This window comes from Gordonia oryzae (assembly GCF_003797185.1).
Lineage (GTDB): Bacteria > Actinomycetota > Actinomycetes > Mycobacteriales > Mycobacteriaceae > Gordonia > Gordonia oryzae.
Genome location: NZ_RKMH01000007.1, coordinates 230,334 through 280,595, shown reverse-complemented (window position 1 = coordinate 280,595; position 50,262 = coordinate 230,334). Strand labels below are relative to the sequence as shown.

26 protein-coding genes (1 of these 26 cut by a window edge) are annotated in these 50,262 nt (G+C 66.4%); 19 read left to right on the top strand and 7 right to left on the bottom strand.

The window, feature by feature from the left end:
- Positions 1-70 precede the first annotated feature (70 nt).
- The gene (locus tag EF294_RS11240; protein ID WP_246007810.1) at positions 71-628 is read left to right on the top strand and encodes a DNA/RNA non-specific endonuclease; all 558 of its coding nucleotides are present in this window, start codon (positions 71-73) and stop codon (positions 626-628) included.
- Positions 628-1,329 (top strand): hypothetical protein, encoded by a 702-nt coding sequence (locus tag EF294_RS22065; RefSeq protein ID WP_123929604.1) that lies wholly within the window; start codon positions 628-630, stop codon positions 1,327-1,329. Before EF294_RS11240 ends, EF294_RS22065 begins: the two co-directional genes overlap by 1 nt.
- Before the next feature lie 79 nt (positions 1,330-1,408).
- On the opposite strand, the gene EF294_RS11230 is transcribed toward EF294_RS22065, so the two are convergent.
- From EF294_RS11230 to EF294_RS11215, 4 genes are all read right to left on the bottom strand, one after another.
- Positions 1,409-2,113, bottom strand: a complete 705-nt coding sequence (locus tag EF294_RS11230; protein ID WP_123929602.1) for a GntR family transcriptional regulator — start codon at positions 2,111-2,113, stop codon at positions 1,409-1,411.
- Entirely contained in the window at positions 2,110-4,293 is a 2,184-nt protein-coding gene (locus tag EF294_RS11225; RefSeq protein WP_123929600.1) for an alpha/beta hydrolase family protein, read from the bottom strand. The genes EF294_RS11230 and EF294_RS11225 overlap by 4 nt, the downstream gene beginning before the upstream one ends.
- Positions 4,290-6,092, bottom strand: a complete 1,803-nt coding sequence (locus EF294_RS11220) for an N-acetylglutaminylglutamine amidotransferase (RefSeq protein WP_123929597.1) — start codon at positions 6,090-6,092, stop codon at positions 4,290-4,292. Before EF294_RS11220 ends, EF294_RS11225 begins: the two co-directional genes overlap by 4 nt.
- A 77-nt stretch (positions 6,093-6,169) precedes the next feature.
- On the bottom strand, positions 6,170-6,700 hold the full coding sequence (locus tag EF294_RS11215) for a hotdog fold domain-containing protein (protein WP_123929594.1): 531 nt from the start codon (positions 6,698-6,700) through the stop codon (positions 6,170-6,172).
- A gap of 348 nt (positions 6,701-7,048) precedes the next feature.
- Here EF294_RS11215 and EF294_RS11210 point away from each other — a divergent pair, with 348 nt between their 5' ends.
- The gene (locus tag EF294_RS11210) at positions 7,049-7,237 is read left to right on the top strand and encodes a hypothetical protein (RefSeq protein WP_123929591.1); all 189 of its coding nucleotides are present in this window, start codon (positions 7,049-7,051) and stop codon (positions 7,235-7,237) included.
- Between the two features lie 479 nt (positions 7,238-7,716).
- Here EF294_RS11210 and EF294_RS11205 read toward each other — a convergent pair whose 3' ends face one another.
- Positions 7,717-8,136 (bottom strand): hypothetical protein, encoded by a 420-nt coding sequence (locus EF294_RS11205; protein WP_123929589.1) that lies wholly within the window; start codon positions 8,134-8,136, stop codon positions 7,717-7,719.
- A 434-nt stretch (positions 8,137-8,570) separates the two neighbouring features.
- Between EF294_RS11205 and rpsJ the strand changes: the two genes are divergently transcribed.
- Genes rpsJ through rpsQ form a run of 11 tightly spaced genes read left to right on the top strand, consistent with a single transcriptional unit; the run spans position 8,571 to position 13,887 of the window.
- Positions 8,571-8,876: a 30S ribosomal protein S10 gene (rpsJ, locus tag EF294_RS11200; RefSeq protein ID WP_003938093.1), complete on the top strand. Its 306-nt coding sequence runs from the start codon at positions 8,571-8,573 to the stop codon at positions 8,874-8,876.
- A 17-nt stretch (positions 8,877-8,893) separates the two neighbouring features.
- Positions 8,894-9,553: a 50S ribosomal protein L3 gene (gene rplC / locus EF294_RS11195; protein ID WP_123929586.1), complete on the top strand. Its 660-nt coding sequence runs from the start codon at positions 8,894-8,896 to the stop codon at positions 9,551-9,553.
- Positions 9,550-10,221 (top strand): 50S ribosomal protein L4, encoded by a 672-nt coding sequence (rplD, locus tag EF294_RS11190; protein WP_123929584.1) that lies wholly within the window; start codon positions 9,550-9,552, stop codon positions 10,219-10,221. The genes rplC and rplD overlap by 4 nt, the downstream gene beginning before the upstream one ends.
- 2 nt (positions 10,222-10,223) lie before the next feature.
- On the top strand, positions 10,224-10,529 hold the full coding sequence (gene rplW, locus EF294_RS11185; protein ID WP_006367913.1) for a 50S ribosomal protein L23: 306 nt from the start codon (positions 10,224-10,226) through the stop codon (positions 10,527-10,529).
- A gap of 30 nt (positions 10,530-10,559) precedes the next feature.
- Positions 10,560-11,396, top strand: a complete 837-nt coding sequence (gene rplB / locus EF294_RS11180; protein WP_006367914.1) for a 50S ribosomal protein L2 — start codon at positions 10,560-10,562, stop codon at positions 11,394-11,396.
- 20 nt (positions 11,397-11,416) lie between these two features.
- The gene (rpsS, locus tag EF294_RS11175; RefSeq protein ID WP_006367915.1) at positions 11,417-11,698 is read left to right on the top strand and encodes a 30S ribosomal protein S19; all 282 of its coding nucleotides are present in this window, start codon (positions 11,417-11,419) and stop codon (positions 11,696-11,698) included.
- Positions 11,698-12,126, top strand: coding sequence for a 50S ribosomal protein L22 (gene rplV / locus EF294_RS11170; protein ID WP_123929581.1), 429 nt, complete (start codon positions 11,698-11,700; stop codon positions 12,124-12,126). Before rpsS ends, rplV begins: the two co-directional genes overlap by 1 nt.
- A gap of 2 nt (positions 12,127-12,128) precedes the next feature.
- Complete coding sequence (gene rpsC, locus EF294_RS11165; RefSeq protein ID WP_123929578.1) at positions 12,129-12,935, top strand: 30S ribosomal protein S3; 807 nt, start codon at positions 12,129-12,131, stop codon at positions 12,933-12,935.
- A 3-nt stretch (positions 12,936-12,938) separates the two neighbouring features.
- Positions 12,939-13,355: a 50S ribosomal protein L16 gene (gene rplP / locus EF294_RS11160; protein WP_006367918.1), complete on the top strand. Its 417-nt coding sequence runs from the start codon at positions 12,939-12,941 to the stop codon at positions 13,353-13,355.
- Positions 13,355-13,588 carry a 50S ribosomal protein L29 gene (rpmC, locus tag EF294_RS11155; protein ID WP_006367919.1) on the top strand — a complete coding sequence of 78 codons (234 nt, stop codon included), beginning with the start codon at positions 13,355-13,357 and terminating at the stop codon, positions 13,586-13,588. The genes rplP and rpmC overlap by 1 nt, the downstream gene beginning before the upstream one ends.
- On the top strand, positions 13,585-13,887 hold the full coding sequence (gene rpsQ, locus EF294_RS11150) for a 30S ribosomal protein S17 (protein ID WP_123929575.1): 303 nt from the start codon (positions 13,585-13,587) through the stop codon (positions 13,885-13,887). The genes rpmC and rpsQ overlap by 4 nt, the downstream gene beginning before the upstream one ends.
- 1,094 nt (positions 13,888-14,981) lie before the next feature.
- Here rpsQ and EF294_RS11145 read toward each other — a convergent pair.
- Complete coding sequence (locus tag EF294_RS11145; protein ID WP_123929572.1) at positions 14,982-15,338, bottom strand: GNAT family N-acetyltransferase; 357 nt, start codon at positions 15,336-15,338, stop codon at positions 14,982-14,984.
- A 97-nt stretch (positions 15,339-15,435) separates the two neighbouring features.
- A complete protein-coding gene (locus tag EF294_RS11140; RefSeq protein WP_123929569.1) occupies positions 15,436-16,269 on the bottom strand; it encodes a glycosyltransferase family 2 protein in 834 nt (277 codons plus the stop codon).
- 370 nt (positions 16,270-16,639) lie between these two features.
- Between EF294_RS11140 and EF294_RS22060 the strand changes: the two genes are divergently transcribed.
- The 5 genes from EF294_RS22060 to EF294_RS11115 form a co-directional block, all read left to right on the top strand.
- Positions 16,640-18,244, top strand: a complete 1,605-nt coding sequence (locus tag EF294_RS22060) for an ATP-binding cassette domain-containing protein (RefSeq protein WP_246007809.1) — start codon at positions 16,640-16,642, stop codon at positions 18,242-18,244.
- A 19-nt stretch (positions 18,245-18,263) separates the two neighbouring features.
- Positions 18,264-19,124, top strand: a complete 861-nt coding sequence (locus EF294_RS11130) for an ABC transporter permease (RefSeq protein WP_123929563.1) — start codon at positions 18,264-18,266, stop codon at positions 19,122-19,124.
- Positions 19,121-19,963 carry an ABC transporter permease gene (locus tag EF294_RS11125; protein ID WP_123929560.1) on the top strand — a complete coding sequence of 281 codons (843 nt, stop codon included), beginning with the start codon at positions 19,121-19,123 and terminating at the stop codon, positions 19,961-19,963. The genes EF294_RS11130 and EF294_RS11125 overlap by 4 nt, the downstream gene beginning before the upstream one ends.
- Before the next feature lie 309 nt (positions 19,964-20,272).
- A complete protein-coding gene (locus tag EF294_RS11120) occupies positions 20,273-28,525 on the top strand; it encodes an amino acid adenylation domain-containing protein (protein WP_185091033.1) in 8,253 nt (2,750 codons plus the stop codon).
- Positions 28,522-50,262 carry the 5' portion of a non-ribosomal peptide synthase/polyketide synthase gene (locus tag EF294_RS11115; RefSeq protein ID WP_123929553.1) on the top strand. The gene runs 18,555 nt beyond the window's last position, so 21,741 of the gene's 40,296 nt are visible here — the first part of the coding sequence; the start codon lies at positions 28,522-28,524; the stop codon falls past the right edge of the window. The genes EF294_RS11120 and EF294_RS11115 overlap by 4 nt, the downstream gene beginning before the upstream one ends.

The following is a 50,262-nucleotide window of genomic DNA, read 5'->3' as shown; positions in this document are numbered from 1 at the left end:
GGTGGCTTGTCGCGGGTGTGAGTTGGAGTTTCCGGTGGGTGCGTATCCGGTGTATCCGGGGAATCGGGTGATGGAGACGACCACGGGTGTGGGTGGTAACGAGCTGACGTTGACCACCGCGTTCGGGGTGAACGGTTTGGAGGTGCCGGTGAGCGGGAAGGTGGTGATTGGTGAGGTGTTTGATCGGGTGGATCGGCCGAGTGCGGCGGTGGCGGCGCAGAAGTGGGCTGCGCGGGGGCAAGGTGTACAGGCGGTGGCCGACACCGATCAGGGTGGGCATGTGTTCGGTTTCCGGTTTGTGTTGGCGCAGGGGTTGCGCAACATGTTTGCTCAGGATGGGTATTTCAATATGACGCCGTATCGGGTGATGGAGAATGAGTGGGCTGATTTCGCCCGGTACGGGGCGCGGGTCGAGGCGACGATCGACCTGGATGCGCCGGTCGTGGGGGAGAGGCCGGAGACGGTGACCGTTGATGGGAAGGCGTACTCGGCGAGGTCGAATAACTTGTTGGAAGAGGTGGATCTTGGCCACAAATTCGGTAATGATTCGTCGCAGCGGTACAAGCGGCGTTATTACAAGAAGCAGATCGTGGCAGTTGTTGCGGAAGCGGAAGCGGGTGAGCGTTGATGTCTGAACCGGAGGCTGGTTTGCGATGGTTGGGTTCTCAATTGGCGGATATTGTGGTGCATTCGACCGGGGACCTGTGGGAGGGGCCGTGGGACCGGTACATGTTCATTGCTCATTTCGAGCCGGGGCACAGCGTATTCACGAAGGCGGCGTGGGTGGGTGGTGAGCGAATCAGACGACGGCCAGTAGGGATTTCGATAGAAGATTTAGAAAATTTCAATACGGTTGTGCGGGACTTTCGCCGCGAGTTTCCGGTGCCTTTGTGGTTGTTTGATGCTTTGGTGGTGGTGGTGGATCGGGAACCGGTGCGGGGTGTGGTGCATGTGGTGTGTGGTGATGTGGCTGCGGATTTTGAGGCGTCGATGGCCACGGCGGGTGAGGTGAAGGCGCGGGCGATTGACATGTTCGGGGATTTGGTGGAGCCGTCGGTGGTGTGTGGTCGGCCGATTGTGGTGGCTGATGGTGGGTCGGCGGTGGATCGGGTGGCGGCGTTTGTGGCGGTGAGTCCGGTGTCGGGGTTTGTGGTGGAGGATGCGGTGGTGTCTCGGGTGGATGGTGGGTGGCGGGTGTTTGTGCGGGATAGGCCTGGCCAGATACGTGTGGATCGGACATATTTTTTGGTTGCTGATGATGGTGGGGTGTTTCCGGTGTCGTCGGGTGAGCCGCCGGCGCAGGCGGTGGCCAGGTTACTGGGCCGGTGACTATTACGAAGTGACTTCCCGGCAGGGTGCTCCGCGTTCGTCGGACGGGTGCGCGCTGATTCGATCGGCGGCGCGGTCGTCACTCGGGTGTAAGGCCGAGACGGCCCGCGGTCTCCAGGATCGCAGTCTCCAGGCGAGCGTGGTGAGTATTAGCCACGTCGAGTACGGCGCTGACGTCGCGAGCGGTGAATCCGTCCAACAGAGCCGCATGGTCGTCGTTCAGGAGCTCCTGGGTGGCCGAGCTCACGCTGCGCATGATTTGGAACGGCTCGGTCAGATTCCACGTCGACTCGAACATCGACAACAAACGTGGCATCGCGCACGGCGCGGTCAGACACATGTGGAACTGCCTCGACACGTCGTGAAACGACTTGCCGTCGCCCCACTTGGTGGCGGTCACCAGTTGCTCGTGGCAGCCACGTGCGGCTGCGATATCGGCCTCGGAGACACGGTCGACGGCCTGGGCGAGCGCGGCCTGTTCGAGGACGCCGCGAACGAAGTAGATCTCCTTGAGTTCGTCGGCCGACAGCGAACTCACCCGATATCCGGAATTACGCTGGTGGACAACCAGTCCCTCGCCGACGAGAGTCTTGAGTGCCTCCCGCACCGGGATCGGACTCACACCAAAGGCGTCGGCGACCTCACCCGGGGGAATGACGGTGCCCGGCGGTGCGCCACCGGAGAGGATCAGTCGGCGCAACTCCTCCTCGATGTTCGCGTGCTCGTGATGTGATCGGACCTCGACGAGTTTCGCGACCAGGAGATTGGGCCGACGGCGGTTCACGACAGCCGGGCCTGATCCGACACCGAATGCGCGGCATCCCAGCCGAATTCGGCGGCGCGGGCCAGCCGGTGCGATTCGGCGTGGGCGGCGGCGGCCGAGGGATGACGCAAGACCCAATCGGCAACCGCGTTGGTCAGTCGTTGCTGATTGTTGCGCTTGACGATCTCGTGGCCCTCATCACCGAACATCAGCAACTCGGCCACCCGACCACGCGACCGCAATTCGTGCACGATCTGCTGGGATTCACTGACCGGAACGTTGGTGTCGTGGGCGCCGTGTATCACCAGCAACGGAGCGCACACCTCGTCTATCCGGTGGATCGGGGACAAGTCACGCAGCAGCTCGCGATCCGACTCCGGATGACCGTACTTGGTGTAGGCGGCCACCGCGATCCACGGCTCGGTGTTGCGGAAGAACGACTCGAGATCACTCATACCGCAGATAGCGATACCGGCCGCGAAGAGATGGGGGTGAAAAGTCAAGCACGCCAATGTCAGATAGCCACCATAGGACCGCCCCGAAACGTAGAGCGCGTCGGGATCGGCGATACCGGCATCGACGAGATACTCGGCACAATCGGCCGCGTCGTCGATCCCCGCGTACCGGCCGTAGCGGTCGTCGGCGTGTGAGAACAGGCGCCCGTACCCCGAGGACCCGCGCACGTTGGGAGCGAACACCCCGATGCCGGCGTCGACGAGCGGGCCGAAAAGGAAGTGATAGTCGGGCCGCGTCTGCGCCTCGGGGCCACCGTGAAAATACAACAGGTACGGGGTCGGAGCGTCGCCGGCGTCGGCTGAGCGCTGTGCTGGCCGAAACAGCCAACCCGACAACGGCATCCCGTCGCGCGCGGAGAATGCGTGCAGCTCGGGCCGCAGAGTGTGCGACGGGCCGGTGCCGGCCACCATGTCGTCGCGGACCGGTGTGACCTCCCGGCTCGCGGTGTTGATCAGATGCACCAGCGGCGAGCGCTGCGGACTCGACACCGTCACCGCGACGAGAGTGCCCGCCGCACTGATCGACAACTCCGACGCCACGTCACCCGGCAGTGGAATCGGATCGTGCAGTGTCTGATCGGGAAGCGTCATGATCTGTAACTCGCTGTGCCCGTCGGTGTTCCACAACATCGCGACCGTTGATTGGTCGTGGGAGACCGCGAAGGCGTCGAGGCCGCAGCCCGCGCGCTGTGCCAGCACCCGGAAGCGTGTTCCGGTGCGGGTCACCTCCACACCGAGTAGGCGCGGATACTTGGCGTCGAAGTCGCTGCGCACCACGGCTTGTACCGAGTCGAGATCACGCTCGGCGTCACCGGGCGGCCCGACGAACACCAGCGACGGGTGGTCGAAGCCCTGGTCGAGAATGTACCCGTCGTCGGTCACCGAACCCGGATCGTTGGGCAACAGCGTGCTCATCTCGACCTCCGGCTCGTCCTCACGGGCCCCGACCGCGAGTGCCGGACGCAGCGGACGCGCCGAACGACGAATGTGACGATCAAGCGGACCGGCCGATCCCGTGCCGTCCTGACGCTCCCGGCGTCGCAACAGCAGCATGTCGTGGTAACCGCGCGGGCCGACACGTAGCAACGTTGCACCCTTCCACGAATCGATCAGTGCGCCACCAACACGCACATCGAGGGTCTGGGTGGCGCCCGTGCTCGGATGAATCCGCAGCGAGTGCGCGGTGCCGTCGGTCGCCGTGGCGGTGATCAGGACCCAATCGGTGTCCCAACCGACGAGCGTCACCGTACCGAAAGACCGCTCGGAGCCCGCGGTGTAGGGGTTGCCGTCGGGACGGGTGGCGGCGACGCGATGTGCGGTGTCGTCGTCGGGATCGGTCGTCACGACCCACACCTGGTGGTGCTCACCGCCGCCGGGCGCCAGCTCCACCGCGAGCCACTGGCCGTCGCTGGAATGCACGAGCTTGCGCACCGGTCCGGTCCCCGGCACCCGCACCCACCGCAGTTCGCCGACCCCGTCGGGCGTCAGCACCCGCTGTGCCGCACGCGGATAACCGGTCCCGTCGTCGACGATGTAGGCGAATGCCGACCCGTCCGGGGAGACCGACGGACCGTACGTGTGCCACCCGTTCTCGTCGAAGCGCACCGAGTACGCCGGGTCGGGGACGCCGGCGGCGATGGAATCGGGTGTCGACGCCTGCGCGCCGGGCGGAACGGACGGCGTCACGGTGCGGTGAGACCTTCCATGGTCTGCAACCACATCTCGAGCATCGCGACCTGCCACAGCTCGTTGCCGTCGAGGCGAGTACGAATCCCATTGGGATCTGCGAACAGTCGGTCGAGCGCGGCCGGCCGGTACAGCCCGCGGTCGGTTGCTGAGCGCGTCTTGAGTACATCGGCGACGAGATCGAACACCTCGCCCTCAAGATGCCGGATACCCGGCACCGGAAAGTACCCCTTGGTGCGGTCGATGACGGCCGAGGGCAGCATCGCGCGACTGGCCTCCTTCAGTACGCCCTTGCCGCCATGTGCCAGTTTGAGATCCGGCGGGCAGGTGGCGGCGAGCTCGACGAACTCGTGGTCGAGGAAGGGCACGCGTGCTTCGAGTCCCCAGGCCATGGTCATCGTGTCGACCCGCTTGACCGGGTCGTCGACCAGCATGACCGTCGTATCGAGTCGTAGCGCTGCGTCGACCGAGGTGTGCGCACCCGGCGCCGACTGATGGGCCAGTGCGAACTCCCAACTCGGGTCGACATCGCGCTCGGCCAACAGATAATCGTCGGAGAGGATCGCGGCGATCTCCTCGTGCGACCGATCGAAGAAGACCTCACGGTAGGCCTTCGTCGTCTCCGGGCGCGCGATACCGGCCAGCGGCGGATACCAGGAGTAACCGCCGAGGATCTCGTCGGCACCCTGCCCGGACTGCACCACCTTGATGGACTTGCTCACCTCCTGCGAGAGGAGATAGAACGCGACGCAATCGTGGCTGACCATCGGCTCACTCATTGCGGCGATCGTGTCGCCGACGGCAGGCAGCAGCCGGTCGGTGCCGATGTGGATCTTGTGATGATCGGTGCCGAAGGTATCGGCGATGAGGTCGGAGTAGGCGTATTCATCGCCCGATTCGCCTGCTGCGGAATCGAACCCGATGCTGAAAGTGGCGAGGTCTGTCTGGCCCTGCTCGGCCAGCAGCGCCACCACCAGTGACGAGTCGATGCCCCCGGACAGCAACACCCCGACCGGGACGTCGGCGACCATCCGACGCCGCACCGCAGTGCGCAGCGAATCAATCAACTCGTGCTGCCAGCGCTTCTCGTCCCAGTCGGTCCGATCGGCATGCGGAGCGAACATCGGCTCCCAGTACCGGCGTTCGGTGCTGCGGCCATCGCGGGTGATGGTCCGGACGGTGGCCGGTGGCAGTTTGCCGATGCCGCTGTACATCGTGCGCGGTGCGGGAACCACTGCGTGAAAGCTGAAGTAGTGGTGCAGCGCGACCCTGTCGATGGAGGTGTCGACGTCCCCGGCCCGCAGCAGCGCCTGCAACGACGACGCGAACCGCAACCGCCCGGGCGTTTCCGCCAGATACAACGGCTTGATGCCCAGACGATCACGAGCCAGGGTCACCGTGCCCGAATCGGTGTCGACGACGGCGAATGCGAACATCCCGATCAGGCGGTCGACGCAGTCGGCGCCCCACGCATGAAACGCCTTGAGAATGACTTCGGAATCGGCGTGGGAGAAGAAGCGGTAGCCCTTGCCCTCGAGTTCGTGGCGCAACTGCTGATAGTTGTAGATACATCCGTTGAACACCAACGCCAGCCCCAACTCGGGATCGACCATCGGCTGACCGCCCCGCTCGGACAGGTCGATGATCTTCAGGCGCCGATGCCCCAGGGCCACACTGCCTTTCATGTAGACCCCGCAGGCGTCCGGTCCCCGCCGGGTCATCGCGGCGGTCATCGCGCCGACCGAAGAGACGTCGGGTGTGGACCCATCGAAGCGGATCTCGCCGCAGACTCCACACATGAAATAGCGACCTTTCGTCTCCATGTCGCGGCAGACGCGACGTCATCGTCCCAGCCTAGGAGTTCTGGCCCGGTGCGTCAGCGTGAGTCGTCGCCCGCGCGTGGCGTCACCCAGGTGGTGATGTCGGCGTGGACCACCTCGGTGCCGTACGTGTCGAGGATGCGGACGGAGACGACGACGTCGGTTCCGATACTGATCGCCTCGACGTCGATCGGTCCGGTCAGGGTCGCCTCCGCGGTCAATCGCGTGGTGGCCTTGGCCAGGTAGTGCGTCGACATGGCCTTGGGTAGCCAGCGATGCGACGGCGGCAGGCTGGCCTCCATCAGCATGCCCATCGCGGCCTCGGCAAGGTTGCAGGCCGCGATCGCGTGGAAGGTGCCGATGTGGTTGTACACGCCGATCCACTTGGGCGCGCTCACCTTGCAGAACCCGGGACGCATCTCCTCGACCAGGGGCAGCACGGTGCCGAAGTAGGGAACGCGCGCGACCATACCGAGTGAGAACAGGGCGCGGCCGAGGACGTTGTCGGGTAAGCGCCGGCGCAGGGCGTAGGTCGCGGTCATCGCCGATGGTCGAGCATCGGCGGTGCGTGCGGGCTTGGTCGTCATGGAACCGACCCTAACCGCTCACCGGTTCGGGACGAGCGCGCCGTGCTCAGCTGAGGTCGCCGGCGATCGGCTGTGGGCGCTGCGGGCCTATCTGCGTAGGTACTGACAGGACGCTTCGGCTGTACCGGGCTATACGACCCAACCCCCCATGAGCCACGCAGAAACCTCGCGGCACGCGCGACGTCCATTACCCGAAAAGGTCTGTGGGGTAACGGCTCAGACACGCAGCGAATGTTGCCTCGGGGAGTGGCTGGGCTCTCCCGATCACACCGATGGCGACGTCGCCGGGGCTGTGCACGGCGGACTGTCGGCCTCGTCGGTCTGTCGATCCGCGAAAGGGAAACTCCGATGACAACAGCGACCGCCAAGCGTTCGGGCATCACCATCGAGCGCACCGCGGCCGGTGTCGTAGCCGCCGGTGCCATCATCACCGGCGTCGGAGCAAGGGCGGGCCTCGCCTCAGCGGCCGTCTCCGCGGGCCTCGGTGTCCGCCCACAGGTCGCGGTGGCGACGCGGCTTTCTGATCCGAATGATTGACATGCGCGGTGAATGTCCGTTCCGAGGCCACAGTTCGATGCGTTCGAACCTCGGCAGAGGTATGCGCGAATGATCGGCCTCGGGTCGGTGTCGACGAGCAATGACATTGACGTCTCGTCGTTGACGTCTGCGTTCCAGGGATGGTTCACCCAGGAGTTCGAACGCGAACAGGGTTCCAGCGACTCGTCCGACGACAGCACGGCAGCGCCAGGCGTGTGGACTTTTTCTCCGACCCCGGTGCGGCGGTCTTGGCCGATGGCAAGCGTCCCGCCGACAACACCGCGCTCGTGGGTCCGGCCCCCCGACGTACACGCTGGCTACGGACTGTGGAATTGTGCTCGTCGCGGCGCTGGTCGTACTGATCGTCGCCGTCGGCGGTCCACCCCGCTTCGGCTGGTAGGTGCATCGGCGACGACCCCTACCGTCACGGCCGACGACGTGTGCGGACCTGCGGGCTGCGTTGCTGATGATCGACCCCTTCACCCCTCGCCACAGGGCAGCCCGGTTCCGTCGGTGCCGAACCTTGCGATCAGGTGCGACGGGATGTCGAGTACCTCGGCCAGCGACACCGTGAACATCACGGCACCGACGATTGCCAGCAGAATCGCAAGGAGTACCCACGCCGCACGCACCTGTGTGCCACATACCGCCACCTTGAGAACGAGTGCGCCGCCGGCGAGCACGCCGAGTGCGGCCGCGTAGGTGGCCGCCCAGGAAATGGGACGCAGGTCTGGCAACGCGGCGACCGGATGACACCTGATCGCGAGCATCTGCGCGTTCCAGTCGTTCTCGAGCTGCGCACGATGAGACAGGCAGAGAATCGCCACTACAACCCCGGCCGCAGCGAGGGTCACCATGGTCGGCCCCCACGGTGAGCCGCTTCGATCAGAGTGCATCATGGCTTTGGTTGTAGTACCCCGGCCCCGACAGCCGGTGACGTGTCGTTCGCGCAGCTGACCGAGCGGTCATTGCAGGTCGGATGGCATCAGGGGCCGATTTGAATCCACCCCGTAGCTGGTGCATACTTGTCGGGTTGCCTGGACGGCAGGTTGCGGGAATCTCTGCGGCTACGCTCAGGTGAATGACTCCCAGGCCCGGAAATCGGGGACTGGGCGTGTAACGCGTGCGCCGATTTCGGTTCACGGACCCGACACGCCCGACCGCGGGTGCCGGAGCAAATCGGTTCGTCTGATGGGCGAACCAACGTACAACGACAGATGAACAGCGTCGATCCCGACTCTCACGCGGTGATCTATGTGCCCGCCGGCGATTGATGCCGGCCCAGGTGCGCGGTGTTCGTCTGTCGAGAACAACTGACGGAAGAGGACACAGCGTGGCGGGACAGAAGATCCGCATCAGGCTCAAGGCCTATGACCACGAGGCGATCGACGCTTCGGCGCGCAAGATCGTGGAAACCGTGACCCGTACCGGGGCACGCGTGGTCGGCCCGGTGCCGTTGCCCACCGAGAAGAACGTGTACTGCGTCATCCGTTCGCCGCACAAGTACAAGGACAGCCGCGAACACTTCGAGATGCGTACCCACAAGCGACTCATCGACATCCTCGACCCGACGCCGAAGACGGTCGACGCGCTCATGCGCATCGACCTGCCGGCCAGCGTCGACGTCAACATCCAGTAGGGCGGGGGCGAAGAATCATGAGCAACCAGAGTTCAACCAAGGGCATCCTGGGCACCAAGCTCGGCATGACCCAGGTATTCGACGAGAACAACCGCGTCGTCCCGGTCACCGTCATCGCGGCGGGCCCGAACGTCGTGACCCAGCTGCGCACCGCGGAGCGTGACGGCTACACCGCCGTGCAGCTCGCCTACGGCGCCATCGATCCGCGCAAGGTCACCAAGCCGGTCGCCGGTCAGTTCAGCAAGGCCGGGGTCACCCCGCGCCGGCACCTGGCCGAGATTCGCGTGGCCGACGTCAGCGAGCTCGAGATCGGTCAGGAACTGACCGCGGAGATCTTCACCGACGGTGCGCTGGTCGACGTCACCGGCACATCCAAGGGCAAGGGCTTCGCCGGTCCGATGAAGCGTCACGGCTTCTCCGGTCTGGGCGCCAGCCACGGTGCACACCGCGTGCACCGCGCGCCGGGTTCCATCGGCGGCTGCGCCACCCCGGGCCGCGTGTTCAAGGGAATGCGGATGGCCGGACGTATGGGTAATGACAAGGTGACCACGCAGAACCTCACCGTCCACAAGGTGGACGCCGAGGCCGGCCTGCTGCTGATCAAGGGAGCGATCCCGGGTCGTCGGGGCGGCATCGTGGTGGTTCGCGACGCAGTGAAGGGTGGTGCTGACAAGTGAGCGCCGAAACCGCAGTCAAATTGACGCTGGACGTCCGCAACGCCGACGGCACGACCAACGGCACCGTTGATCTGCCCGCCGAACTGTTCGACGCGCCGGCCAACATCGCGCTGATGCACCAGGTTGTGGTGGCCCAGCAGGCCGCCGCGCGCCAGGGCACGCACGCCACCAAGACCCGCGGCGAGGTCCGCGGCGGTGGCGCCAAGCCGTACCGGCAGAAGGGCACCGGCCGCGCCCGTCAGGGTTCGACCCGCGCGCCGCAGTTCGCCGGTGGTGGCACCGTGCACGGCCCGCAGCCGCGCGACTACAGCCAGCGCACCCCGAAGAAGATGAAGGCGGCCGCCCTGCGCGGCGCGCTGAGCGATCGGGCTCGCAACGAGCGCATCCATGTGATCACCGAGCTGGTTCCCGGTCAGGTCCCCTCGACCAAGACCGCGCGTCAGTTCCTCGAGAGCCTGAGCGATCGTCGCAAGTTCTTGGTGGTGCTGGGCCGTGAGGACCTCACCGCATGGAAGAGCGTCGCGAACCTGCAGAACGTGCTGCCGATCTCGGCCGATCAGCTCAACACCTACGACGTCCTCGACGCCGATGAGGTGGTGTTCAGCGTAGAGACGCTCAACGCGTACATCGCTGCCAACGGATCCAAGACCGACCAGAAGGAGGCGTGAGCATGGCTATCCAGGCCAACCCGCGCGACATCATCCTGGCGCCGGTGATCTCGGAGAAGTCCTACGGGCTCATGGAGGAGAACGTGTACACCTTCCTGGTGCACCCGGACTCCAACAAGACGCAGATCAAGATCGCCGTCGAGCAAATCTTCGACGTGACCGTCGACAGCGTCAACACCGCGAACCGGCAGGGCAAGCGCAAGCGGACCCGCTTCGGCTACGGCCAGCGCCGCTCCACCAAGCGCGCGTTCGTGACGCTGACCGCCGACAGCAAGCCCATCGAGATCTTCGGAGGCTCGGTCAGCTGACCGGGACTCTTGGAATAGAGGGACTTTCACATGGCTATTCGTAAATACAAGCCGACGACACCCGGTCGTCGCGGGTCGTCCGGCTCGGATTTCGCCGAGATCACCCGTGACCATCCGGAGAAGTCGTTGGTCCGCCCGCTCCACGGACGCGGCGGTCGTAACGCGCACGGTCGCATCACCACTCGTCACAAGGGTGGCGGTCACAAGCGTGCCTACCGTCTGATCGACTTCCGTCGTAACGACAAGGACGGCGTCAACGCCAAGGTCGCACACATCGAGTACGACCCGAACCGCACCGCGCGGATTGCGTTGCTGCACTACGTCGACGGCGAGAAGCGCTACATCATCGCGCCCAAGAACCTCAAGCAGGGCGACGTGGTGGAAAGCGGTCCGACCGCCGACATCAAGCCCGGCAACAACCTGCCGCTGCGCAACATCCCGACCGGTACCCAGGTGCACGCCGTCGAGCTGCGCCCGGGCGGCGGCGCGAAGATGGCCCGCTCGGCCGGTGCGTCGATCCAGCTGCTCGGCAAGGAGGGCGCCTACGCGACCCTGCGTATGCCGTCCGGTGAGATCCGTCGCGTCGACGTGCGCTGCCGCGCCACCGTCGGCGAGGTCGGTAATGCCGAGCAGAGCAACATCAACTGGGGCAAGGCCGGCCGCATGCGGTGGAAGGGCAAGCGCCCGACCGTCCGCGGTGTGGTCATGAACCCGGTCGACCACCCGCACGGTGGTGGTGAGGGCAAGACCTCCGGTGGTCGTCACCCGGTCAGCCCGTGGGGTCAGCCGGAAGGCCGCACCCGCAAGAACAAGGCGAGCGACAAGCTCATCGTCCGTCGCCGTCGTACCGGCAAGAACAAGCGATAAGCACAGGAGGGAGTTAGAGAATGCCACGCAGCCTCAAGAAGGGCCCGTTCGTCGACGACCACCTGCTTGCCAAGGTCGACGCACAGAACGAGAAGGGCACCAAGCAGGTCATCAAGACCTGGTCGCGCCGTTCGACCATCATCCCCGACTTCATCGGGCACACCTTCGCCGTCCACGACGGTCGCAAGCATGTCCCGGTGTTCGTCTCGGACAACATGGTCGGGCACAAGTTGGGCGAGTTCGCCCCCACCCGTACCTTCAAGGGTCACATCAAGGATGACCGGAAAGCGAAGCGCCGGTAATGACTACAAAAGCCACTAGTCCCACCGCTGCAAATCCGGAAGCCCGGGCCACGGCCAAGTTCGTGCGCGTGACGCCGATGAAGGCACGCCGCGTGCTCGATCTGATCCGCGGCAAGAACGTCGACGAGGCCCTCGACATCCTGCGGTACGCCCCGCAGTCGGCGTCGGAGCCCGTGTACAAGGTGCTCGCCAGCGCGGTCGCCAACGCCGAGAACAACCAGGATCTCGATCGCCGGAGCCTGGTCGTTGCCACGGCTTACGCCGACGAGGGCCCGACCATGAAGCGGTTCCAGCCGCGCGCGCAGGGCCGCGCGTTCCGTATCCGCAAGCGCACCAGCCACATCACCGTGGTCGTGGAGAGCCTGCCGGAGAAGGCCGCCGCCGGCGGTCGCGGTCGTTCGCGTCAGCCGAAGAAGAAGGGAGCCTAGTAGTGGGCCAGAAAATCAACCCGCACGGCTTCCGTCTGGGCATCACCACCGACTGGAACAGCCGGTGGTACGCCGACAAGCAGTACGCGGAGTACGTGAAAGAGGATGTCGCCATCCGCAAGCTCCTCTCGCAGGGGCTTGAGCGCGCCGGCATCGCCAAGGTGGAGATCGAGCGCACCCGCGACCGGGTTCGCGTCGACATCCACACCGCCCGCCCGGGCATCGTCATCGGTCGCCGCGGCGCCGAGGCCGATCGCATTCGCGGCGAGCTGGAGAAGCTGACCGGCAAGCAGGTCCAGCTGAACATCCTTGAGGTCAAAAACCCTGAGTCCGAGGCGCAGCTGGTGGCCCAGGGGGTCGCCGAGCAGCTGAGCAACCGCGTGGCGTTCCGTCGCGCGATGCGCAAGGCCATCCAGTCGGCGATGCGTCAGCCCAACGTCAAGGGCATCCGGGTGCAGTGCTCGGGTCGCCTGGGCGGCGCGGAGATGAGCCGCAGCGAGTTCTACCGCGAAGGCCGTGTGCCCCTGCACACCCTGCGCGCCGACATCGACTACGGCTTGCACGAGGCCAAGACCACCTTCGGCCGGATCGGCGTGAAGGTGTGGATCTACAAGGGCGACATCGTCGGTGGCAAGCGTGAGCTGTCCGCAGCCGCGCCGGCCGCCGAGGACCGTCGTCCGCGTCGGCCGAGCCGTCCCCGCCGCAGCGGTGCCTCGGGCACCACGGCCACGAGCACCGACGCCGGTCGCGCTGCCGAGGCCCCAGCTGAGGCGACGGCAGCAGCCGGTGCACAGAAGCAGGAGGGCTAGGCAATGTTGATCCCACGGCGGGTCAAGCACCGCAAGCAGCATCACCCGAGCCTGAAGGGCCAGGCATCGGGCGGTACCAAGGTGACGTTCGGTGATTTCGGCATCCAGGCTCTGGAAGGCGCCTACATCACCAACCGTCAGATCGAGTCCGCTCGTATTGCCATCAACCGGCACATCAAGCGTGGCGGCAAGGTCTGGATCAACATCTTCCCGGACCGTCCGCTCACCAAGAAGCCGGCCGAAACCCGCATGGGTTCGGGTAAAGGCTCCCCCGAATGGTGGGTCGCCCCGGTCAAGCCGGGTCGCGTGCTGTTCGAGATGACCTACCCGAACGAGGAGATCGCTCGCGAGGCACTGCGCCGCGCGCAGCACAAGCTCCCGATCAAGACCCGAATCGTGACCAGAGAGGAGCAGTTCTGATGGGACTCGGAGTTGCCGCAGCCGAGCTGCGTGACCTCAGTGACACCGATCTGGTCGACCGCTTGAAAGAGTCGAAGGAAGAGCTCTTCAACCTTCGGTTCCAGATGGCCACCGGTCAGCTCGACAACAACCGGCGTCTGCGGACGGTGCGTCGCGAGATCGCGCGCATCTACACCGTGATGCGGGAGCGCGAGCTCGGTCTGGCGTCGGGACCGGATGGTGATGACGCATGAGTGAGGATGCGAAGGTGACCGAAACCCAGGAAGCATCGGCGACCGCCGAGCGTAACCGCCGCAAGGAGCGGATCGGTTACGTCGTCAGCGACAAGATGCAGAAGACCATCGTGGTCGAGCTGGAAGACCGTAAGCGTCACGCGCTGTACGGCAAGATCATCCGGACCACGAGCAAGGTCAAAGCGCACGACGAGAACGGCGATGCCGGCGTCGGCGACCGTGTGCGGATCATGGAGACCCGCCCGCTGTCGGCGACCAAGCACTGGCGACTCGTCGAGGTGCTGGAGAAGGCCAAGTAAGGCGTTCTCGCAACAGGATTCACGCCAAGCGGCCCGATCCCCCAGGGGATCGGGCCGCTTGGTCGTCGCAGTAGCCGCGAGTGCTATCGGTATTGGGGAAATACTGAAGTGCGGGGCCGCGACGGATCGAGATGCGGATGGCCCGTTCGGGTTTGGGATTGTCGATGCTCCCCGGCGCGACACTCGTCGCGTACCTGTCGGAGGTGGGATCGTTCGCCCGAGAGCGTGGATGCGCCTGACCTGATCGGCGCAAGGCCGGTTCGGCAGAGTCGTGCAATATCGCTGCGTCACGAGCAACTCGAGCATGGTGTGCAGACACTTCGAGCGACGTCCACAGTTGAACCGCCCGTCGAGATTCTGCCGACACAGTAAGTGGATTCTCATTGCGGCGGTAGACGATGTACTGATCGTCCTGACCTTCTCGATCCCCGTCAGGTCGATGGAATCGTGCTCGGGTGTCACCGGCGAACTCGACCATAGAGGGTCGGGTTCGGTAAGGGTTTCCCACCGGCGGATACACCGGTGGAGTACGGCGACCCGACGCTGACCGTGCCGAGCCCCGGTGAGAGTGCGGTGGCCACATGGTCGAGGGCGGTTCATGGAAAACCCATCCCCACCGCACGCGACGTCACCGACACCGCTCCGCAGCGCAGCGCAGGGCGCACCTTGATGGGAGGCCCCTCCCCTTCGACTGCGGCTGATCGAGCCGAATTCAGTGCCGGGATCGCCAATACTTCGGCGTCGGCGATGTCTAAACCCGAACGACGACGAGGTGGGTGAGTCGGTCGAGGTGGGCGAGAGCAGAAGGGCTCTCCACGCCCCGATGCAAGAGCACGCGCCGCGCCATACCCACGTTCTCCAGGAGTCCGACATGTCCGATGGTCGTCGGCAGGGTCCGGACGCGACTCGGCCCGTCCGACGCGGAGCGTCGGACGGGCCGGTGATCGGTTGCGGTGCCACGCCCGGAGAGGTGGCCGGAGGGTCTGCCCAACCGTCGCGGTGAGCGGTCGTCCACCCCCGCTCACAGGGTCAACAGTAGGAGACTGCCGCCGGGACCGACAGGGACTTAGGGCCCCACATCGGTGAAAAGTTGATCAACTGATCTGACGTTGGAGCCAGTTGATCGTCTCCTCACGCACGGGACGCGTGTCGCCGTCGAACTCGTGGTGCTTCTTGAGGAACGCCGCGACCAGTGGGCACACGCCGACGATGACCTTGCCCTGCGCCCGCGTGTCGTTGAGGGCCTGCTCGATCAGGATGGTGGCCAGGCCGCGTCCACCAAACTTCTCGTCCACCTCGGTGTGGAAGAAGATGCGTTCGGTCGCCCCATCGTGCTCGCGTTCGCGGTAGGCGGTGAAGCCGGCGATCTGTTCATCGACGCTGATCTGGTAGCGCTGCGAGTCGGCAATCTGGGAAACGTCTGCTTCTGCGCCGGTCTTGTCGAGGGTCATGTGGTCGAGGGTAGCGATGGGCTGGGAATGTCGAGCGGACAAAGCGGTCGGTTGTGATCCGACGATCATCGCGCCGAACGAGGTGCGGGTGCTCGCCTTACGCCGGGAGCGGCGTGAGGGGTCGATGTGGTCGCCACGTGCGGGTGGTCGGGTCCCAGGGTCGGAGGATCAACCAGAAGTAGGTGAACATCGCGAACTTGACGACGGCGTCGAGTGTCATCACCGCGGCGAGTCGGGTGTGCCCGTGTGCGCGTGCCGTCCGCCTACCGCCGAGAATGTAGTGGCGGTTGCGCCACGGCGACGTTCGTAGGCGACGACACGATGTCTCGGCCAGTAGTCGTGGATCAAATGCCACCCGCATTCCGCAGGCGGCCATGGACAAACCGACGTCGAGGTCTTCCCACACGTGCTCATCGGTGTGTAGGCGGTGGCGGATCTGACGCCAGGCAGCACGGCGGAGGATGTACGCAGGCCCGTGGACCGACCCGATCGATCCGCCCTCGGCCAGCTTGCCGTAGCTGCGCGCGGCCATCCGCTTCTGCAACCCCACGAAGGGGGCGTCAGCCAACAGGACGGGCCCGGTGAGTGCGGAGAACTCGCGACCCCGGGGACCCGCGAGGAACTCCACGCCCAGTGCCGCCCAGTCGGGTCCGACACGTGTGTCCGCATCGACCTTGGCTATCAGCTCCGAGGTCGCCGAGTCGAGGCCGCGTCGTCGGGCCGCGTGAACGCCCCGGATCGGCTCGAACTCGTGACGGACCGCGGGATGGCGCGCTGCGTAGTCGGCCACCACCGAGGCCGTTCGGTCGGTCGAGTTGTTGTCGACCACGATGATCTCGTCGATCGCTCTGGTCTGGGCGAGGAGGCTGTCGAGGCAGCCTGGCAACTGCGATTCCTCGTTGAATGCAGGAATAACAACGGAAAGCTTCACCGATGATCTCCCGAAAATCTGATGGTTTGGGCGTCGCGTCGTTAGCCAAGGTACACGATTCTTAGAGTTGCCTTAAATTCAACTGTGGGATTTGATTGGGCACCGAACTGTCGCCGAATGCTCGACAGTGATAGGACCTGTGAACTATCACCGTCGTGAATGACGGTAAGCGCCGACTGGAAGTGGGGGGCGACTCTCATGAATCGTTCGAGGATAGGTTTGGGGGCGAGGATGAGCGTGTTGATGCGGATCTGTGCGTAAGTTTGAATCGTGGAACCGCACTCCGAGGGGCGTCGGATCTCGCGGAACCGACACCGCGCGGAACTCCTCGTCTGTTTGCCGAAAGCGTCACCGAACGTAGAGGAAAGCAATGCCCGAAGCTCAGGAGTCTGTCTCGGCACGTGAGCCGAGGCATCGTAGGCATGCGAGCGTGCAGCCTGCCGGCGAGGTCGATCCCTTCGACGAGCCGGACCCTGTCGAGCAGCAGCTTCGCCGCTGGCGCGCCGAGCGCGCGGCAGGTGCGGTGGCGTCGGTACAAGGGCATTTCGGCTCGAATGGATCGACCTCGCCGAACGGTAACCCGCCGACATGGCAGGGTGGTCAACCGGTTCGTCGCCCGGTCACTGAGTCGACCGCACTCGGTCCGGGCCTGGTTGGTGGAGTCGCGCAGCGTTCGCAGCCGCTCCGGACCGATCCCGATGATGTTCTATCGACGGCGCCGTCGGCAAGTGCGCCGACCGCTCCGCCGCGCGGCGAATACAGCCCGCCGCAAGACGATCGAGCACCTCAGACGCGAGCGAATCCGACCTTTCACGAGACTCGACCGGCGGCGTTCGGGGGACGTCCCGCTCTTTTGCCGGTGGGCGATCCCGACGGCCGAGGGATCCTCGGTGAGTCTCGGTCGTCGATACCCCGGTCACCCGGACCGGTCCCTGCCGATCAAGGCGATGGCAGGGCGGCGGTCGGTGGCAAAACAGTCGGTGGCGGGTCAGCCGATGGGATCTCGCAGGCGGGCGAAAAGCCCTATGCGATCGTGGCATCCGGCCTGCACAAACGGTTCAAGGACACCATTGCTGTCGAGGATGTGAGCTTCGCCGTGCCGCAGGGTCAGATCGTCGCGATCCTCGGACCCAATGGGGCAGGCAAGACCACGACGGTCAATATGCTCTGCACTCTTCTGGCCCCCGACAAGGGCACGGCGACCGTGTACGGACACGATGTGGTCACACAAGCTTCAGCTGTTCGCCGATCGATCATGTTGACCGGACAGTTCGCCGCGCTGGATGAGGCATTGACCGGCCGCGAGAATCTCGTTCTGTTCGGGCGACTGTTGGGCCTATCGAAGTCCGTCGCGCGCGCCCGCGCCGACGAACTGCTCGACATGTTCTCGTTGACCGACGCCGGTGCAAAACGGGTGGGTCAGTACTCCGGCGGAATGCGTCGGCGGATCGATATTGCGTGTGGCCTCGTGACGCGGCCCAAGGTGGTGTTCCTCGATGAGCCGACGACAGGGTTGGATCCTCGCAGCAGACAAGAGGTGTGGGCCCTCGTCGAGCGACTTCGGGATTCGGGTGTGACGATTCTGCTCACCACGCAGTACCTCGAAGAAGCCGACGTGCTGTCCGACAGCATTGTGGTGATCGACAAGGGGCGGGTGATCGCAGAGGGCACATCGGATGAGCTCAAACTGTCGATCGGCGCCGCCTACTGTGAGGTGACCCCGGCCCACGCACGAGATCTCGACAGGTTGCGACGGCTCTTCGCCGATCTGATCCCCGATGGTGGCGGTGGCGGCGATGACCGCGTAGTCGCGGTTCCCGCACCACGCGGTCCCGAAACTCTCGTCGAGGTGATCCGCAGAACCACCGAGGCCGGCATCGAGCTCACCGATGTGGCAATGCGGCGACCGTCGTTGGACGAGGTCTTCCTGGCGTTGACCGATCCGCGTCGTGACCGATCGGGAACGACGTCGTGAGCCGGGGAGGAACTGTGCAATGAGCACAGGTTCCGAGGTTTCGGCCCTGGTGGCCGGGGGTGTACCGGGATCGCCGGAGGTGATCCCGCCGGGCGGTGCCGGGGTGAGGCTGGACCCTCACCCACGGTCGCTGCAGCAGTGGTGGGCGCTGACCGGCCGGGGCGTCTGGAAGGTCTTCGGCAACGGTGAGCTGATCTTTGCCTTCATCTCGCCGGCGTTCCTGGCGGTCTGCTTTTATCTGCCGCTTCGCAGCATCATGAACGAGGCGCCCGGAATGAATTACGGCCAGTTCCTCATGCCGATCATCGTTCTGCAGTCGGTGGGCTTCGCTGCGTCGTCTGCGGCGATGCGGGCCGCCAATGATGGTGCCGAGGGCATCAACACCCGGTTTCGGGTTCTGCCCATGTCGGCGGCGATACCCATGCTGGCGAGAACCGCCACGAATCTCGTCCTGCTGGCGGTGTCCCTGCTGTGTGCGGCTGTCGCGTGCCTGATCATCGGTTGGAGAGCGGACGGGGGGGTGCTGGGCACTGTTGGGCTCTTTGCCTTGGCAGCGACCATCGGTGTTCTGTTTTCCCTGCTGGCCGACGGGATCGGTCTCTTGGCAGGCACACCGGAGGCGACCAGTCAGGCGATGGCGCTGCCCACCCTCATCCTGGGGATGCTCTCGACCGGTTTTGTGCCCTTGGCCCAATTCCCCGAGTGGATTCAGCCGTTCGTGCGCAACCAGCCGATCTCGCAATTCGCCGACTCGATGCGTGCCCTCGATGCGGGCACTGCGACGTGGGAGCTCGTGCGGCCCTCGCTGGCGTGGTGTGTCGGTCTGCTCTTCGCAGCGGTGGTGTTGTTGATCCTCGGTGCCCGAAAGTCCCGCGGATGAGCGCCGAAGGCTCGCGAGGTCTCGACGATTTCGCCCCTCCCGCACTCCACGTCCCCGACGAGAGCTCGATCCGGGCGTGGTGGTCGCAAAGTGTGCCGCTCACCGGCCGGCAGGTCGTCGTCTTCGTGCGGGACTTTCCGACTCTGCTGCAAGCGCTGATCTTCCCCGCCCTGAGCATGCTGATGTTCAAGGTCGTCCTCGGCGATGCGATCGGGTCGGCCACCGGCCAGAACAGCGCATACGGCACCGTGCCGCTCGTGATCCTGGTCGGAGCGATGTTTGGTTCGATCGCGTCGGCTACCAGGCTGAACCATGAACGGGCCACGGGCTTGCTCGCTCGTCTCTACGTGCTCCCGATCAACCGGGCGGCCGACGTGTCATCGCGGGTAGGCGCCGAGCTGATCCGCATCCTGATCACGACTGTGATCCTGCTGGGGGCCGGGTTTCTCATCGGCTTCCGCTTCACGCAAGGTCTCGGCCCGGCGATCGGGCTGGTCGTGGTCGCTCTGGCCTACGGCGCCGCCTTCTCGATGATGACGCTGGCCTTGGCGGTCAACGCCCGACCAGGTGCCCCGATCGTGCCCTACCTGGGACTGGCATCGAGCTTGCTGATGTTTTTCAACTCTGGGTTCTCGCCGGTGAGCGCATACCCCACATGGCTGCAGCCGGTGGTCGCCAATCAACCCATGACCCCCGCCATCGAGGCGATGCGCGCACTCGCTGTGGGTGGCGCGCTCACCGAGAATCTCCTCAAGGTGGCCGTGTGGGTTGTGGTGATCATCGGTGTGTCGCTTGTTCCCGCTTTGCGCGGATATCGGCGAGCTGCGCGGGACCGATGACAGGAAACCCACAGTTCGCCGGTGAAGCGAACAGTGATGTCACAGGAGACATGTCAAATTCGAGGTCGCGAATGCACCACGGTATGCCGGGTGCGACTCGTGACGTCCGATTCCGCTCGGTGTACGCCGACCAGTGCGATATATCGCGTAACGTCGTGCCCAATTGTCAGCGATTGAAAAAATGGCCCGCGCTCACGGGTTACTCTTCCGCGAGCCGCCGCAATAGTCCTCGAGTGCTCGTTTTGAGGTTCAGTCCGTGTCGTGGAAATGTAAATGGTCCGTGCAATTCAGGTCGGGACTCACGGCCCGATGGGTGATAGTCGGAAACGAGAGGTGTCGGTACAGGTGGCAATCGCCGAGCATCGTGCGAAAGCGCAGGTCGCAGCGGAGACCCCGTTGCACTACCTGCCGCTGACCGCGGCTCAGCGCGGCATGTGGTTCGCCGAGTCGCTGGCACCGGACTACTCGGTCAACATCGCCCAGTACCTCGACATCCGTCATCCTCCGGGGGGACTCGACATCGAGCTACTCGCCGAGTGCACCATTCACGTCGGTAAGCACCTGGAGTCGCCGTACACGCGCCTCGCCGAGGTCGACGGTGTGCCGATGCAGTTCGTCGACCTCGATTTCGACCAGCAGGTCGACATCCTCGACTTCCGCGCGGAACCGGACCCAGCCGATGCGGCACTGGCGTGGATGCGCGCGGAGTACCAGCGACCGGTCGACCTGCTCAACGACCAGTTCGTCATTGCCGCAATTCTGCAGGTCGGCGACGGGCGAACGTTCTTCTACAACCGTGCCCACCACATCGTTCTGGACGGTTACGCCGCGCTCACCGGGGTACGACGGACCGTCGATCGGTACAACGCGATCCGGCGCGGCCGGGTTCCTGACGACAAGCAGCTCGCCACGATGGCCGAGATCGTCGAGTACGAGCAGAGCTACCAGAGCAGCAGCCGACGCGACACCGATCGCGCGCACTGGCTCGAGCGGGTCGTCGACCTCCCCGAGAGGGTTACGCTCTCGACGCGGTCGGCGGCGGTGGCGCCGCTCTCGTTCGCCAACGTCGTGTCGAGTCAAGAACTCCAGCCCGCCTCGCAACACCGCCTGGAGGCCCTGGCCACGGAGTGCAACAGCTCGATTGCCGTGCTGCTCACCGCCGCGTTCGGCGCCTACCTGTCGCGGGTGACGGCCAACGACGACATCGTGATGAGCCTGCCGATCACCGGGCGCACCAACGCCAAGATCAAGCGGTCGGGCGGCATGGTGTCCAACATCGTGCCGATCCGACTGCGCGATCCGCAGAGCAAGTCGGTCCGCGATCTCATCGCCATTACCCAGCTCGAGCTGACCGGAGCGCTGCGCCACCAGCGATATCGGTCCGACGACATCCGGCGCGACGCCGGACTCGACGCCAGTTCGACCTCCTTCGGCCCGGCGATCAACATGGTCTTCTTCGATGAGCCGGTCGCCATCGACGGCACCGAATCCGACTATCGGATCCTGACGTCGGGAATTCTCGAGGATCTGCTGATCAACATGTATCAGTCGGGGCCCACAGCGCCGCTGGTCGTCGACCTCCACGGCAATCCGGGCCTCTACACCCAGGCTGAACTCGACGCCCATCACGCTCGCTTCCTGTACTTCCTCGACAACTGCCTGGCCTCGGAGTCCCTCGATCGGCCCGTCGGCGCCATCGAGATGTTGACGCCCGCTGATCGGGCGATGCTGGCTGATTTGCCCGAACCCGCAGTCCACGGCTCGGGCGAGCCGGCGACGATCGTCTCCCGATTCGACGAGGTTGCGCGAGGCCATCCGGATCGGCCTGCGGTGACCGACGCGCGCGGGGTCACCGTCACCTATCGCGAACTCGGGGCGCAAGCGGCCGCGGTGGCTGCGGCCCTGAGGGCCCGCGGCGTCGGGCCCGGCGATCTGGTGGGCGTGGCCACGGCACGCCACGCGACGCTGGTCGCGGCCATTCTGGGGGTGCTCACCGATGGTGCGGCATATCTGCCGCTGGACACCAGCAACCCCGTCGACCGCCTCGCATTCATCGTCGGTGACGCGGCTCCGGTGTGTGTCATCGTCGACGACGACTCGCGACCGGACTGGAGTGGAACGTTCCCGGTGGTTTCGGTCGACCAGCTGATCTCCGAGGGCGCGGCCGTGCCCGTACCGCCCGCGGTATCCGACGACACGCTCGCCTATGTCATCTATACCTCGGGTTCGACCGGCCGACCCAAGGGTGTCGAGATCACCCACCGCAACGTGATCGCACTGCTCGACGCGGCGCTGGAGCAATTCGATTTCGGTGCCGACGATGTGTGGTCGGTGTTCCACTCCTATGCGTTCGACTTCTCCGTCTGGGAGATGTTCGGTCCGCTCCTCACCGGGGGGCGGGCGGTGATCGTGGATCGTCAGGTCGCGCGTGCGCCCGTCGAGTTCCTGGAGGTGCTCGCGCGCGAGAACGTCACGGTCGTCTCGCTGACGCCGTCGGCTTTCGGCGTCCTGGCCGAGGCGCGTCGACGCGCACCGACCCCGTTGTCGTTGCGGTACATGGTCTTCGGTGGCGAGGAGCTTCGGTTCGACGAGGTCGAGCGCTGGTATGACGACTTCGGTGACGACGTCGCTCTGGTCAACATGTACGGGATCACCGAGACCACTGTGCACGTGACATCCCGTCGACTCGATCCCGAGTTGGTGCGGGGCGAGAGTGGCAGCTTGATCGGGCAACCGTTGTCCACGTTGGGGCTGCGCATCCTCGACAACCGTCTCCAACCGACTCCCGAGGGCGCAATCGGTGAAATCTACGTGGTCGGTGAGCAATTGGCCCTGGGGTACCGCAATCGTGCGGCGCTCACCGCGAGCCGATTCGTCGCCGACCCCCACGGCAGTGGCGCTCGGCTGTACCGGTCGGGCGATCTCGGCCGCCGCGTCGGTGACGACGTCCAGTATCTGGGCCGGGCCGACACTCAGGTGCAATTGCGTGGGTTCCGGGTGGAACTCGGTGAGGTCGAGACCGCTCTGCGGTCCGTCGGCGGCGTCACCGCTGCGGCCGCCGTGGTCCTCGACGCCCGAAATCCCGGTGGCACCAAACTGATCGGATACGCGGTGGCCGATCCCGCTGCGGGCCTCGACGAGTCCTCGATCCGCGATGCGGTACGGGCGGCGGTGCCCACCTATATGGTCCCCGACCTCGTGGTGCTGATCGACGAACTGCCGATCACCGCCAACGGGAAACTCGATCGCCGCGCCCTGCCGACGCCGCAGTTTGCCCGTGATGAGCGGGTCGCCTTCGTCGCACCGTCCACCGCGCGGGAGATCGCCGTCGCCTCGGTCATCGGTGACGTCCTGGATGTGACGCCCATCGGCATGCACGACAACATCTTTGCACTCGGCGCCGATTCGCTGACCGCCGCTCGCATCGTCTCGCGGTTGCGCAGCGTGGCGCGGCTGTCGGTGTCGTTGGCCGACCTATTCGAAGCGGGCACGCTCGCCGAGATCGTCGCCGCAGCGGTGCCGACGCAGGACGCCGTTGCGCTCCCGCTCTGTGGGCAGATCGAGCGGCCGGTGGCTATCCCGTTGTCGCTGAGCCAGCAACGTCTCTGGTTCATCAATCGGCTCGATCCGGCTTCGGGGGCCTACAACATCCCGGGTGCGGTGCGACTCGGCAGCGACGTCGACGCGGATGCCCTCGCCGCCGCCGTCGGTGACCTTGTCTCCCGCCACGAGCCGTTGCGGACGATCTTCCCCGATGACGACGGCGAGACCTTCCAGTCCATCGGCGAGATCGACGATGTCACTGCTACAGGTGTTTTCGGGGTGGAGACGGTCGACGCTTGTACCGTCGACGCCCGGATCGCAGACCTGTCGGTGACCGGTTTCGACGTCACCACGGACTGGCCGCTGCGAATTCGGTTGCTCGCGGTATTCGACTCTGCGGACAGTGCCGCTGGAGCGACGGCCGGTGGCATCGTCGATCACGTGCTGGTCGTCGTCGTCCATCACATTGCGGCCGACGGCGCCTCCCTCGGGCCATTGATCACCGACCTGTTGACCGCGTACGCCGCCCGAGTTCAGGGGCAGGCCCCCGAGTGGCCGTCGCTGCCGGTGCAGTTCGCCGACTTCGCCGTGTGGCAGCGTTCGGTGCTGGGGGAGGAGGCCGATGCCGACTCGGTGATGGGTCGTCAGATCGCCTTCTGGCGCAAGGAACTTCAGGGCATGCCGGAGCTCATCGGGCTGCCGACCGACCGCCGGCGGCCCACGCGTCCCACGGGCGCCGGCGGCTACGTCGACACGATGCTCGACGCACAAACCGTCGAGCGGCTGCATGCCCTGGCCGCGCATCACGGTGTTACCTTGTTCGCGGTCTTCCACTCGGCGCTCGCGCTGCTGCTGTCGCGGCTCAGCGGTGGCGAGGACATCGCCATCGGCACCGCCATCGCTGGTCGTGACGAACCGGAATTGGCGGATCTCGTCGGGATGTTCGTCAACACCGTGGTGCTGCGCACCCGAGTGCAGCCCGCCGATGGTCTCACCGACCTCCTCGCCTCGGCTCATCACACTCGCGCGCAGGCGCTCGGTCATGGCGACGTCCCCTTCGAGCAGGTGGTGAATGCGGTGGGGGCCCGGCGATCCCGGTCGCACTCGCCGCTGTTCCAGGTGGAACTGGTCATGCAGCACGATCAGGTGGTGGGCCGGCTGGATGCGGAGTCGGGACTGGGGTTGATCGACGCCCGCCCGCCGTTCGCCAAGTACGACCTCTCGCTCAACGTGATCGAGTTCGGTCCGATTGCCGCCCACTCCAAGCAAATCTCGTTGTCCTTCTGCTACTCCCGAGAGCTCTTCGACCACAGCACGATCGAGCGCTTCAGCCACTACTTGCACGACATCCTGGACCGCATGGCCGCGACGCTGGAGGAGACGCAGGAGCGGCCGCTCGACGAGTTGTTCTGGTTCCCGGATTCGGAAGTGGACGTCGTCGCGGGCTGGTCGAGGGGATACTCCGAGAAGATCACCCGGCCTCTGCTGCCGGCGGTCTCGGCGTCCGAGCGGCGCGCCACGGCGCTCGTCCACGACGGTCGGCGAGTGTCGTACCGCGAATTCGCCGACCGCGTCAACAGCGTGGCCAGGGAGCTGATCGGTCTCGGAGTCGGCCCCGACGTGGCTGTGGCCGTGTGCATCCCGAGGTCGGTCGAGCTGTTGGTCGCGCTACATGCGGTGATCACGGCCGGTGGACAGTACGTCCCGCTCGATCCCGAAGCCCCGCTCGACCGCGGTGAGTACATGGTCGAGATGGCCGGCGTGGGCACGGTGCTCGTCGGTCCCGGTGCGCTCCCGACCGTCGTCTCCGGCCTCGGCGACCGCGTCTGGGTGCACACGGTGGATGCTTCGGCGCCGCTCGAACACGCGGTTGCCCCGGTGACGACCGACGAGCTGATCGCGCCGCTGTTGCCCGATCACGCCGCCTACACCATCTTCACCTCCGGATCGACCGGAAAACCCAAGGGCGTCACCGTCTCCCATCAGGCAATCGTCAATCGGCTCGAATGGATGCAACGGCACTACCCGCTGAGCACGTCCGATGTGGTGTTGCACAAGACGCCCATTACCTTCGACGTGTCGGTGTGGGAGCTCTTCTGGCCGTTCATGGTCGGTGCCGGTCTGGTCATCGCCGAACCCGGACGTCATGGCGACCCGGAGTATCTGGCATCGCTGATCGAATCCGAGGGCGTCACCACGGTGCACTTCGTGCCGTCGATGATGTCGACGTTCGCCGACGTGACCGGACCGACTCGGATGGCCGAATTGAGTTCGCTGCGACTGATGTTCACCTCGGGGGAGGCCCTTGCGGCGCCGACCGCGCGGTCGGTGCGCTCCGCGCTGCCCGGCCTGGGATTACACAACCTGTACGGTCCCACCGAGGCCGCGGTCGACGTCACCGAGTATCACGTCGGCGCCACCGATACGGCGATCCCGATCGGGCGGCCCGTCGCCAACACCACCACGTTCATCCTCGATCGCCGGCTGCGACCGCTCCCGGTAGGTGTCCCCGGCGAGTTGTATCTCGGTGGCGTCCAGCTCGCCCGTGGATACGCCGCACAGGGCAGGCTCACGGCGGAGCGGTTCGTGGCGGACCCGTTCGGACCTCCGGGATCGCGTCTGTACCGCACCGGTGACCTGGCGCGGTGGAACACCGCGGGCGACATCGAATATCTGGGGCGCAACGACTTCCAGGTGAAGCTTCGCGGACAGCGCCTCGAGCTTGGCGAGATCGAGGCCGCGCTGGTCAACGTCGCCGGTGTCGTGCACGCTGCGGCAACGGTGATCGAGTTGGCCGCCGGTCAGAACCTGGTCGCCTACTATTCGCCCGACACCGTGGCGCCCGACACCGTCGCGGCCCACCTCGCCGAGCACCTGCCGGAGTTCATGGTGCCGACGATCTGGATGCCGATGGAGCAGATGCCGCTCAACTCGGCGGGCAAGGTCGATCGTCGTGCACTGCCCGATCCGGTTCTGGCCACCGCTCCGTTCGTCGGCCCGAGCACCGAAACCGAACGGATCATCGGGTCGGTCTTTGCCGAGGTCCTCGGTGTCGAGAAGGTCAGCGTCACCGAGTCATTCTTCGATCTCGGCGGAAACTCCCTCAGCGCCACCAAGGTTGCCGCGCGATTGTCCGCTGAACTCGGAATCAAGGTCCCGCTGGCGGCGGTGTTCGACGCGCCGTCGGTCCGCGAGGCCGCACAGCATGTGCGCGGAATGGATACCCCACATCATCGGCCGGTGCTGGCCGCAGCCGAGCGCGGCGCGAGTGTGCCATTGTCGGCCGTCCAGCGCGGCATGTGGCTGGTCAATCGTGCCGATCCCGCATCGCCGGTGTACAACGTGGCGATCGCGCTCCGATTGTTCGGAGCACTCGAGCGGGCGGGCGTCGATGATGCCTTCGCGGACCTGGTGAGCCGGCACGAGACGTTGCGGACGATGTATCCGATGTTCGACGGTGAGCCGGTACAACTCGTGCTCGAGCCCGAGGACGCGCTGACGCGCATCGAACGGTCGGTGCGTGAGATTCGAGATGATGTCGATGCAGAGATCGCGACGGTCACCGGTCGCGGGTTCGATGTCACGGCCGGGCCACCACTGCGGCTGGCGCTGCTGGCGGTCGCCCCCGACGACCACATCCTGGTCTTCGTGGTGCACCACATCGCCGCCGACGGCGCATCGATGATGCCACTGGCCACCGATTTCATGACCGCATACACCGCGCGGGTGAGCGGCACTGCACCGGCGTGGGGACCGCTCGCTGCACAGTACGCAGATTATGCTGTGTGGCACCATGATTGGCTTCACGCACAAGGCCCTGATGGCCGGACCGAGGCGGCGCGCCAGCTGGACTACTGGACCGGGCGGCTGGCCGGTGCGCCGGCGAGGCTCGAGTTGCCGACCGACCGGGTGCGGCCGCGTGTACCGACGTTCGCCGGCGACGAGATCGTCTTCGAGATTCCCGCTGAACTCGTCGTCAGGCTCGATGCCGTTGCCCGACAGAACAATGCCACCCTCTTCATGGTCATGCACGCGGCCTTCGCGGTGCTACTCAGCCGCCTCACGGCGCAGCGCGACATCGTCATCGGCACGCCGTTCGCAGGTCGCGAACAGGCCGAGCTCGACGGCGTGATCGGGATGTTCGTCAACACCCTGGCCCTGCGTACCCAGATCCGCGAGGAAGAGAAGTTCGCCGAACTGCTGCAACGGGTTCGCCACGATGACCTCACGGACATGGCCAACGCCGACATCCCCTTCGACTCCATCGTGTCGTCGGTGGTGTCGGCGCCGGCGACCAGCCATCACCCGATCTATCAGGTAATGTTCGCGTATCAGAACTTCGCTTTCCCGACAGTGGATGTGGCCGACCTGACCATCACCCCGGTGTCCGAACAATTGGTTCCGGCGAAGGTGGATCTGCAATTGACACTCTTCCCCGACGATCCGCACGCAACACCTGGCACGAAGGACTCCGATGTGATGAAGGGTCAACTGATCTACGCCAAGGATCTGTATAACCGCAGTTCGGTTGAGCTGCATGCGCAACGGTATCTGCGGGTGCTCACCGAAGTCGCCGAGAACCCGCAGGTGCTCGTCGACGACATCTCCATCGCCACCGACACCGAGGTGCAGGCCGCGCTCGACGCGGCCGACCACGGATATCATTCGCTGTCGATCCCCGAACTCGTCGCTGCGGCCGCGAACGCCGCGCCGGATGCGGTGGCGGTGAGTCACAGCGGCACCAAGGTGACCTTCGGGGTGCTCTCGGCGATCACCGACACGATGGCGAGCGCGCTACCGGACGCAGACTCGGCGCTGACGACCGCGCTCATGAGTCTGATCCCGGGCGTCGCCGTCTCCGGACCGCAGGCACTCGGGGACGTCCTCGGTGAGCTGCGGTCGAATTCGCTGTTTGCCGTGGGTGATTCGGCATGTGCCGCTGGGAATGCGACGAACAGCACTGCGATCAACGAGACCTCGACCAACGGGGTGACGAACAAGGGAATGACTCCACCGTGACAGGTGTCGATTCCAGCATCTCAGCGATAGCCAAGACCTGGGGTCCGCGCCCGTCGACTCTGCATCTGATCGCCTTCGCAGCCGGATCCGCGCCGAATGCGATTGCGATCGATGCGCCCGCCGGCCCGGTGACCTTCGCCGACCTGCACACGCAGGTCGCGGCGACGGCTCAGGTGTTCGCCACTCAGGGACTCGACACCGAGGCAGCAGTGGGTGCGGGTGTCACGCGGGCGCTGATGTCGCCGGGGCACAGCCCACAGGATCTCGCCGAGGCGACACGGCACGCCATCGAGCAGGTGCGCAGCCGCGCGCTCGACGTCATCGGCAGTCACGATCTGGGATCGCTTGTCGGACTGTTCAGATCGGCGGTGGGGCGCTTCGGCGGCCGGACCGCGGTCAGTGACACCCATCGCCACCTGACCTACCGTGAACTCGACGAGCGTTCGGCGCACCTCGCCGATGCATTGCGGCATGCGGGCGCCGGGCCGGGCCGACTGATCGGTGTCGCGCTGCCCCGCGACGTCGACCTGATTGTTGTGCTCGTGGCGATTCTGCGCACCGGTGCGGCGTACCTGCCGCTCGACAGTGGCCAGCCGCCCGCGCGTGCAGTGTCCATCATCGGCGATGCCGAACCACTCATGGTGCTGGTCGACGATGGGCTCGCCGCCCGGTGGGCGCAGGCCGCTGCGCCACTGCTCTCCCCGGCGGAGATCGAGCGTCGGTTCGCCGACAGGACAGCCGAAATTGCCGGTTCGCCGGACGCCGCAGCGGCGATCGACGACCGCCTGCCCGCGTACCTGATCTACACCTCCGGGTCGACCGGAAAACCCAAGGGAGTGGTGGTGCCGCACCGCCAGGTGGTGGCCCTGCTCGCGGCGGCCGCGGACGACTTCTCCTTCGACCACAACGATGTGTGGACGCTGTTCCACTCGTACGCGTTCGATTTCTCGGTGTGGGAAATCTGGGGCCCCCTGACCACCGGAGCGCGGCTGGTGATCGTCGACCGCGACGTCTCCCGTGACCCCGGAAAGTTCCTCGAATTGCTGGCTGCGCAGCGGATCACCGTCCTCAACCAGACGCCGTCGGCGTTCTACCAGCTGGTTGCGCAGCGTCGCCGCACGCCGATGGACCTGTCGCTGCGCTATGTCGTCTTCGGTGGCGAGGCACTGAGTTTCGAGCAGGTCCGCCGGTGGTTCGACGACAACCCCGCCGATCACGCGCAACTGGTGAACATGTACGGCATCACCGAGACGACGGTGCATGTCAGCTACCGGCCGCTGGACCGCGACGACGTCGCCGCCGATGACGCTTCCTTCATCGGGCGCCCGCTCTCCTCGCTCGACATCCACATCCTGGACGGCCGGCTGCGGCCGGTGCCCGAGGGCGTCGTCGGTGAAATGTACGTCACCGGAACACAACTCGCTCAGGCGTACCGCAAGCGGCCGTCGTTGAGTGCGACCCGCTTCGTCGCCAACCCGTTCGCTGCGGACGGGTCACGGATGTACCGGACCGGTGACCTCGCGCGTCGCGTCGGAGAGGACATCGAGTACCTCGGACGTGGCGACGACCAGGTGCAGTTGCGCGGATTCCGCATCGAGTACGGCGAGATCGAAGCAGCCCTGCTGGGCGCCGAGAGGGTCAGCGCCGCGGCCGCTCGCGTGATCGACCTCCCCGGGCGCGGTGAGATCCTCGTTGGATACGTCGTCGCGGAGGAGGACGAGTACGGCGCTGCCGGTGACGGCAGTGGCCTCGACGTCACGCAGGTACGACGGATCGCGGGACGGGCGGTCCCGGACTACATGGTGCCCGATGTCGTCGTCGAGGTGGGCTCGTTGCCGCTGACCGGCAACGGGAAGCTCGATCGCGCGGCGCTCCCGCACCCGAATCTGGCCGCCGACACCGAGATCGTCGCGCCCACGACGGCCACCGAGACCGCGCTGAAGGCGATCGTCGTGGAGGTACTCGGGGTCGACGACATCAGTGTGACGACCTCGGTCTTCGACGTCGGTGGCAATTCGTTGCTCGCGGCGCGGATCGTCGGCCGGGCCGCGGAGACGCTGGGGGTCGACCTGAGTGTGCGGGATCTGTTCGAGGCACCCACGGTCCGCGAACTCGCGGTCACCGCCGAGGCCACCCGCCCGGGCCTGCCGGCCATCGAGGCCGTCGTGCCCCGACCCGAGCGGATCCCGTTGTCCCTTGCCCAACAACGGATGTGGTTCATCAACCGCTTCGACCCGGTGTCGCCGGCCTACAACATCCCGGCGGTGCTGCGACTCGACGGCGTCATCGACACCGATGCCCTGCGTGCGGCACTGCTCGACGTCATGCGCCGGCACGAGGTGCTCCGCACCACCTACCCCGAGACCGAGGGCGCCGCGGTCCAGCACGTCGCAGACATCACCGCGGCCGAAGCCGCACTTGATTGGCGCATTGGCGACGAATCTGAGGCGCGCGCAGCGCTTCTCGCCGGATTCGACCTGCGCGACGAGCTACCCGTCCGGGTACGGCTGACCCAGGTGGCGCCAACCGCCTGGGCGATGGTGCTCGTGATGCACCACATCGCTTGCGACGGTGAGTCGTTGGCCCCGCTGGTCGCCGACCTGATCGCTGCGTACGAGGCGCGCTCACAGGGCCACGCACCCCGATTCACGCCGCTGCCGGTCCAGATGGCCGATGTCGCGCTCTGGCAGGAGCGGGTCCTCGGTGCCGCCGACGACCCGGATTCTCTGATCGGCGCGCAATTATCGTATTGGGCAACCCATCTCGACGGTGCCCCCGACGTGATCGAGCTACCCACCGATCGGCCGCGCCCGGCGATCGCCTCGCAGCGCGGCGCCCGAGTCGATTTCGACGTGCCCACCGAACTGTCCGAACGAGTGGCGGTGTTGGCGCGCGAACGCGGCCTGACTCCATTCATGGTGGCCCACGCCGCGTTGTCGGTGGTGCTCGCGCAACTCTCGGCGACCGACGACATCACCGTCGGCACCCCGATCGCCGGCCGCGGCCAATCGGTTCTCGACCCGATGGTCGGCATGTTCGTCAACACTCTGATCTTACGGACGACCGTCGAGCCGCACATGAGTTTCGACGACCTCCTGGCCCAGACCCGACGGATCGATCTCGAGGCGCTCGCCCACGCCGATCTGCCGTTCGAGGCGATCGTCGAACGGGTGAACCCCATCCGGTCCCAGGCGTATGCGCCGTTGGCGCAGGTGTGGTTGTCCTTCGATCAGTCTGCGATCACCGAATTGGCCGCGCAGCGCATCGACCTCGGCGTTGCGGGCGGGCTGCGGGTCAGTGCCGCCGAGCCGCCCGAGATCTCGTCCAAGGTCGATCTGACCGTCGGTATCGCCGACTCGTCGAACCGATGGCAGGGATCGATCGTGTACGCGACCGACCTCTACGATTCGGAGACCGTCGAGGTGTTCGCCGAGCGGTTCGTCCGGGTGCTCGATGGGCTCACCAGGGATCCGGCTCGACCGGTCGGCGACGCCACGATTCTTTCCGCGCCGGAAGCTGCTGCGCTGCAACGGTGGACTGTCGGCGGCGCCGTCCGACCCGGCGCGGTCACCGTTGCCGACCCACTCCGTGTGGCCCACCTCGCCCACGCCGAGCGGATCGCGGTCGTCGACGCCGGGAACCGTGCTGAGCATTCGAGTCCGGCGGGACCGACACACTGGACCTACGCCGAATTCGGTGCTTTGGTCAACGCTCTCGCGCGGCGGTTGATCGACCTCGGCGTCGGCCCTGATGTTGCTGTGGCCGTCGGGATTCCGCGTTCGCCGGAGATGTTCGTGGCCGTGCACGCGGTGATCGTCGCCGGAGGGCACTACGTGCCGGTGGATCCGCAGGCCCCGGCCTCGGTGGTCACCCATGTGCTCGATACCGCGCGGGTTGCGGTGGCCCTGACGGTCTCCGAGGCCTCCGGTGTCTTCGACGCCGCGGCTGATCGCCTGCCGGTCACCATCGTCGATCTGACCGAGCTCGAGCGCGTGGACGGCCGCCCGGTGACCGACCGGGATCGGCTCGCTGCCCTGCGGCCCGGTCACGCCGCATACACGCTGTTCACCTCCGGGTCGACCGGACAACCCAAGGGCGTCACCGTCTCCCACGAGGCACTCCTTGCTCTGCTCACCTGGTTCACCCCCGCGGGCACCGAACCGCAGAGCGAGCGCGTCCTCGTCAAGACCCCATTCACCTTCGATGCATCGGTGTGGGAGTTGTTCTGGCCGTTGACCGTCGGCGCACAGGCCGTCGTGGCGGGTGTGGACGACCATCGCGAACCCGCCGCTCTGGCCCGCAGTCTCGCCGAGTACGACATCACGATGGTGCAGTTCGTCCCGTCGATGCTCTCGGTATTCCTCGACGAGGTCTCGGATGCGTCCGCGGCGCTGTCGACGGTGCGCCGGATCTATACCGGTGGTGAGTCATTGACTCCCGCGTTGACGCAGCACACGCTCGCCGTGGCGCCGCACGCGACGATGATCAACCAATACGGGCCCACCGAGATGACGGTCGACACGACGATCGCGACGTTCACCGAGCCGGGCGAGACCGTCACTATCGGCCGGCCTGCCTTGGGTGTGCTGGCCCGAATCCTTGACCGACGTCTGCGTCCGGTCCCGCCGGGCGTGCCCGGCGAACTCTATCTCGCCGGCCCCCAGATGGCCCGTGGTTACGCCCGCAGCTCAGCGCTGACCGCGGAACGATTCATCGCCGATCCCTGCGGTCCGGACCTGTCCGGTGCGCCGGGACAGCGCCTCTATCGCACCGGGGACCTGGCCCGATGGACCACCGATGGTGAGATCGAGTACCTGGGGCGCGCCGATTTCCAGGTCAAACTACACGGGCAACGGATCGAACTCGGCGAGATCGAGTCGGTGGTGTCGTCGGTTCCCGGCGTCATCGCCGCAGCAGCCGACGTCAGATCGTCGGTGGCCGGGGACGTACTGGTTGCCTACGTGGTCGGTCACCCTGGCCACACGCTTCGCACCGAGGTCATCGCCGAGGCGGTGGCCGACCGGCTGCTCGCGCACCTGCGCCCGTCGGTCTGGGTGGTACTCGAGGCCATGCCCCGCAACAGTGCGGGCAAGATCGACCGCCGAGCGCTGCCCGATCCGGCGCCAGCGACGCATACCGAGGTCGTCGCGCCGTCCACGCCCGCGGAGTCGGCCATCGCCGCCGTCGTCGCCGAGGTGCTCGGCGTGGACCAGGTGTCGGTGACCGACTCGTTCTTCGACATCGGCGGAAATTCGTTGGCCGCCATGCGCGTCGCCGCCCGTGCGGGTGCGGCACTGGGCGTCGAGATCGCCGTCCGCGATCTCTTCGACGCACCGACGGTCGCCGATCTCGCACGCCGGGTGGTCGGCCGCGGTGCCGGGCTTGCCCCGGTGCGCGCGCATCACCCACGCCCGGAGCGCATCCCCCTGTCCTACGCGCAGCAGCGGATCTGGTTCATCAACCAGTTCGACACTTACTCGGGTGCCTACAACATCCCGATCGCTCTGCGCCTTTCCGGCAAACTCGACCTGTCGGCGCTGCGCGCGGCCATGGTCGACGTGATCGACCGCCACGAGGTGTTGCGCACCACCTTCGGGTCCGTCGAGGGCGCGCCGTGCCAGGTCGTGACCGACCGATCGTTGACGGGCTCGCTGCTGGACTGGGCGGTCGTTGACGACGAGTCCGAGCTGTTCGCCGCTGCGGCAGCAGGATTCGACGTCACCGCCCACCATCCCATCCGGGTCCGGATTCGCCGCGTCGAGGATCTCGAACACATCGTGCTCATCGTGGTGCACCACATTGCCGGCGACGGCGAGTCGATGCGCCCGTTGGTCACCGATGTGGTGACCGCCTACCATGCCCGCTCACGTGGTCGCACACCGCAATTCGCGGAACTGGCAGTGCAATTCGCCGACGTGGCACTGTGGCAGCGGGAGGTGCTCGGCTCGGCCACCGACCCAGGGTCGGTGGTGTCGGCGCAATTGGCGTATTGGACCGACCGGCTGGCGGGTCTACCGGATGTGCTGAACCTGCCGACCACGCACCCACGACCGGCCGTCGCCTCGATGCGTGGCGCCGAGGTCGGCTTCGAGATCCCTGCCGGCACTGCGGAGTCGGTGCGCGTGCTCGCCGCGACCCGCGGTATCAGCGAGTTCATGGTCATCCATGCCGCGCTGGCGGTGCTGTTGTCACGGCTGGCCGCCACCGATGACATCGCGATCGGTACCCCGATCTCGGGCCGGGGAGATCAGGCTCTCGACTCGCTCGTCGGCATGTTCGTCAACACCCTCGTCCTGCGGACCGCGGTCGACGGTGCCGCCACCTTCGCCGACTTCCTCGACGCGGTCCGCACGACCGACCTCGACGCGTTCGCCCATGCCGACGTGCCATTCGAGACCGTCGTCGACGCCGTGTCGCCGACGCGCTCGGAAGCTTTCGCGCCACTGACGCAGGTCTTGCTGACGGTGGAGCAGAATCCCGTTGACCCGGCGGCTATGGTTGCCGACCTCGACGACCTCGCCGTCGGCGTCGTGGAGATCGAGGAGACCTCCGCGAAGGTCGATCTGACGGTCGGTGTGCGCGCCGGACGCACGGGGGCGTGGACCGGACGGGCGAACTACGCCACCGACCTCTTCGACGCGCCCACTGTCGAGACCATGATGTCCCGGTTCGTGGACCTGCTCGGGCACCTCGTGGCCCGACCCGAGACGGCGGTCGGCGACGCGCCGCTGCTGTCGCGTGGCGAGGCGATCGCGTTGACACCGGTGGGAACCGCGCCCGGTGCCCCTGCGGTCCTGCTCTCGGAGATCTTTGCCGAGGCTGCCGCCCGCCGTCCCGGGCATGTGGCGGTCAGCGATCCGATCCGATCGCTGACCTATGCCGAACTCGACGTCGCGTCGAATCGACTGGCGAGGTATCTCCTCGAGTGCGGTGTCGGGCCGGAAGTTCTTGTAGCCCTGGCATTGCCGCGGTCGGTTGAGTTGATGGTCGCCATCTGGGCGGTCGCGAAGACCGGCGGAGCCTATGTTCCGATAGATCCTGACTACCCTCCGCAACGCGTCCGCACGATGATCGAGGACTCCGGTGCCGAGCTCGGGTTGTGTGGACAGGCAGACGACCTGCCGGTCGTTTCGGGCCAGAAGCCGATCAGGTGGTTGTCGGTCGATACCGCGGAGTTCGCCAACGCCACGGCCGAGCACTCCGCCGAACCTGTCCGTCCAGATGAGCTGCACGGCCGGGCGCGCATCGACAGCACCGCTTACGTCATTTACACCTCCGGTTCCACGGGCCGCCCCAAGGGGGTCAGTGTGACCCACCGCGGGTTACACAACTTCGGCGTGCAGGAGGCTCGACGTGGTGACATCTCCGAGGACGCCCGGGTCCTGGGTTTTGCGTCGCCGAGCTTCGACGCGTCGGTGCTGGAGTATCTCCTGGCCTTCACCGCAGGGGCCACACTCGTCTATCGCCCGGCGGACGCGGTGGCCGGTGCGCCGCTGCAGGAGTTCATCCGGTCCGAGCGGCTGACCCACACCTTCTTGACCCCCACCGTGCTCGCCTCACTGGATCCCGCCGAACTCCCGTCCCTACACACCGTCTTCGCCGGTGGCGAGGCGGTCCCGGAGTCGCTGCGCGATCACTGGAGTACGTGGGTTCGTTTCCAGAACCTCTACGGTCCGACCGAGACCACCATCGGCGTCACGATCGGACCGCCGATGTCGGCAGAGAGCCCCGTGCTGACCGGCCCCCCGATCGACGGCGTCGGTCTACTGGTGCTCGACGGTCGTCTGCGCCCGGTGCCGATCGGTGTGCTCGGCGAGTTGTACATCGTCGGGTCCGGTCTGTCCCGAGGATATCTCGATCGGCCCGGACTGACCGCGCAAAGATTTGTTGCGCAACCATTCTCCGATCGAGGAGAGAGGATGTACCGCACCGGCGACGTCGTCCGGTGGGTGGCCACCGACAATGGTCTGTCTCTTGCCTACGGAGGTCGCAGCGACGATCAGGTCAAGTTGCGCGGTCTGCGGATCGAGCTGGGCGAGATCGAGTCGGTGCTGTCGGCCCATCCGGCCGTCGACACTGCCATTGTGGTCGGAGTCCGACCCGACGGCGCAATTGCAGGCAGTGGCGAATCGGTGGTCGCATCGCTGGCCGGATACGTCGTGGCCAGCGAACCCGTCGAGCTACAGGTCTTGAGTGATCATGTGGCACAGCAGCTTCCGTTGTACATGGTGCCGGCGACCATTGTCGTTCTGGACGCCCTTCCGCTCACCCCGGTGGGCAAGCTCGACCGCCGCGCGCTACCTGAGCCGGTCCTCGTCGTCGATGTCGAGCACATTGCACCGGAGAACCTCGTCGAACACCACCTCGCAGGCATCGTCGCCGGTCTCCTCGGAGTCGAGCGTGTCGGCGTCACCGAGTCGTTCTTCGCCATCGGCGGTGACTCGATCATGTCGATCCAGCTGGCGTCGGCGGCGCGCGCGGTCGGGATTGAAATTTCTCCTCGAGATATATTCGAGCACAAGACCATTCGCGCCATTGCCCGCGCCGTCGAGCGGAGAGGCGCGGCCGTTGCGGTACTCGAGGAGCCCAGTGGCGGCGCCACGGGGCCGATGTCGATGCCACCGGTCGTCTCGTGGCTGCTCGAGCACGCCGACTCCGCCGCCGACTTCGCCGACTTCTCCCAGTCGATGGTGCTGCACGCCCCCGACGAGCTCACGCTTCCGGTACTTCGTGCGCTGCTCGAGGTGGTCGTCGACAACCATCCGATGCTCACGGCCACGTTGACCGAACTCGACGGGCGGTGGCATCTGCAGTCGGGGGCAGGTCGGTTCGACGCGAACACCGCGGTCACCGAACACTCCGACATCCCCGACGGCGGTGCTTCGGCAGCAATCGTCGCCGCGTTCGGTGCGGCGTCGGCGAGACTCGATCCAGCACTCGGACAACTGGTATCGGCTGTCCTCGTCGGAACCGGTGAGCAGCGGCGTGTCGTCGTCGTCATCCACCACCTCGGTGTCGACGCGGTGTCCTGGCGCGCGATCATCGAGGACCTGGTGACCGCGTGGGGGCAACATCTCGGGGGACTTGCATACGCGCTGCGACCCGAGTCCACCTCGGCGCGCGCCTTCATCGGTGCCGTCGCTTCCCAACGCGATTCGCGCCGGCAGGAACTCGGCTATTGGGCCGCGCGTAGCCGGGCCACCGATCTCGGCGTCGCGATCGATCGCACTCGTGATCGCATGTCCACCGTCTCCGAGATCGTGCACACCATCGAGCCGCATCTCGCCGAGCCGCTGCTCACCTCGATACCGGAAGCTTTCCGCGGCAACGTCAATGACGCGCTCGTCGCCGCGCTGGCGCGAGCGGTCCGCTCGTGGCAGCGTGATCGGGGGATCGCCGACGAGGCGCCGATCACGATGCTCGTCGAGGGGCACGGCCGCTACGAGGAAGTGCTACTGGCCGACGAGAGTCCCCGTGCGGTCGACCTGTCGCGCACGGTGGGATGGTTCACCACCGTCGCCCCTATCGCGGTCGATCCCGTCGGCGGGGCCGCGCGCACCGTCAAGGCGGCCAAGGAAGAGCGGCTCGGACAGCCAGATCACGGAGTGGGCTTCGGGCTGCTGCGGTTCGATCGTGGCGGCGCACTGTCGTCGGCGCCATTGCCGACCATCGCCTTCAATTATCTCGGCAATGTCAGTGGTGGCGTGGTGACCGAAGGCGTCGCTGGGCCTTTGCTACCCGATCCGAATGCTCTTCGTCTACCTGGCACGGTCCGCGGTGCGATGACGGTCACTGCTCTGATCACCATCACCGCCGGAACCATCGTCACGACCGAGGGCCGAGCATTACAGGCCGGATTCGGATTCCCGGCGGGGGCGATGAATGGTGGCGACGTCGCCGATCTCGCCCGCCGCTGGGAAGTCGAGCTCGCTGCGATCGTCGAGTACGTCGCAGCGGTCGGCGATCCGGGGCGATCGCCCTCGGATGTCGTTGGCGCGCAGGTCACCCAGGATGATCTCGACGACCTCGCACGACGATTCCCCCGCGCCGAGATCTGGCCGTTGTCGCCGCTGCAACGCGGTCTGCACTTCCAGTCCGAACTTGCTGCTGCGGGGCACGCGCACGGCGCCGTCGATGTCTACGTTGCCCAGGCCGTGGTCGCACTCGACGGCGAAATCGACGCCGAACGCCTGCGCAGCTCGGTGCAAGCCCTGTTCGACGAGCACCGGGTGCTGCGCTCGTCCTACATACGTGTGGGCAGCGGTGAGGTCGTTGCCGTCGTCCGCGAGACGGTCAAGGTACCGTGGCAACTCGTCGAATCGGCCGATGCCGAGGCCATCGAGACGCTCGCCGAGTCCGAACGTTCCCGCCCATTCGATCTTGAATCGGCACCGTTGATGCGATTCGTCTTCGTGCGCAACGGCACGGAGTCCGTCCTCATCGTGACCAGCCACCACATCCTCATCGACGGTTGGTCATCGCCGCTCATCCTCGCTGATCTCTTCGCGTTCTACGCCACCGGCCACGCCTACACGGCGTCCAGGTCGACCGGCGCCGGGGATTATGCGGATTATCTGCGCCACATCGCGAACGTCGATACCGATGCAGGTTTGCGCGCCTGGCGATCGGTCCTCGATGCCGTCGTCGAACCGACCCTGCTCGCGCCACGGCTCGAGGCCACCACCGACCTGCGCCCGCGTGACCACAGTGTTCTTCTCGACGCGGAATTGACCACGGGCATAGAAGAACTCACCCGGACGCGGGGTGTCACCGTCTCGACGGTGATGCAGTTCGCGTGGGCGTCGTTGCTCTCGCGCATCACCGGAGATCAGGTGGTGACGTTCGGTGAGACCGTGTCGGGCCGCCCCGCCGATCTCGACGGCGTCGAGACCATGGTCGGCTTGTTCATCAACACCCTGCCCGCTGTGGTCGACGTTGATCCCGGCGCCGCCATGGCGGATATTCTCGACACGATCGCGTCGAGCAAGATCGCGGTCCTCGACCACCAGCACATCGGTCTGCCAGACCTGGCCGCGCTGGTCGGCAAGGGGCCGCTCTTCGATACCCTCACCGTGCACGAGTCCTATCCGGTGAATGCCGAATCACTCACCGGCGCAAGTGCTGTCGGTGGAATTGGGATCAAGGATCTGAGCGCCTCCGATGCCACCCAGTACCCGCTCAACCTCGTCAGTGGTGTCATCGGCGATCAGATAGAGCTCAAACTCAAGTATCTTCCTGCCGCATTCGACGCGGGCCAGGTAAATGTGTTCGCCGACATTCTTGTTCGGGTGTTGCGCGCGTTGGTGGCGGATCCGGGTGCTCCGGTGTCATCGGTGCCGTTGGTGGACGAGGACAGCTACCGTCGGTCGCTGGTGGCACCGGCGACGGTGACCGCGAACTCGGGGCGTTCGTTGGTGGAGTTGTTCGCGGGTTCGGTGCGGCGTTTCGGTGAGCGTGGGTCGGTGACGGCTGGGTCGGTGTCGTTGTCGTACGCAGAGCTTGGCGAACGCTCGGGGGCGGTGGCCGCGGGGTTGCGGGCCCGTGGTGTGCGCGAGGGTGATCTGGTTGCGGTGGCACCGTCGCGGTCGGTGGACCTGGTGGCCGCGATCGTGGGTGTGTTGCGCGTGGGTGCAGGGTATCTGCCATTGGACGTGAGTAATCCGGTGGATCGGTTGCGGTTCATCGTCGCAGATGCCGCGCCGCGGGTGGTGGTGACCGATGAGGTGTCGTCGGGACTTCGGTTGTGGGCCGAGCTGGGTGCCGGCGTGGATGTGGTGACGGTGGAGTCGCTGGCCGCGTCGGGTGCGGGTGGTGTTGATGATGTTGTGGTGCATCCGGATTCGCGTGCGTATGTGATTTATACGTCGGGGTCGACGGGTCGGCCGAAGGGGGTGGAGGTCACTCATCGTGATGTGGTGACGTTGATGGATTCGGCTGCGGGTGATTTCGAGTTCCGGGCTGATGATGTGTGGACGATGTTCCATTCGTATGCGTTTGATTTTTCGGTGTGGGAGTTGTGGGGGCCGCTGCTGACTGGTGGCCGTCTGGTGGTGGTGGATCGTGAGGTGGCGCGGGTTCCTGAGGAGTTCCTACGGTTGCTTGCCGCGGAGCGGGTCACGGTGTTGAGTTTGACGCCGTCGGCGTTTTATCAAGTGGCGCAGGCCCGCCGACGGGTGCCGGAGTTCTCGTCGGCGTTGCGCTACATCGTGTTCGGCGGTGAGGCGTTGAGTTTCGAGCAGGTGCGTCGGTGGTTTGATGATAATCCTGGCGATGGTGCGCGGCTGGTGAACATGTACGGCATCACCGAGACGACGGTGCATGTGAGTTTCCGGCCGTTGGATCGTGCGGTGGTGTCGGCGGGCGATGCGTCGTTCATCGGTCGCCCGTTGGCGTCGTTGGGTATTCATGTTCTCGATGAGCGGTTGCGTCCGGTGCCCGAGGGCGTGGTGGGCGAGATGTATGTGGTGGGTGGTCAGCTGGCGCAGGGCTATCTGCGGCGCTCGGGATTGACCTCGACGCGATTCGTGGCCTCGCCGTTCGGTCCGGCGGGTGCGCGGATGTACCGCACGGGTGATCTGGCGCGACGGACCGCCGGGGATATCGAGTACGTGGGCCGTGGTGACGCACAGGTGCAGTTGCGTGGCTATCGGATCGAGTTCGGCGAGATCGAGTCGGCGTTGTTGTCGGTGCCGGGTGTGGGTGCTGCGGCGGCTCGGGTGGTGGAGTTGCCGGGTCGTGGTGAGCAGCTCGTCGGGTATGTGGTGGGTGAGCCGGGTTCGGTGGTCGAGGCGTCGCAGGTGCGTGCCGGGGTGGCGCGGGTGGTGCCGGGTTATATGGTGCCGGACTTGGTGGTTGAGGTAGCGGGGTTGCCGTTGACGGCGAACGGCAAGTTGGATCGTGGGGCGTTGCCGTTGCCGGATGCCGGGGTGTCGGTCGGTGAGGTGGTGGCGCCGGCGACGGTGGATGAGGCTCGGGTGGCTGCGGTGTTCGCTGAGGTCCTTGGCGTCGATGAGGTGGGGGTGACGGCGAGCTTCTTTGATGTGGGTGGTAATTCGTTGTCGGCGACGCGGTTGGCGGCGCGGGTGTCAGGTGCGTTGGGTGTGTCGGTGTCGGTGCGTGACGTCTTCGATGCCCCTTCGGTGCGTGAGCTTCTCGCGCGTACGCGGGGGCATGCGGCGGCGTTGCCGCCGGTGACCGCGGTGTCGCCCAGGCCGCAACGGATCCCGTTGTCTTTTGCCCAGCGACGGATCTGGTTCATCAACCGATTTGAACCCGATGCGGCCACGTACAACATCCCGCTGTTTCTACGGGTGACCGGGCCACTCGATCATGACGTATTGCGCGCTGCAGTCGGAGATGTGGTTGCACGGCACGAGATACTGCGCACGACTTTCCCGGATGAGGGGGGAACTCCGTATCAACTCATCCATCCGGTGGAGGCCATCGACGACACGCTCGATTGGGCCGTCGTGCAAACCTACGACGGTCTCGAAGCCGCTGCGACAGCAGGATTCGACCTCACCCGGGTATGGCCGATCCGAGGCAGGGTCTTCCACGAACCGCCGGGTGATGTGCTCGGCCGCGACGCGGACGGCGCCAGCGCGATTGTGGCGTTGGTTCTGCATCACGTGGCCGCTGACGGAGAGTCGCTGGCGCCCTTGGTGGCTGATCTGCTTGCCGCGTATACGGCGCGGATGAACGGGACGGTTCCGGGCTTCGAGCCGCTACCGGTTCAATTCGCCGACGTGGCACTCTGGCAGCATCGTGTTCTCGGCGCCACGACCGACGCGGACTCGATCATGGGTAGCCAGCTCGACTACTGGACCACGCAACTGAGCGGCCTCGCGCCGGTTCTCGAACTTCCCCTCGACCGGCCGCGACCGGCTGTCGCCTCCCACCTGGGCTCCCGTGTCGATTTCGAGATCCCGGCGACGGTTACGGCCGAGATCGCCACACTCGCCACCTCGTCGAGTGCCACTCCGTTCATGATCGTGCACGCAGCGCTCGCGGTGCTCTTGTCGCGCCTTGCGGCCACCACCGACATCGTTATCGCCACTCCGGTCGCCGGACGGGGTAGCCGCGACCTCGATCGCCTGGTCGGCATGTTCGTCAATACGCTGGTGTTGCGGACCCATATCGACGGCTTTGGGGACTTTCGGCGCCTTCTCGATGATGTTCGGACAACCGACCTGGACGCATTCGCACACAGCGACCTGCCGTTCGAAACGCTCGTCGAGGTACTCGACCCGATCCGCTCCGCGGCGTTCGCCCCGCTCGCACAGGTGATGCTCACCTTTGACCAGACCACTGTCGCGGGCACTGCCGGTGATGCATTGACCCGAGCCCAGGTGGCCGGTCTGATGGTCGCGCCGATGGCCTCGCCTTCAGTGCCCGCGCAGGTCGACCTCACCGTCTCCGTGCAGGCCGTCGGTGCGGGACGTGCATGGACGGGCTCCCTGCTCTACGCCACCGACCTGTTCAACGAATCCACCATTGACGCGGTCGCCGACATGTTCGTTCGAGTGCTCACAGAGCTGACCGCGGCACCGGACAATCCGGTCGGTCGTGTATCACTAATGGGGCCGGCGCGCGCAGCTCGGGTCGCGGATTGGTCGGACGGTGAGCAGATCGAACCGTCGGCCACGTCGATCGTGGCGCAGGTGGGCCACGCGGTGGCCCGAACTCCTGATGCCGTGGCGCTGGTCTTCGGACGTCGTCGGATGACCTACGGCGAGTTCGGGGCCCGGGTTCGCGAACTCGCGCTGGGTCTCATCGACCTCGGCGTCGGACCGGATACCGCTGTGGCGGTGAGTGTTCCGCGCTCGATGGAGATGATGATCGCGATCCATGCCGTACTCGCGGCCGGTGCGCACTACGTACCCGTCGACGTGGAGACGCCTCTCGCGCGTGTGGCGGCGATGGTGGAGACGGCTCACATCACGGTTGCGATCATCTCCGATTCGGGGGCGACCACCGTGGCGCAGGCGGGCACCGGTCTCGGACTCACCATGGTCGTCGTGGACGCCGACACCGCCTTCGGCGCTGATTATTCTGCTGTCACCGATAGCGAACGGCGGGGAGCACTGCGGGGTGCCAACGCGGCTTACACCCTGTTCACCTCCGGCTCCACCGGCACTCCCAAGGGGGTCACGGTGTCGCATGATGCGATCGAGAACCGAATCGCATGGATGCAGGAACACTATCGACTGACGTCGGACGATGTTGTGTTGCAGAAGACCCCGTACACCTTCGACGTGTCGGTGTGGGAGCTCGTGTGGCCGTTGATTCACGGGGCATCGTTGGTGCTCGCCGAGCCCGGGCGGCACGGCGACGCCGAACACCTGCATTCGCTGATCACCGAGCACTCGGTGTCGGTGATGCACTTCGTGCCGTCGATGCTGGCCGCCTTCCTCGATTCCCTGGGGAGCAGCATCGGGTACTTGACGTCGCTGCGGCTGGTGTTTACCTCGGGCGAAGCGCTTCCCGTGGCGCCCGCACACGATCTGCTCAGGCTTCTCGGCCACGTCGAACTCCACAATCTCTACGGGCCGACCGAGGCCGCCGTCGACGTCACCGAGCATCGGGTTCGTTTGTCCGACACTGTGATCCCCATCGGCCGTGCGGTCGCCAACACCACCACACATGTGCTCGACGACCGCATGTGTCCGGTCCCATACAACGTTGTCGGAGAGCTCTATCTCGGTGGCGTACAAGTCGCCAGGGGTTACGCAGGACGGGCGGACCTGAGCGCGGAACGATTCATCGCCGACCCGTTCGGAGCGGCAGGCTCGCGGCTTTATCGCACCGGTGACCGGGTGAGATGGAACGCCGATGGCGAACTCGAATACCTGGGCCGCACCGACTTCCAGGTCAAACTGCGCGGCCAGCGCCTCGAACTCGGCGAGATCGAGGCTGTCCTCGCCGGCGTACCGGGCATTGTCCATGCCGCAGTCACGGTGGCGCACACCGCCGCCGGTGAACAACTCGTCGCCTATCTTGCACCCGGGAACGCCGATCTCGCCGCAGCGCAGTCCGCGGTAGGTGCCGCCCTGCCCGAGTACATGCGGCCCACCACCTGGATGGTGCTCGAACAGATGCCGCTCGGGAGTGCGGGCAAGGTCGATCGTCGCGCGCTGCCGCAGCCACAGGCGCAGACCGCCGAGTACGTCGCACCCACCTCTGACCGCGAGATGGTCGCGGCGCAGGTATTCGCCGATGTCCTCGGCGTCGAGCGCGTCGGCCTGGCCGACTCCTTCTTCGACGTCGGCGGCAACTCGCTGGCAGCAATGCGGGTGGCGGCGCGCCTCGGTGAGGCACTGGGGGTCGAGGTGTCGGTCCGCGACGTCTTCGACACCCCGGTCCTCGGTGATCTCGTTGCGGCTCTCAGTGATCGGCCGGCCGGACTGTCGACGCTCCGCCCGGTGACACCCCGCCCGGCAACGATTCCGCTGTCGTTCGCGCAGCAACGCATCTGGTTCATCAACCAGTACGACGTCACCTCACCCGCCTACAACATCCCGGTCGTCCTGCGCCTGTCCGGTCCGCTCGACGTCACGGCGCTGCGCGCAGCCGTCGTCGATGTCGTGATCCGCCACGAGATTCTGCGCACCACCTTCGACTCCGTTTCCGGGGGTGCGCCGGAGCAGATCATCCATCCGGCGGAGTCGGTGGCACACACTCTCGACTTCGCCGTGGTCGGCGCGGCCGCGCACCTCGAGGACGCGGTGCGGTCCGGGTTCGACGTGACCCGGCAGTGGCCGATCCGGGTACGGATCGCCGCCACCGGCCCCGACGAACACGTCATGGCACTGGTTCTCCACCACATCGCGGCCGACGGAGAATCGTTGTCGCCCTTGCTTGGTGACCTGATCACGGCCTACGCGATCAACAGGGACGGCTCGGCCGCTGAGCATGATCGTGACGGCTCCGCCGCTGAGCATGATCGTGACGGCTCCGCCGTCGGGGCACGACGTCCCACGCTGCCGGTGCAGTTTGCCGATGTCGCCCTCTGGCAACGCGACGCACTGGGCGCGGTCGACGACCCCAGTTCGGTACTCGGACGCCAACTGGCCTACTGGTCCGAGCACCTCGCAGGCCTACCCGAGGTACTCGACCTGCCCGCCGATCGTGCGCGTCCGGCGATCGCGAGCCGGCGTGGCGCACGCCTGGGCTTCGAGGTCCCGGCGCCGGTGGCCGAACGGATCGCCGCAGTCGCGCAGCGTCACAACGCCACCGCATTCATGGTGGTGCACGCCACGCTCGCCGCACTCATGGCGCGACTGACCGCGACCGACGACATCGCGGTGGCCACCCCCATCGCCGGTCGCGGTGACCGTCTGCTCGACGATCTCGTCGGGATGTTCGTCAACACCCTGATCCTGCGCACGCGGGTCGACGTGCACACCGCTTTGGCCGATCTCCTCGAGCAGGTGCGCAGTACCGACCTCGACGCCTTCGCCCACGCTGACGTGCCCTTCGAGGCCGTCGTCGAAGAGCTCGCGCCGACCCGGTCGGAAGCGTTCGCGCCGCTGGCCCAGGTGATGGTGACCCTCGATGGGGGAGCGGTCCCCGAACTCGCCGCGGCATCGGTCGCCGGGACCGGCGACCTCCTGGTGGAATCTGTTGTTCCCGAAGTGGTTCCGGCCAAGCTGGACCTCACCGTCGGGTTGTCCACCGATCAGCCCGGCCGTGCCTGGGCGGGTACGCTGATCTATGCCACCGATCTGTTCGACGAGGCCACGATGGTCCGCTTCGCCGAGCGGTTCGTCCGCCTCCTCGACGCCCTGACCGCTGATCCGTCGCTGCCCATCGCGGATGCGGACTGGATTGGCGGCGATGAGGTCGCCCACGCGCTGGCACTCTCGGCGGGCCCGGTTGTGGCGTACGAGGCCCGGACCGTCGCCGATGCGATCGTCGCCCAGATCATCGCCACCCCCACCATCGTCGCGGTACAGATGGGGGATCGGTCGATTACCTACGGCGAGTTCGGTATTCGGGTCAGCGAGTTGGCTCGCCGGCTTATCGCCAGGGGCGTCGGACAGGGTGTGGCCGTGGGCATCGCGACCGACCGGTCGGTCGAGATGCTCGTGGCCATCCACGCGGTCGTCGCCGCAGGCGCACAGTACGTGCCGATCGACACCGCGGCCCCTGCCGAGCGCGTCGCCCGCATGGTCGATACGGCTCGTGTGGCACTGATTCTCGTCGGAGCGCAGGTTCCGCCCGCGGTGGTTGCGCTCGGCGACGAGGTATCGACGATTGTCGTCGATACCGCCACCATGCTCGATCCGGACGCGACCTTCACTGCGATCACCGACGCCGAGCGACTGCGACCCCTGCGCACCGACGACGCTCTCTACACCCTGTTCACCTCCGGATCGACCGGGCGTCCCAAGGGTGTGACCGTCTCGCACCGTGCGGTGTACAACCGGCTGCGCTGGGGACTCGACCACTTCGCATGGTCGGCCGGCGATCGAATCCTCCAGAAGACGCCCTACACCTTCGACGTCTCGGTGCCCGAACTGTTCGCGCCGTTGATGTCCGGGGCGACGGTGGTCCTCGCCGAGCCGGGCGGACACGCCGACCCCATATACATCGCGGATCTGATCGAGTCGGCCGCGGTGACTTCCGTGCACTTCGTGCCGTCGATGCTGTCGGTATTCCTCGACGTCGTCGACGAATCGCAACTGGCCCGGCTGACCAGCCTGCGGTGGGTGTTCGCCTCTGGTGAGGCGCTGCCCGCCGCGACCGTGGCCCGGCTGCACCGGGCCATGCCGTGGGTGGAGATCCACAATCTGTTCGGCCCGACCGAAGCCGCGGTCGAGGTGACCGGGGCCGACGTCACCGCCGCGCCCGATGTCATCACCATTGGCACACCTGTGCCGAACACCACCGCCCTCGTGCTCGACGGACGTCTGCGCCCGGTACCGGCGGGCGTCCCGGGCGAACTGTATCTCGGTGGCGTGCAGATCGCCGACGGCTACGCACGTGCCGCGGTGCTCACCGCCGAACGCTTTGTCGCCGACCCCTACGGCGCCGCGGGCGCACGGCTGTATCGTACGGGTGATCTCGTGCGCCGCAACGCCTCCGGTGCGATCGAGTATCTCGGCCGCACCGACTTTCAGGTCAAGTTGCGCGGCCAACGCATCGAGCTCGGCGAGATCGAGTCGGTGCTCGTGTCGGCTCCCGGTGTCGTGCATGCCGCGGCCACGGTCGCCGTCGCGCCGACCGGTGCGCAGCACCTGGTGGCCTATCTGTCGCCGGCATCGGTCGACATCGGCGACGTGCGTGCGGGCATCGCTGCGGCGCTACCGGAATACATGCGGCCCACGGTCTGGATGACCGTCGACGAGCTCGCTCTCAACAGCGCGGGCAAGCTCGACCGTCGGGCCCTGCCGACGCCGGACTTCGGTGGCACCGAGAACGAGTACGTCGCGCCCGAAGGGCCGGTCGAGGAGCAACTCGCCGCTGTCATCGGGGCACTGCTCGGTGTTGAGCGAATCAGCGTGACCGAGTCGTTCTTCGCCCTCGGCGGTGACTCGATCATGTCGATCCAGCTGGCCTCGGCGGCACGCGCCGGTGGGCTCAGGTTGAGCCCACGCGATATCTTCGAGCATCGAACCGTGCGCGAGATGGCCCGGGCCCTGACGGCGCAGCGCACCGCCCTGCCCGACCTCACCGACCCCGCCGGTGGCAATCGCGGTGAGGTGCCGATCCCGCCGGTCGTGTCATGGATGCTCGAACTGTCCGACACTCCTGACGATTTCGCCGACTTCTCGCAGGCGATGGTGCTCGCCGCGCCTGCCGGTCTGACCGTCGACGACCTGGCTGAACTCCTCGCCGAACTCGTGGCCGTCCACCCGGCGCTGGCGACGCGCCTCGACGTCGCCGACGGCGGTGCGCGGATGACGGTCGGGGTCGAGGTGGACCTGCGCACGACAGTCACCGAGACCTCGGTACCCTGGGCCGTCGGCAGCGACGAGTACGCGACCGCGCTCCGCGAGGCGCACGCGAGTGCCTCGGCGTCCCTGGACCCAGGTGCCGGTGTCACGCTGGCCGCCCGACTGGTCCACGATCGTGACGGCAATGCCCGCATCGTGCTGGTGCTGCACCACCTTTCGGTCGACGCCGTCTCGTGGCCGATCCTGATCGAGGATCTGGTCACCGCATGGTCTCAACGCACCGGCCGGCGGCCCGTCGAACTGCGCGCCGAGGCCACCTCCGAACGCGGGTGGTACCACCGTCTGGCGCAGTCATCGGCCGACCGCGCCGACGAACTCGACCATTGGCTGCAGCGGCTCGGACGGGCGACCACGTCGCTCGGCGCGAGCATCGACCGTTCGCGTGATCGGGCTGGTACCACCGTATCGGTCACCCTGGCCCTCGACGCCTCGCTCACCGAGCCGCTCGTGACCGAGGTCCCGGCGGCGTTGCGGGGCAACGTCAACGACGTCCTGCTCGGTGCGCTCGCACGTGCGGTGCGCTCATGGCAGGTAGCACGTGGGATCCTCGACAAGCAGCCGGTCACCGTTCTCGTCGAGGGCCACGGACGTCAGGAAGAACTGGCGGCCTCCGGTGCCGACCCACGCCGAGCGGACCTGTCACGGACCGTCGGCTGGTTCACCACGATCTCCCCGCTGGCACTCGACCCCGCCGACGACGTCGTGCACGCGGTAAAGGCGGCGAAGGAAGAGCGTCTCGGACAACCGGATTCGGGAGCCGGATTCGGGTGGTTGCGTTATGGCCCCTACGGCACCCGAACCGATACCGAGCTCGCTCGTCGGCCGCTGCCGGCGATCGGCTTCAACTACTTCGGCGCCGGCGGCCGCGCCGACGACTCTGGCGGCACGGCCGCACCATTCGCGCCCACCGCCGACGTGCGCGGGCTGGGATCGTCGGCGTCGGGAGCGATGGTGGTGCTCAACGCACTTGCCGTCAACGTGGGGACCCAGTCGACGCCGCAGGGACGGAACCTGGTCGCCGACATCGCCTTCCCGGCGGGTATGTTCGACGCCGCCGACATCGACGATCTCGCCGGTCGGTGGCGCTCCGAGCTCGCCGCGCTGGTCGAGACGGTCACCCGCGGTGACGATCTGGGTCACAGCCCGTCGGACGTCCCCGGATCCGGGGTCACCCAGCACGATCTCGACGCCCTGGCACATCGGTACCCCGGTGCGGACGTGTGGCCGCTGACGCCGCTGCAACGAGGGCTGTACTTCGAGTCCGAGCGGGCCGGCAGCGGAGCCGACACCATCGATGTCTACCTCACCCAGGCCGTGGTGTCGCTCGGCGTGGTCGACCTCGTGGGGCTCCGCCGGGCGGCGCAACGCCTGTTCGACGAACATCGCGTATTGCGCAGCGGTTATGTCCGCACGGCGAGCGGTGCGGTCGTGGCGGTCGTCCCGGCGACGGTCGAGGTTCCTTGGCACGTGGTCGATCTCGACGGTTCCGCCGACGGCGTGGCCACCGAGGTGCGCGCGCTCGCGGACGCCGAACGCATCGCCCGGTTCGACCTCTCGTCGCCGCCTCTGGTGCGCTTCACGGTCGTCCGTCACCGCGACGGCGCCGAGGTGATCATCACCAACCATCATCTACTTCTCGATGGCTGGTCGGGCCCACTGGTCCTGGCCGACCTACTCGCGCTGTACGCCACCGGCACCTCGTACACCGGTCGAACACGCAGCGGCGATACCGATTTCGCGGCACACCTGATGCGTGTGGCGCGCGCCGACGTCGGGGAG

Excerpts from the sequence above, each read along its gene's own strand:
- EF294_RS11240 (WP_246007810.1), top strand. The coding sequence starts at position 71 with ATGGAGACGACCACGGGTGTGGGTGGTAACGAGCTGACGTTGACCACC.
- EF294_RS22065 (WP_123929604.1), top strand. The coding sequence starts at position 628 with ATGTCTGAACCGGAGGCTGGTTTGCGATGGTTGGGTTCTCAATTGGCG.
- EF294_RS11220 (WP_123929597.1), bottom strand. The coding sequence starts at position 6,092 with ATGTGTGGAGTCTGCGGCGAGATCCGCTTCGATGGGTCCACACCCGAC.
- EF294_RS11215 (WP_123929594.1), bottom strand. The coding sequence starts at position 6,700 with ATGACGACCAAGCCCGCACGCACCGCCGATGCTCGACCATCGGCGATG.
- EF294_RS11210 (WP_123929591.1), top strand. The coding sequence starts at position 7,049 with ATGACAACAGCGACCGCCAAGCGTTCGGGCATCACCATCGAGCGCACC.
- EF294_RS11205 (WP_123929589.1), bottom strand. The coding sequence starts at position 8,136 with ATGATGCACTCTGATCGAAGCGGCTCACCGTGGGGGCCGACCATGGTG.
- rplC (WP_123929586.1), top strand. The coding sequence starts at position 8,894 with ATGAGCAACCAGAGTTCAACCAAGGGCATCCTGGGCACCAAGCTCGGC.
- rplW (WP_006367913.1), top strand. The coding sequence starts at position 10,224 with ATGGCTATCCAGGCCAACCCGCGCGACATCATCCTGGCGCCGGTGATC.
- rplB (WP_006367914.1), top strand. The coding sequence starts at position 10,560 with ATGGCTATTCGTAAATACAAGCCGACGACACCCGGTCGTCGCGGGTCG.
- rpsS (WP_006367915.1), top strand. The coding sequence starts at position 11,417 with ATGCCACGCAGCCTCAAGAAGGGCCCGTTCGTCGACGACCACCTGCTT.
- rplV (WP_123929581.1), top strand. The coding sequence starts at position 11,698 with ATGACTACAAAAGCCACTAGTCCCACCGCTGCAAATCCGGAAGCCCGG.
- rplP (WP_006367918.1), top strand. The coding sequence starts at position 12,939 with ATGTTGATCCCACGGCGGGTCAAGCACCGCAAGCAGCATCACCCGAGC.
- rpmC (WP_006367919.1), top strand. The coding sequence starts at position 13,355 with ATGGGACTCGGAGTTGCCGCAGCCGAGCTGCGTGACCTCAGTGACACC.
- rpsQ (WP_123929575.1), top strand. The coding sequence starts at position 13,585 with ATGAGTGAGGATGCGAAGGTGACCGAAACCCAGGAAGCATCGGCGACC.
- EF294_RS11145 (WP_123929572.1), bottom strand. The coding sequence starts at position 15,338 with ATGACCCTCGACAAGACCGGCGCAGAAGCAGACGTTTCCCAGATTGCC.
- EF294_RS22060 (WP_246007809.1), top strand. The coding sequence starts at position 16,640 with ATGCCCGAAGCTCAGGAGTCTGTCTCGGCACGTGAGCCGAGGCATCGT.
- EF294_RS11130 (WP_123929563.1), top strand. The coding sequence starts at position 18,264 with ATGAGCACAGGTTCCGAGGTTTCGGCCCTGGTGGCCGGGGGTGTACCG.
- EF294_RS11125 (WP_123929560.1), top strand. The coding sequence starts at position 19,121 with ATGAGCGCCGAAGGCTCGCGAGGTCTCGACGATTTCGCCCCTCCCGCA.
- EF294_RS11120 (WP_185091033.1), top strand. The coding sequence starts at position 20,273 with ATGGGTGATAGTCGGAAACGAGAGGTGTCGGTACAGGTGGCAATCGCC.